Annotated in this window: 37 protein-coding genes and 1 pseudogene; 22 read left to right on the forward strand and 16 right to left on the reverse strand. The window is 75.3% G+C overall.

Annotated elements, in window-relative coordinates:
• Positions 1-376: 376 nt before the first annotated feature.
• The 4 genes from WHI96_RS20860 (at position 377) to WHI96_RS20875 (ending at position 4,242) form a co-directional block, all read left to right on the forward strand.
• Complete coding sequence (locus WHI96_RS20860) at positions 377-1,324, forward strand: tetratricopeptide repeat protein (RefSeq protein WP_345641727.1); 948 nt, start codon at positions 377-379, stop codon at positions 1,322-1,324.
• Between the two features lie 117 nt (positions 1,325-1,441).
• Complete coding sequence (locus WHI96_RS20865) at positions 1,442-2,761, forward strand: glycosyltransferase family 87 protein (RefSeq protein ID WP_345641725.1); 1,320 nt, start codon at positions 1,442-1,444, stop codon at positions 2,759-2,761.
• Between the two features lie 43 nt (positions 2,762-2,804).
• Positions 2,805-4,070 carry an MFS transporter gene (locus tag WHI96_RS20870; RefSeq protein WP_345641723.1) on the forward strand — a complete coding sequence of 422 codons (1,266 nt, stop codon included), beginning with the start codon at positions 2,805-2,807 and terminating at the stop codon, positions 4,068-4,070.
• Positions 4,071-4,074: 4 nt separating this feature from the next.
• Complete coding sequence (locus tag WHI96_RS20875; RefSeq protein ID WP_345641721.1) at positions 4,075-4,242, forward strand: hypothetical protein; 168 nt, start codon at positions 4,075-4,077, stop codon at positions 4,240-4,242.
• Positions 4,243-4,291: 49 nt separating this feature from the next.
• Here WHI96_RS20875 and glgB read toward each other — a convergent pair whose 3' ends face one another.
• The 6 genes from glgB to WHI96_RS20905 all read right to left on the reverse strand — a co-directional run bounded on the left by glgB (position 4,292) and on the right by WHI96_RS20905 (position 12,316).
• Positions 4,292-6,880, reverse strand: a complete 2,589-nt coding sequence (gene glgB / locus WHI96_RS20880; protein WP_425571524.1) for a 1,4-alpha-glucan branching protein GlgB — start codon at positions 6,878-6,880, stop codon at positions 4,292-4,294.
• A gap of 87 nt (positions 6,881-6,967) precedes the next feature.
• Positions 6,968-8,068 carry a glycosyltransferase family 4 protein gene (locus tag WHI96_RS20885; protein ID WP_345641719.1) on the reverse strand — a complete coding sequence of 367 codons (1,101 nt, stop codon included), beginning with the start codon at positions 8,066-8,068 and terminating at the stop codon, positions 6,968-6,970.
• Positions 8,065-8,913 carry an alpha/beta fold hydrolase gene (locus tag WHI96_RS20890; RefSeq protein ID WP_345641716.1) on the reverse strand — a complete coding sequence of 283 codons (849 nt, stop codon included), beginning with the start codon at positions 8,911-8,913 and terminating at the stop codon, positions 8,065-8,067. Before WHI96_RS20890 ends, WHI96_RS20885 begins: the two co-directional genes overlap by 4 nt.
• Positions 8,910-10,157, reverse strand: coding sequence for a glycosyltransferase (locus WHI96_RS20895; RefSeq protein WP_345641713.1), 1,248 nt, complete (start codon positions 10,155-10,157; stop codon positions 8,910-8,912). Before WHI96_RS20895 ends, WHI96_RS20890 begins: the two co-directional genes overlap by 4 nt.
• Positions 10,145-10,792, reverse strand: coding sequence for a DedA family protein (locus WHI96_RS20900; protein ID WP_345641711.1), 648 nt, complete (start codon positions 10,790-10,792; stop codon positions 10,145-10,147). The genes WHI96_RS20895 and WHI96_RS20900 overlap by 13 nt, the downstream gene beginning before the upstream one ends.
• Positions 10,793-10,960: 168 nt before the next feature.
• Positions 10,961-12,316 carry a maltokinase N-terminal cap-like domain-containing protein gene (locus WHI96_RS20905; protein WP_345641709.1) on the reverse strand — a complete coding sequence of 452 codons (1,356 nt, stop codon included), beginning with the start codon at positions 12,314-12,316 and terminating at the stop codon, positions 10,961-10,963.
• Between the two features lie 394 nt (positions 12,317-12,710).
• On the opposite strand from WHI96_RS20905, the gene treS reads away from it, so the two are divergent.
• Positions 12,711-15,029 (forward strand): maltose alpha-D-glucosyltransferase, encoded by a 2,319-nt coding sequence (gene treS / locus WHI96_RS20910; protein ID WP_345641707.1) that lies wholly within the window; start codon positions 12,711-12,713, stop codon positions 15,027-15,029.
• Positions 15,030-15,090: 61 nt separating this feature from the next.
• Here treS and WHI96_RS20915 read toward each other — a convergent pair whose 3' ends face one another.
• Complete coding sequence (locus WHI96_RS20915; protein WP_345641704.1) at positions 15,091-17,082, reverse strand: alpha-1,4-glucan--maltose-1-phosphate maltosyltransferase; 1,992 nt, start codon at positions 17,080-17,082, stop codon at positions 15,091-15,093.
• A gap of 257 nt (positions 17,083-17,339) precedes the next feature.
• Here WHI96_RS20915 and glgP point away from each other — a divergent pair, with 257 nt between their 5' ends.
• Positions 17,340-19,913, forward strand: a complete 2,574-nt coding sequence (gene glgP, locus WHI96_RS20920; protein WP_345641701.1) for an alpha-glucan family phosphorylase — start codon at positions 17,340-17,342, stop codon at positions 19,911-19,913.
• On the opposite strand, the gene WHI96_RS20925 is transcribed toward glgP, so the two are convergent.
• From WHI96_RS20925 to glgX, 3 genes are all read right to left on the reverse strand, one after another.
• Positions 19,914-20,573, reverse strand: a complete 660-nt coding sequence (locus tag WHI96_RS20925) for a fibronectin type III domain-containing protein (RefSeq protein WP_345641699.1) — start codon at positions 20,571-20,573, stop codon at positions 19,914-19,916.
• Positions 20,574-20,734: 161 nt separating this feature from the next.
• Positions 20,735-20,962 carry an FmdB family zinc ribbon protein gene (locus WHI96_RS20930; RefSeq protein WP_345641696.1) on the reverse strand — a complete coding sequence of 76 codons (228 nt, stop codon included), beginning with the start codon at positions 20,960-20,962 and terminating at the stop codon, positions 20,735-20,737.
• 61 nt (positions 20,963-21,023) lie between these two features.
• Positions 21,024-23,045 carry a glycogen debranching protein GlgX gene (gene glgX / locus WHI96_RS20935; protein WP_345641693.1) on the reverse strand — a complete coding sequence of 674 codons (2,022 nt, stop codon included), beginning with the start codon at positions 23,043-23,045 and terminating at the stop codon, positions 21,024-21,026.
• A gap of 100 nt (positions 23,046-23,145) precedes the next feature.
• Between glgX and WHI96_RS20940 the strand changes: the two genes are divergently transcribed.
• The 9 genes from WHI96_RS20940 to WHI96_RS20980 all read left to right on the forward strand — a co-directional run bounded on the left by WHI96_RS20940 (position 23,146) and on the right by WHI96_RS20980 (position 31,231).
• A complete protein-coding gene (locus tag WHI96_RS20940; protein ID WP_345641963.1) occupies positions 23,146-23,916 on the forward strand; it encodes an ABC transporter ATP-binding protein in 771 nt (256 codons plus the stop codon).
• Positions 23,917-24,087: 171 nt separating this feature from the next.
• Positions 24,088-24,867 (forward strand): enoyl-CoA hydratase/isomerase family protein, encoded by a 780-nt coding sequence (locus WHI96_RS20945; RefSeq protein WP_345641691.1) that lies wholly within the window; start codon positions 24,088-24,090, stop codon positions 24,865-24,867.
• Positions 24,868-24,958: 91 nt separating this feature from the next.
• Entirely contained in the window at positions 24,959-25,915 is a 957-nt protein-coding gene (locus tag WHI96_RS20950; protein WP_345641689.1) for a class I SAM-dependent methyltransferase, read from the forward strand.
• Complete coding sequence (gene macS / locus WHI96_RS20955; protein WP_345641687.1) at positions 25,912-27,087, forward strand: MacS family sensor histidine kinase; 1,176 nt, start codon at positions 25,912-25,914, stop codon at positions 27,085-27,087. Before WHI96_RS20950 ends, macS begins: the two co-directional genes overlap by 4 nt.
• The gene (locus WHI96_RS20960; protein WP_345641684.1) at positions 27,084-27,737 is read left to right on the forward strand and encodes a response regulator; all 654 of its coding nucleotides are present in this window, start codon (positions 27,084-27,086) and stop codon (positions 27,735-27,737) included. The genes macS and WHI96_RS20960 overlap by 4 nt, the downstream gene beginning before the upstream one ends.
• A 129-nt stretch (positions 27,738-27,866) precedes the next feature.
• Positions 27,867-28,472: a DedA family protein gene (locus tag WHI96_RS20965; RefSeq protein ID WP_345641681.1), complete on the forward strand. Its 606-nt coding sequence runs from the start codon at positions 27,867-27,869 to the stop codon at positions 28,470-28,472.
• Between the two features lie 71 nt (positions 28,473-28,543).
• Positions 28,544-29,206: a helix-turn-helix transcriptional regulator gene (locus tag WHI96_RS20970; protein WP_345641678.1), complete on the forward strand. Its 663-nt coding sequence runs from the start codon at positions 28,544-28,546 to the stop codon at positions 29,204-29,206.
• Between the two features lie 43 nt (positions 29,207-29,249).
• Positions 29,250-29,750: an ArsR/SmtB family transcription factor gene (locus WHI96_RS20975; RefSeq protein ID WP_345641676.1), complete on the forward strand. Its 501-nt coding sequence runs from the start codon at positions 29,250-29,252 to the stop codon at positions 29,748-29,750.
• A gap of 11 nt (positions 29,751-29,761) precedes the next feature.
• On the forward strand, positions 29,762-31,231 hold the full coding sequence (locus tag WHI96_RS20980; protein ID WP_345641674.1) for a serine hydrolase domain-containing protein: 1,470 nt from the start codon (positions 29,762-29,764) through the stop codon (positions 31,229-31,231).
• A 49-nt stretch (positions 31,232-31,280) separates the two neighbouring features.
• Here WHI96_RS20980 and WHI96_RS20985 read toward each other — a convergent pair whose 3' ends face one another.
• Together WHI96_RS20985 and WHI96_RS20990 are read right to left on the reverse strand one after the other, a co-directional pair.
• On the reverse strand, positions 31,281-32,219 hold the full coding sequence (locus WHI96_RS20985) for a nucleoside hydrolase (protein ID WP_345641672.1): 939 nt from the start codon (positions 32,217-32,219) through the stop codon (positions 31,281-31,283).
• Positions 32,220-32,252: 33 nt separating this feature from the next.
• Positions 32,253-32,456, reverse strand: coding sequence for a hypothetical protein (locus tag WHI96_RS20990; RefSeq protein WP_345641670.1), 204 nt, complete (start codon positions 32,454-32,456; stop codon positions 32,253-32,255).
• Between the two features lie 80 nt (positions 32,457-32,536).
• Between WHI96_RS20990 and WHI96_RS20995 the strand changes: the two genes are divergently transcribed.
• From WHI96_RS20995 to WHI96_RS21005, 3 genes are all read left to right on the forward strand, one after another.
• Entirely contained in the window at positions 32,537-33,256 is a 720-nt protein-coding gene (locus WHI96_RS20995; RefSeq protein ID WP_345641667.1) for an acyltransferase, read from the forward strand.
• A gap of 85 nt (positions 33,257-33,341) precedes the next feature.
• On the forward strand, positions 33,342-33,650 hold the full coding sequence (locus WHI96_RS21000) for a DUF4288 domain-containing protein (RefSeq protein ID WP_345641664.1): 309 nt from the start codon (positions 33,342-33,344) through the stop codon (positions 33,648-33,650).
• Positions 33,647-34,147: a hypothetical protein gene (locus tag WHI96_RS21005; RefSeq protein WP_345641661.1), complete on the forward strand. Its 501-nt coding sequence runs from the start codon at positions 33,647-33,649 to the stop codon at positions 34,145-34,147. Before WHI96_RS21000 ends, WHI96_RS21005 begins: the two co-directional genes overlap by 4 nt.
• Positions 34,148-34,151: 4 nt before the next feature.
• Here the strand turns inward: WHI96_RS21005 and WHI96_RS21010 are convergent, their stop codons facing one another.
• The 3 genes from WHI96_RS21010 to WHI96_RS21020 form a co-directional block, all read right to left on the reverse strand.
• Positions 34,152-35,390: a glycosyltransferase family 4 protein gene (locus tag WHI96_RS21010; RefSeq protein ID WP_345641658.1), complete on the reverse strand. Its 1,239-nt coding sequence runs from the start codon at positions 35,388-35,390 to the stop codon at positions 34,152-34,154.
• 547 nt (positions 35,391-35,937) lie between these two features.
• Positions 35,938-37,431 (reverse strand): 1,4-alpha-glucan branching protein domain-containing protein, encoded by a 1,494-nt coding sequence (locus WHI96_RS21015; RefSeq protein WP_345641655.1) that lies wholly within the window; start codon positions 37,429-37,431, stop codon positions 35,938-35,940.
• Positions 37,428-38,177: a class I SAM-dependent methyltransferase gene (locus tag WHI96_RS21020; RefSeq protein WP_345641652.1), complete on the reverse strand. Its 750-nt coding sequence runs from the start codon at positions 38,175-38,177 to the stop codon at positions 37,428-37,430. Before WHI96_RS21020 ends, WHI96_RS21015 begins: the two co-directional genes overlap by 4 nt.
• 152 nt (positions 38,178-38,329) lie before the next feature.
• Here WHI96_RS21020 and WHI96_RS21025 point away from each other — a divergent pair, with 152 nt between their 5' ends.
• From WHI96_RS21025 to WHI96_RS21035, 3 genes are all read left to right on the forward strand, one after another.
• Positions 38,330-38,554 carry a hypothetical protein gene (locus WHI96_RS21025; RefSeq protein WP_062397238.1) on the forward strand — a complete coding sequence of 75 codons (225 nt, stop codon included), beginning with the start codon at positions 38,330-38,332 and terminating at the stop codon, positions 38,552-38,554.
• A 173-nt stretch (positions 38,555-38,727) separates the two neighbouring features.
• Complete coding sequence (locus WHI96_RS21030) at positions 38,728-38,934, forward strand: hypothetical protein (protein WP_345641647.1); 207 nt, start codon at positions 38,728-38,730, stop codon at positions 38,932-38,934.
• Positions 38,935-39,137: 203 nt separating this feature from the next.
• Positions 39,138-40,583, forward strand: a complete 1,446-nt coding sequence (locus tag WHI96_RS21035) for a phytoene desaturase family protein (RefSeq protein WP_345641644.1) — start codon at positions 39,138-39,140, stop codon at positions 40,581-40,583.
• On the opposite strand, the gene WHI96_RS21040 is transcribed toward WHI96_RS21035, so the two are convergent.
• Positions 40,558-40,854: a hypothetical protein gene (locus WHI96_RS21040; protein WP_062397226.1), complete on the reverse strand. Its 297-nt coding sequence runs from the start codon at positions 40,852-40,854 to the stop codon at positions 40,558-40,560. The two genes, WHI96_RS21035 and WHI96_RS21040, sit on opposite strands and share 26 nt — an antisense overlap.
• A 400-nt stretch (positions 40,855-41,254) precedes the next feature.
• Here WHI96_RS21040 and WHI96_RS21045 point away from each other — a divergent pair.
• Positions 41,255-41,402, forward strand: a pseudogene (locus WHI96_RS21045) (electron transfer flavoprotein subunit beta); the annotation flags it as partial.

A 41,402-nucleotide genomic window follows, 5' to 3' on the forward strand; every position in this document is an offset into this window, starting at 1 on the left:
CACGCAGAGTCAGCATCGAGTCCCTGCAGGGTGTTCAACGAGTGACGAGGCCCGGTGTTGCTCCGCCGGTCCGGTGATCGTGGGAGCGCCGCCGTCCCCGCCGTCGGCCGTGCGGCCCTGCACCGAGGGCCCGGCCGGCGACCGAACGGCGCAGGGGCGGCCGGACGGGGCAGCGCGGCCGGGCGGCGGGAAGGGGAACGGTCGAGGAGGGAACGGGGCTCGGAGCCGGCGGGGGGATGACGCCGACCGGGTGGGGCGCATGCGTCGCGCGGCGGCGCGTTTCACCGGGCGGGGCGTGTCACGCCGGACACACGGACGTGCCAGGATGGACGGCGTGTCTCGCCCAGATCCTCGTCAGGCGGCCCAGCGTGCGGCGATGTCCTCGGCCATGGCCGGGGCGGTCGACCTCTCCGGGCTGAAGGCCCGTGCCGATGCGGCGAACCGGCCCGCCCCGTCCGGCGGTGCCGCGGGCGGTCCGCCCGCGCCCGACGGGGGCGACGGCTCCTGGGTCGTCGACGCGACCGAGCAGGGCTTCCAGAACGAGGTCCTCGAGCCGTCGCTGCAGGTCCCGGTCGTCGTCGAGCTGTGGGCCAGCCGCTACCCGCGCGAGGAGCAGCTGTCGGCCGAGCTGGAGCGGCTCGCCTCGACCGGTGGCGGCGCGTGGCTCCTGGCCCGGGTCGACATCGACACCCAGCCCCGGGTCGCCCAGGCGTTCGGCGTGCAGCAGGTCCCGATGCTGGTCGTGCTCGTCGGCGGTCAGCCGGTCGACGCGGTCAACGGCGCCATCCCCGAGGAGCGGGTCGCCGAGTGGGTGAGGTCCCTGCTCGACGCGCTGCGCGACCGGATGCCCGCCATCGCCGAGGGTGAGCGCCGGGCGGCCGCGGCCGGTTCGGACGAGCCCGTCGAGGAGCCCGAGGACCCGCGCTTCACCGCCGCCGAGGACGCCCTGGAGCAGGGCGACTACGCCGCCGCCGAGGCCGCCTACACCGCGATCCTCGACACCGAGCCCGCCAACGAGCAGGCGAAGGCGGCGCTGGCGCAGGTCCGCTTCCTCGCCCGTGCCGAGCAGGCCGACCCGTCGTCGATCGAGCGGGCCGACGCCGCGCCCGACGACGTCGACGCCCAGCTCGCCGCGGCCGACGCCGAGCTGGCCGCCGACCGGGTCGAGGCCGCCTTCACCCGGCTGGTCGGCACCGTCGCCCGGACCGGGGGCGAGGACCGCGACCGGGCCCGCGGGCACCTCGTCGGCCTCTTCGAGCTCTTCCCGGCCGACGACCCGCGGGTCGCCACGGCCCGGCGCGCGCTCGCCCGCGCCCTGTTCTGAGCCGGACCCCGCCCCGATGACCCACCGGCCGCCGGTGGTCCACCCGCGGACCCCGCGGCCGCCGGATCCGGTGCCCACGGGGACCGGGGCCGCATCGGCCGGTCAGCGGGCCCCGCGGTGACCGCGGACCTCCGCTCGGGTCCCGCCGCGGCGGACCCCGTCCGGACGGGGTGGGCCGGGCGGACGGCGCAGCGGGCGCGTGCGGTGCGCGACGGCGTGCACCGCCTCGCCCGGCCGGTGGCGCCGGTCGTCGCCGTCGCCGCGCTGGTGACCGCGGCACTGCTGTTCCTGCTGGGCGGCCCGCCGCTGCTGCGCTGGATCCCGGCGACCGACATCGCACGGATGCACGTCGACTTCGACACCTTCCGGGCCTCGGCGTACGCGCTGGTCCAGCACGGCCCGGGCAGCGCCGCGATCTACGACACCGGCGCCCGCCTGCACAACCTCAACCCGCCGCTGCTGTCGGTGCTTCTCGCGCCGCTGGCGCTGATCGACCCGGTCGCCGGCTACCGGCTGCTGACGGCGCTGTCGGCGCTGCTCGTCGCCGGGTCGGTGCTGCTGGTCTGCCGGGAGCTGCGGCCGGGCCGCCGCTGGACGACCGGCGCGCTCGCGGTGGTGCTGGCGTCGTCGCCGCTGCACGGGACGCTGCTGCTGGGCCAGATCTACCCGCTGCTGCTGGCCGGGCTGACCGCGGGCTGGGTCGCCGAACGGCGCGGGCACCCGCTGCTGGCCGCCGCCTGCTACGGCGTGACGGTCGCCCTGAAGCCATCGCTCGCGCCGGTGCTGCTGCTCCCCGCCGTGCAGGCCCGGTGGCGGCCGTTCGCGGCCGGGATCGCCGCCGCGGCGGTCGCGACGCTCGTCGGCGTCGCCGTCGCCGGATGGCCGACGGCGTTCCAGTGGCTGGCGATGGCGCTGTCCGAGCCGGTCGGACCCACCCCGGACAACGCCTCGCTCCCGGGCCAGGCGCTGCGCTGGGGGATCCCGACCGTCGTCGGGACCCTGGCGGGCGCGGCGGTCGCGGTCGGCACGCTCGTCCACCTCGGGCGGCGCACCCGCCGGCACGGGGCCGACCCGGCCGCGGGCACCGACCCGGGCGGGACGGCGTTGTTCGCGGTGCTCGCCACCGGTCTGCTGGCCGCGCCGATCGCCTGGCACAACTACCTGCTGCTGCTCGTGCCCGGGCTGCTGGCGCTCGTCGCGTCCGGGCGGGCGGGGGACACCCGCCGCCGGGTCGTCGTCGCGATCGGGTGTCTCGCCGTCGTCCCGGTGAGCTGGTCGGACCTGTGGGCCGACGGCGGCTGGGCGACCCCGCTCGGGCGGGCGCTCTACACGGCGGTGCTCCTGGTGACCTGGTGGTCGCTGCTGCGTCCGGCGACCGGACCGGTTCCCGGCGGGTCCTTCCGCTCTGCGGAAGAGTCGAACCGCGCACCGGCCTGACGGTCCAGACTCCGCGCCACCCGAGACGCAAGGAGGCTCCCGGATGGCGCAGACGTCACGGCCCGACCCCGCCCGCGGACCCACCACCGCCCCCGACGTCGTCCGCCACGGGGGCCGGGTGGCCCCACTGTGCTGGGCGGCGGTGGCGCTCGAGGGCTTCGACCTGGTGGTGCTCGGCGTCGTGCTGCCGTCGCTGCTGGAGGAGCCCTCCTGGGGCCTGACCCCGGCGACGGCGTCGCTGGTGTCCACCGCCGGGCTGCTCGGTGTGATGGTCGGTGCCCTCTCGGCGGGCCCGCTCGCCGACCTCGTCGGACGGCGCCGGGCGATGCTGGCGACCGTCGTCGCGTTCTCCGTGCTGACGCTGCTGTGCGCGGTCGCGACCGGCCCGTGGACGTTCGGCGCGCTGCGCTTCCTGGCCGGGCTGGGGCTGGGCGGGGTGCTGCCGGTGGCGCTGGCGATGGTGAACGAGCACAGCAGGCCGGGGCGCGGTGGCAGCGCGACCACGACCCTGATGACCGGCTACCACGTCGGCGCCGTCGCGACCTCGCTGCTCGGGATCCTGGTCATCCCGGTCTGGGGCTGGCGGCCCATGTTCGTGCTCGGTGCGCTCCCGGCGGTCGTGCTGGTCCCACTGCTGGCCCGGTACCTGCCGGACACGCTGCCCGCCGGGGCCCGCGCGGCGGCCGCACCGGCCGGGCCCGCCGGGCCGGGGTCGCGCAACCCGGTCGCCCAGCTCGTCCGCGACGGCTACCTGCGCTCGTCGGTGGCGTTCTGGGTCGCCTCGTTCATGGGGCTGCTGCTGGTCTACGGCCTCAACACCTGGCTGCCGCAGATCATGCGGGTCGCCGGGTACGGGCTCGACGCGGCGCTGGCCCAGCTGCTCGTGCTGAACGTCGGCGCGATCGTCGGTCTGCTCGTCGCGGGCCGGGTCGCCGACCGGACCGGGCTGCGCACGGCGACGGTCGGCTGGTTCGTCGCGGGCGCGGTCTTCCTGGCGCTGCTCGCGGTGCCGCTGCCCGGCGGCGGGATCTACGTGAGCGTCCTGCTCGCGGGCGTGTTCGTGTTCAGCTCGCAGGTGCTGGTCTACGCGTTCGTCAGCCGGCACTACCCGGACCACGCCCGGGCCTCGGCGCTCGGGGCGGCCAGCGGGATCGGCAGGCTCGGCGCGATCTGCGGTCCGCTCCTCGGCGGTGTGCTGCTCACCGCGGGCCTCGCCCACCCGTGGGGTTTCTTCGCGTTCGGGGCGGTCGCCGCGCTGGGGGCCCTGGCGGTACTGGCGGTGCCCGCCGACCGGCGCGTGACGGGGTGAGCCGATGGCGCGCGTCTGGATGGGCCCCGACGACGAGGCGTCGGGCAGGTCACCGGTCGACGGCGACCGTCCGCCGGTGGGCGGCGCCGTGACGGGGAGCGCGGGTCCGGCACGGCCGACGACGGCCCGTTCCGACCTGCCCGGCGAGGAGCCCGACACGGCCGAGCGCTGACCCGCGACCGGCCCGGCGCGGGGGCCGGGCCGGTCGCGGGGGGCGGAGGTCAGTCGCCCGCGGTGGTCCCCGTGTCCGACGCGCCCGTCCCGGAGCTCCCGTTGACGAACGTGCCGGTGCGCACCGCCCGGACACCGACGGTGCCGGGCGCGGGCGTGACCGAGGTGGCGACCGGACCGGCGTCCGGGGTGTCCTCGGAGTCGTCCGGCCCCGGGTCGACGAGGTCGGTCGGGCCCTCCGGGGCGGCGGAGCTCCGCAGGTCGTCGTCCGGGGTCACCGGCGCCTCGACGTCGGTGTCCTCCGGCTCGTCGGGCAGCGCGGCGGCCGGCAGCGGCGGCGGGACCGTCGCGGCCGGGGCCGCCTCCTGCGCCGGGGCGGACAGCACGGGGCCGCCGGTCTCCTCCGGCACCAGCCACAGCACACCCGACGGCGGGAGCCGCAGCACCGCCGACGCGGGCTGGCCGTGCCACATGACCTGCTCGCCCTTGACCCGGCCGAGGTTGCCCACCCCGGACCCGCCGTAGGCCGACGCGTCGGTGTTGACGACCTCGGTCCAGTTCCCGGCGAACGGCAGCCCCACCCGGTAGTCCTCGCGCGGGGCGCCGGAGAAGTTCGCGACGCAGGCCAGCACGGTGGCGCGGCCCTCGGCGTCGACGCCGTGGCGCAGGAACGAGAACACGTTGCCCTGCGCGTCGTTGGCGTCGATCCAGGCGAAGCCGTCCGGGGTGGTGTCGCGCGACCACAGCGCGGAGTGGTCCCGGTAGACCCGGTTGAGGTCGCCGACCAGGGTCGTGATCCCGCCGTGCAGCGGCTCGTCGTACTGCAGGTGCCAGTCCAGCGAACGCTGCTCGGACCACTCGCGCGGCTGCCCGAACTCACCGCCCATGAACAGCAGCTGCTTGCCCGGGTGCGCCCACATGTAGGCCAGCAGCGCACGGACACCGGCGGCCTTGTTCCAGTCGTCGCCGGGCATCCGGGTCCACAGCGAGCCCTTGCCGTGCACGACCTCGTCGTGGCTGATCGGCAGCACGTAGTTCTCGCTGAACGCGTACATCAGCGAGAACGTCATCTGGTTGTGGTGGTAGCTGCGGTGGATGGGGTCGCGCCCGGTGTAGTCGAGCGTGTCGTGCATCCAGCCCATGTTCCACTTCAGCCCGAACCCGAGACCGCCCATGTAGGTGGGCCGGGTGACGCCCGGCCAGGCGGTGGACTCCTCGGCGATCGTCACCACACCCGGGTGCTCCCGGTAGACGGTCGCGTTCATCTCCTGCAGGAACGCGACCGCGTCCAGGTTCTCCCGGCCGCCGTGCACGTTGGGCAGCCACTGCCCGTCGGCTCGGGAGTAGTCGAGGTAGAGCATCGAGGCGACCGCGTCGACGCGCAGGCCGTCGATGTGGAACGACTCCAGCCAGTACAGCGCGTTCGCGACGAGGAAGTTGCGCACCTCGTTGCGGCCGAAGTCGAACACGAGCGTGCCCCAGTCGGGCTGCTCGCCGCGGCGCGGGTCGGCGTGCTCGTAGCAGGCCGTGCCGTCGAAGCGGGCCAGCGCCCACTCGTCGCGCGGGAAGTGCGCGGGCACCCAGTCGACGATCACGCCGTAGCCCGCGCGGTGCAGCCGGTCGACGAAGTACCGGAAGTCGTCGGGCGTGCCGAACCGCGAGGTCGGCGCGTAGTACGAGGTCACCTGGTAGCCCCAGGAGCCGCCGAACGGGTGCTCGGCCACCGGCAGCAGCTCGACGTGGGTGAACCCGGTGGTGTCCAGGTAGGCGACGAGGCGCTCGGCGATCTCGCGGTAGTCCAGGCCCGGCACCCAGGAGCCGAGGTGCATCTCGTAGACGCTCATCGGCTCCGCGTGCGGGCGGCGCTGCGCGCGGTCGGCCATCCACGCGTCGTCGGTCCACTCGTGGACGTCGCGGGTCACGACCGACGCCGTCTGCGGCGGGATCTCGGTGGCGAAGGCCATCGGGTCGGCCTTGTCCCGCCACCGGCCGTCGGGGCCCAGGATGCGGAACTTGTAGCGGTCGCCGACGCCGACGCCGGGCAGGAACACCTCCCAGACCCCGGAGCCGCCCAGCGAGCGCATCGGCAGCGCCCAGCCGGCCCAGCCGTCGAAGTCACCGGTGACCCGCACACCGCGGGCGTTCGGGGCCCAGACGGCGAAGCTGGTACCGGCGACCGCGCCGGAGGGGGTGTCGTAGTCCCGGACGTGTGCGCCGAGGACGTCCCACAGGCGTTCGTGCCGTCCCTCGCCGATGAGGTGCAGGTCCATGTCGCCGAGCGTCGGCAGCCAGCGGTACGGGTCGTCGACCGTCTGCTCGGTCGTGCCGCCGGCGCCGTCGCCGTAGGTCACGAGCAGCCGGTAGTCGCCGCCGGAGCCGGGGACGAGGCCGGAGAACAGTCCGGCGTCGTGCACCCTGGTCAGCTCGCAGGCCTGCGCGCGGTCACCGTTCGGCAGCACCGCCACCGAGACGGCGTGCGGCCGCAGGACACGGACCACGGTGCCGTCGACGTGCGGATGCGCGCCGAGCACCGAGTGGGGGTCGTGGTGGGCACCGCCCAGGAGCCGGTCGGTCGTCGCCGGGTCCGGTGCGTACGCATCGGTCTCGGAGCGGGTCGCTCGGGTCTCCTCGGAGGTCACTGCGGAACCGTACTGCGGGTGACGAACGCCCGCCGCGCGCGGTCGCACAGTGATGCCGGATCGCAGTCGAGCCTGAGCCGGACCGGGTCAGGCCCGCCCGCGCCGGCTCCGGTGGCGCTCCAGCGCCCGTTCCAGGACCGCCTGCAGCGCGACGGCGGCGCCGTCCCAGGTCTGCACGGCGGCGCGGGCGCGCACCGCGTCGGAGCGCCGGGTCCAGGTCGTGTCCAGCCCGCGCACGGCGTCGGCGAACCCGGCGTCGTCACCCGGCGCGACGAACACCCCGGCGTCACCCGCGACCTCGCGGAACGCCGGGATGTCGGTGACGACGACCGGGCAGCCCCGCGCCATGGCCTCCAGCACCGGGAGCCCGAACCCCTCGTCGCGGGAGGCGGAGACGAGCGCGGTGGCGCCGTCGAGCAGGGCGCGGTAGCCGTCGTCGTCGACGCCGTCGTGGAACACCGGCCGGGCCGGCGCGGCGAGCCGCTCCAGCTCCGCGCGCACCCCCGGCGGGACGGGGGAGACCAGGTGGAGCTCGTGGCCGGGCAGCCGGGCCGCGGCCCGGGCCAGGGTCGCGACGTCCTTGTAGGGCATGAACGACCCGGCGTAGACGATCCGGTTCCCCGGCGGGCGGGACCGCGTCGGCGTGCCGGGCGGCAGGTGGAAGTCGGTCGCGTCGGGGACGACGGCGACCTCCCGGCGGGACAGCCGGTGCGCCGCGACCAGGCCCGCGGTCGCGGCGGACACGCACGCGACGGCGTCGGCGCCGGCCAGCAGCAGCCGCTGCGGCCACCACGACAGGTGGTAGGCCCGCCACACCGCCCGCACCGGCGCGGGCAGCCACGGCGGCGGCGCCGGGTGCCGGTAGTAGATGAGGTCGTGCACGGTGAGCACGACCGCGTAGCGGCGCCCGAGCGTGCCCATCGTCTGCATCGGGCTGAAGACGACCGCATCGGGTGACCCGGCGACGATCCGGTTCACCCGCCGCGCGACCAGCGGTTCACCGGCCCCGGTCGGCGCCGGCAGGGTGTGCGCGGGCCGGTCGGGCAGCCCGTCGCGCTGGCGCGGGTCGGACACCAGCAGCTCCACCGGGGCGATCCGGTCCAGCGCGCGGACCAGCCCGGTGGTGTAGCGGCCGATGCCGTCCGGGCGCCCGGGACGGATGTAGCGGCAGTCGACGAGCACCCTCACCGCGCCACGAAACCCCGGATCTCGCGGGCCGCCCACGCCGGGGCCTCGTAGTGCACGAGGTGGCCGGTGCGCGGCAGCAGGACCAGCCGGGCGTCGGCGAAGGCGGCGGCGAGGGCGTGCTGCCCGGCCGGTGGGGCGACCCGGTCGCGGGCCCCGGCCAGCAGCAGTGTCGGCACCGTGATCCGGGGCGCCCAGGGCCGGACCGAGCCGGAACCGGCGGCGCGGAAGCACTCCATCAGCGACGCCGTCGTGGCGAAGGTGCCGAAGTGGGCGCGGTGCTCGTCGGAGATCCAGTGACGCAGCAGCGGGTCGCGGGTGGTGGTCATGGAGACGGTCGCGGCGTCGGCGAGCAGCCGGTGGCGCAGCACGCCGTCGAGGCCGAGCCGGGCGGCGCCGGAGTGCAGCAGCGCGGTGGCCGCCGTCCCGAGGCCGGTGACGCCGCCGGCGCCCGAGGCGGGCTCGGCGATCGGGTTGACCAGGACCAGCGCCCGCGGGGTGGTCGCGGCGGCGGCGCACACGGCCGCGGCCACGATCGACCCGAACGAGTGCCCCAGCAGCACCGTGTCCGGGCCGAGGTCGGCGAGCAGCGCCGAGGCCCAGCGGGCGTAGCCGTCGACGTCGTGGGTGCGGTCGGTGAACGGCGGCGACGCCCCGAACCCGGGCAGGTCCGGCACGACGACGCGAAACCCGGTCAGCCGCGACGCCAGCGGCGCGAGCCCGTGGTGGCTGCCGCGCAGCCCGTGCAGCGCCAGCACCGGCGCCCCGTCCGTGTCCCCGAGGGTGTGCACGACGGTGGGCGCGCCGTCGACGACGTGCTCCCGGGCGGGCGTCAGCGTCGCGGTCACCGCCGGGTGTCCGCGTGCCGGCGGCCGCGGCGCGCCGAGCGGAACGCGCGCACCGGCACGACCGGGCGGGCCCTGGTCCGGTACAGCTCCTCGAAGGTGTCCACCGTGGTCGCCAGCGAGTGCTCGGAGGCGATCTGCAGGCTCGCCGCCCCCAGCGCGGCCGCGCCGTCGGGGTCGCCGAGCACCCGGGACAGCCGGTCGGCGAGGGCGGCGACGTCACCGTGCGGGTAGCGCCAGCCGTTGACCCCGGGGCGGGCCAGGTGCGGCAGCGCACCCGCGTCGACGGCGACGACCGGTTTCCCGGTCGCCATCGCCTCCAGCGTGACCAGGCTCTGCAGCTCGGCGGTGCCGGCGTTCACGAACACGTCCAGGGCGGGGTAGACGTCGGGGATCTCGTCGTCGGTGAGCCGGCCGGTGAAGGTGACCGCGTGCTCCAGGTGCTCGGCGCGGACCAGAGCACCCAGCCGGGCCCGCTCCTCGCCGTCGCCGACGACGACCAGCCGCGCACCGGGCACCGCTCCGGCGCGCAGCCGCGCGGTGGCGCGGATCAGTTCGTCGACGTGCTTCTCCCGGTCCAGCCGCCCGACGAAGCCGACCAGCGGCGCGTCGGCGGGGATGCCGTGCCGGGCCCGGAACGCGGGCCCGCGACCGGTGGTGTCGGGCCGGAATCGGCCCAGGTCCAGGCCGTTGGACACCGGCAGCACCGGGCCGGGGACGCCGCCCTGCTCGGCCATCGACGCGGCCAGCGGGGTGGGCGCGGTGACCAGCCCGGCCCGGCTGAGCACGCGCACCGCGTCCCACCAGAACAGCTTCTTGAGCCCGGACTCCGGCAGGTGCAGGAAGCTGATCGCCGGGATGATGTTCTCCGGGATCATGTGCGTGGTCGCCATCGACGGGACGCCGAGGTCGGCGGCCGCGGTGAGCAGCATCCGGCCCAGCACCATGTGGCTCTGCACGTGCACGACGTCGGGCCGGACCCGGCGCAGGATCGTGCGGCAGGTCCGCCGCAGCCCGGGCGGCGGGCAGAGCCGGAAGCCCGGCGGCTTCGGGACGCGGCAGGAGCGGACCCGGTGTTCGGTCACCGGCCCGACCCGGCGCGGTGGGAGGCTGCGCAGGCCACGCGACGGTGCGACCACGTGCACCTCGTGCCCGCGGGCGGCGAGTTCGGCCGCCAGCCGCTGTCCGGCGTAGCTGGCCCCGTTGACGTCCGGTGCCCAGGTGTCGGCCCCGATCAGGACGCGCACACGTTCTCCTTCCGCGAGGTCCTGGCACGCACCCACAGCGCGCGCCCGGCCACGAGCACCAGGCCCACGCCCAGCCCCACCGCCACGATGATCCACGGCCGGTCGGCCAGCTCCGCGGCGAACCGGCCCCCGACCACCCAGCCGATCCCGACCAGCAGTGCCGAACGCACCGCCGTCAGCGGGACCACCCAGGCCACGAACCGCCGGTACGACACCCCGGCCAGGCCGATGGCCACGAACGCGGGGATCGCGCCGACGTCCACCAGTTTCGCGCCCAGCACCAACCGGCCCGGACGGCCCCCCACCTTCGCGCGCAGTGCGTCCCGGCGCCGCTCGGTCAGACCCAGCCGGACCAGCAGCGGAGCGATGGCCGGGCGGCGCCCGCCGCGGCCGAGGACGTAGAAGACGGTGTCGGCGACGACGTCGGCGGCGAACGCCACCGACCACACCACCCACCAGTCGAGCAGCCCGGCGCCCGCGAGCGAGCCCGCGACGACGCTGACCACCGGCCCCTCCACCAGCACACCGAGGAAGAGCACGGCCAGCGTCACGCCGAGCGTGGGCCCGTCGGGGCGCTGGACGAGGCCCAGGACGCCGTCCAGACCGTCCACACCGAGCAGACCGGCCGGGGTCACGACAGGTCCTCGGGCCGGGTGGTGGGTGGTCGTCTCACGGTGGGTGTCCTCCTGGTCGGGGAGGATTCCACGATCCCGCGCCGGGCCGCCCGGGGAGTCGGGCGTCGCCCCGGCGTCGACGGCGGGAAGGTCCGGTGACCACCGGGTGTCGCCGACGGCCCGGACGTGCTACGCGGTGCCGCGCGCGATCGCGGTGAGCGGGATCGGCAGCCAGGTCGGACGGCTGCGGGTCTCGTAGAGCACCTGGTAGACGGCCTTGTCCAGCTCGTAGGCGCGCAGCAGCGCGGCGTGCGCGCGCGGGTCCTCACCGGCGCGGGCGGCGTAGCCGGCGCAGAACGCGTCGCGGTTCGCGGCCGACCAGTCGTGAGCGAGGCGTGCCTCGGTGGTGTCCGAACCGAGACCTGCCCCGGGCGTGTCGGACCGGGTCAGCAGGTGGTGGAAGGCGGCGTAGTCGAAGGAGAACAGCATCCCGACGACGTCGCGCACCGCGGAGTCCGGCGCGCGCCGCTCCTCGGGGGAGGCGGCAGGCTCGCCCTCGAAGTCGATGACCAGCCAGCGGCCGTCCGGGCGGCGCAGGGTCTGCCCGAGGTGCAGGTCGCCGTGCACCCGCTGCACGACGACGGGCGCGCCCAGCGCGGCCACCTCGTCGTAGACGGCGCGGATCGCGGGCACGTGCGGGGCGAGCACCGGCACCTGCTCGGCGACCTCGGTGCACCGCCGGGTCCAGTGCGCCGCCAGCTCGCGCGGGTCGGTCTCGGAGGTGCCGAGCTCGGCGCGCAGCGCGACGTGCACGTCGGCGAGCGCCTCACCGAGCGCGCGGGCGTCGCCGGTGAAGTCGGTCCGGTCGCGCACCGCCGCGGTGGCCCGCTCCCAGCCGTCGTGCGAGCCGGCCGCGAACTCCTGCAGCAGCGCTACGGTGGCGGGCTCGCCGTCGAGGACGCCCTCGATGCCGCCCTGCAGCGCCGCGACCGACGTCGACCCGGCCGCGCGCAGCGCCCGGTGCAGCTCGAGGTCGGGGTTCAGACCGGGGGACAGCCGCCGGTAGACCTTGAGGATGGAGCGCTCGCCCCAGCGGACCGAGGTGTTGGACTGCTCGGCGTCGACGACGCGGCCGGTCTCGGTCAGCGGCAGGACCGCGCCCGGCTCGGGCACGAACGACAGGTCACCGACGGTCGCGCCCTCGGCGATCAGCCGCAGGAGCAGCGCGGTGACGGCCGGGTCGTGCAGGCCGTCGTAGAGGACCTGCCCGTCGTGGTCGCCGATCGGGGCGGCCCCGGCCGGGGCGTGCGGGGCGCGGGCCAGGAGCAGCTGGTAGTGCCGGTCCGGACCGTCGGCGAAGGACACCGCGAGGACCAGCACCTCGAGCACGGTGACGCCCTCGGCGGCGGGCAGCGGGTGCCGCGACGCGACGGCGACACCGGTCAGCGGGCGCCCCTTCTCCGCGAACCAGCGACGCCCGGGCAGCCAGTCGCGCAACAGGTCCGGGAGCGCCGTCAGGTCCTCGGAAGCTCCGGTCGGCCGCACGTGTCGTCCCCCTCCTGCCGGGCGTCCGCCCGGCCTGTGAACACCACCGCGGACCGGTCGCGGCCACCGCCCGCACCACGTCGGAGTACCGGTCGGTGCCACCCGGGCCCGCAGGCGAAAACCCTAACCGGGACAGGCCGACCCGGCCGGGTCAGGAGGTCGGGTGGGCGGTACTGTCCGTGTCGGATCGACCACCCGTCGGTCACGGGCGGTGATCACGCTTCTGTCCGGCATCCCCGTGCCGGGAAACCCATACTGGACGTGGTGCCCGCGGGTACCCCGCGACGGTGCGCACGCGCCCGCGTGCGGATCGCCGTCGCAGGGCGCACCGTGGGCCGGACATGCCCAGAACCTGCCCTGACCTGCCCCCCACAGCGACCGGAGGACCGGCGGCGTGACCGAGCGAGAGCCGAAGGCCGACATCCCCCCGACGATCCCGGAGACCCAGGCCCGGATCGCACCGGCCGATCCGCTCGCCGCCGTCGAACCGGTGCCCGCCGAGGCCGAGCACGTCCCGGAGCCACCGGACGTGAACTTCGCCGAGTACTACCACGAGGCGCGTCCGCGCACGCTGCGTCACCGCGCCCGGGTGCGGTCCACGGTGCGGCGCCGGTCGGTGTCGCAGGACGGCCCGGCGTCGGGGGAGAACCCGGTCTACGTGTCGTGGCTGCTGTCCCAGTCGATGCTCGGCCACGCCGACGAGCTGGCCCGCCAGTTCTCCGGGCAGGGCTCGATGTGGCAGAACCCCTACGCCAGCCCCGGCCCGCGGCACGCGGTCGAGACGGCGTCGGTGTGGTTCACCGCCTACCCGATCTCGCTGATCACCGCCTCCGGCGAGTCGTTCCTGGCGGCCCTGGGCAACGAGGCGCTGTGGCAGGCGTTCGAGACGATCGGCATCGAGGGTGTCCACACCGGGCCGGTGAAGAAGGCGGGCGGACTCTCGGGCTGGCAGCCCACCCCGAGCGTCGACGGCCACTTCGACCGCATCTCCAACGAGCTCGACCCGGCCTTCGGCACCGAGGACGAGTTCCGCGCGATGTGCGCGACCGCCACCTGGCACGGCGGCACGATCATCGACGACATCGTCCCCGGCCACACCGGCAAGGGCCCGGACTTCCGGCTCGCCGAGCTCGCCTACGGCGACTACCCGGGCATCTACCACATGGTCGAGATCGAGCAGTCCGACTGGGGGATGTTGCCGGACGTGCCGCCGGGGAAGGACTCGGCCAACCTCGACGCCGCGACCGAGGAGGCGCTGGAGAAGGCCGGCTACATCGTCGGCCGGCTGCAGCGGGTCATCTTCTACCGCGAGGGCGTGAAGGAGACCAACTGGTCGGCGACCGGCGAGGTCACCGGCGTCGACGGCGTCGTGCGGCGCTGGGTGTACCTGCACTACTTCAAGGACGGCCAGCCGTCGGTCAACTGGCTGGACCCGACCTTCGCGGGCATGCGGATGGTCATCGGCGACGCCCTGCACTCGCTGGCCGACCTCGGCTCGGGTGCGCTGCGCCTGGACGCGAACGGCTTCCTCGGCGTGGAGAAGGCGGGCTCCGGGAACCCCGGCTGGTCCGAGGGGCACCCGTTGTCGGAGGCCGCGAACCACCTCATCGCGAGCATGGTGCGCAAGGTCGGCGGGTTCACCTTCCAGGAGCTGAACCTGACCGTCGACGACATCAAGGTCACCTCCGAGGCGGGAGCGGACCTGTCGTACGACTTCATCAACCGCCCCGCCTACCACCACGCGCTCGCGACCTCGGACACCGAGTTCCTGCGGCTGACCCTGCGCACCGCGCTGGATCTGGGCGTCGACCCGGCGTCGCTGGTGCACGCGCTGCAGAACCACGACGAGCTGACCTACGAGCTCGTGCACTGGACCGCGGGCCACACCGACGAGCTCTTCCACTTCCGCGGCGAGGACATGCGCGGCGGGGATCTGGCCGACACGATCCGCCGCGACCTGTGCGACGTCCTCACCGGACCGGACGCGCCGTACAACCTGATCTTCACGACGAACGGGATCGCCTGCACCACCGCGACCGTCATCGCCGCCTCGCTCGGCATCTCCGCGCTCGACGACATCGGCCCCGACGACGTCGAGCGCATCCGGCGGGTGCACCTGCTGCTGGTCATGTTCAACGCCTTCCAGCCCGGGGTGTTCGCGCTGTCGGGCTGGGACCTGCTGGGCATGCTGACGCTGCCGCCGGACTCGGTCTCGGACCTGCTGAACTCCGGGGACACCCGGTGGATCTCGCGGCCGGCGCACGACCTGATGGGGCACCGGCCGGACGCCGAGCGCTCCTCGTCGGGGATGCCCCGCGGGCGCAGCCTCTACGGGTCGCTGCCCGACCAGCTGACCGAGGAGACCAGCTTCGTCCGCCAGATGCAGGCGATCCTGGCCGTGCGCAAGCGCTCCGGGGTGGCGACGGCCCGCCAGGTCGACGTGCCGGACGTGTCGCACCGCGGCCTGCTGGTGATGGTGCACCTGCTCGACGACGACCGGACCAGCGTGACCGTCCTGAACTTCGCCGACGAGCAGGTGGACGCATTCGTGCGGTCCGAGCACCTGGCGCCGGGAGCGACGGTCACCGACCTGTTCTCCGGCGAGACCGTCGGCACCGTCGACGACCTCAACGGGTTCCGGATCGGGATGGCCCCGTTCCGGGCGACCGCCGTGGTCCTGGAGCCCCCGGCCGAGGACGCGGGAGCCGCCTGAGCCCTACCGCATGAACGGGCCCCTCGTACGAGGGGCCCGTTCGTGCGACGAGGGGTGGGGCTCAGAGCAGCGGGGGCTGCGCCGGCAGCGCGATCACGTGCGCGACGTGGTCGGTCGGAACCAGCCGCACGAAGTTGTACTCGCCCCAGCGGTAGGACTCGCCCGACACCTCGTCGTGCACCTCGACGACGTCGGTGTAGCGCAGCCCCAGCGCCGGCATGTCCAGCTTCAGGGTGCCCTGCTGCGGCGCGTGCGAGTCCAGCGTGCACACCACGAGCACCTGGTCGCCGGTGGACGGGTCCACCTTGGAGAAGGCGATGATGTGCTCGTTGTCCACCTCGTGGAAGTGGATCTCGCGCAGCTGCTGCAGCGCCGGGTGCGCGCGGCGGATCTCGTTGAGCCGGGTCAGGTACGGCTCCAGCGAACGGCCCTGGTTCAGCGCCGACTCGAAGTCCCGCGGCCGCAGCTCGTACTTCTCCGAGTCGAGGTACTCCTCGCTGCCCGGCTTGACCGGGGTGCCCTCGTAGAGCTCGAAGCCGGAGTAGACGCCCCAGGTCGGCGCCATCGTCGCGGCCAGGGTCGCCCGGATCGCGAACATCGCCGGGCCGCCGGTCTGCAGCGACTCGTGCAGGATGTCCGGGGTGTTGGTGAACAGGTTCGGACGGCACTCGTCGGCGTGCTCGGCGTGCATCGTCGCGAAGTCGGCGAGCTCCTCCTTCTCCGTCCGCCACGTGAAGTACGTGTAGGACTGGGTGAAGCCCAGCCGCGCGAGCCCGAACAGCCGGGCCGGGCGGGTGAACGCCTCGGCCAGGAACAGCACCTCCGGGTGGGTCCGCTTGACCTCCCAGATCAGCCAGTGCCAGAAGTTCGGCGGCTTGGTGTGCGGGTTGTCGACGCGGAAGATCGTCACCCCGTGCTCGACCCACTTCAGCACCACGCGCAGGCACTCGGCGTAGATGCCCGCCGGGTCGCGGTCGAAGTTCAGCGGGTAGATGTCCTGGTAGCGCTTCGGCGGGTTCTCCGCGTAGGCGATGGTGCCGTCCGGGCGGACGGTGAACCACTCCGGGTGCTCGGTGACCCACGGGTGGTCCGGGGCGCACTGCAGCGCCAGGTCGAGTGCGACCTCCATGCCCAGCTCGTTCGCCCGCGCGACGAACGCGTCGAAGTCGTCGAAGTCGCCCAGCTCGGGGTCGATCGCGTCGTGCCCGCCCGCGGCCGAGCCGATCGCCCACGGGGAGCCGACGTCGCCCGGCTCGGCGTGGGTGGAGTTGTTGCGGCCCTTGCGGTGCACCGTGCCGACCGGGTGGATCGGCGGCAGGTAGACGACGTCGAAGCCCATCCGCGCGACGCGGTCGAGCTCCTTCGACGACGTCGCGAACGTGCCGTGCACCGGGCGGCCGGTCTCGTCGCGCCCGCCGGTGGAGCGCGGGAAGAACTCGTACCAGGACCCGTACAGCGCGCGGGGCCGGTCGACGAAGATCGTCCGCTCCGGGCCGCGGGTGATGAGCTCCCGGACGGGACGCTCGACCATGATCGCGACGACGGCGTCGAACAGGGCGGGGGCGACCCGCGCGCGCAGCGGCAGCGCGGTGTCCCGCAGCGTGTTCGCGGCGCCGAGCAGCAGGTCGCGGCTGTCCTTCTCGGCCGGACGGCGCCCCACCCTGGCGAGCAGCCGGGCGCCGACCTCCAGGTCGTTCGCCAGCTCCTCGGCCGTCTGGCCCGCGGCGATCTTCTTCTCCACGCCCGAGCGCCAGGTCGCCCACGGGTCGCTCCACGCGTCGACGCGGAAGGTCCAGCGACCCTCGGCGTCGGGGCGGACCCAGGCCACGAAGCGGTCGGTGCCCACCCCGTCGGGCTGCATCCGCACGTACTGCGCGTCGCCCGGCGTCCCGTCGGCCGACAGCGGGGTGAACACGACGTTCGCCGCGACGGCGTCGTGTCCCTCCCGCCACACGGTCGCCCGGATCGGGACGACCTCGCCGACCACGGCCTTGGCCGGGTCTCCGCTCTCCACGAACGGGGTCACGTCGTCGATTCCGAGCCGACCGGTCATCGGCTGCACCCCCAGGAAATTGTCACCGTCGGTAGAAGTCCCACCAGAGTCGAGACGGTCAGTCTGACGCCGCCACGTCACCTGTCGCCACACCCGCGGGACCATCGGCGTGAACGGATCGGAACGGATGTGGACGGAACCGATTCGACGTGCACGGACCCACCGGTCCCGCGGCAGTGCGACCCTACCGGTGGGACCCGGTCCCGGCCGGGCGGGACACCGCGTGCGTGTCGGGGTTCCCGGCTACCCTCGCGGCCGTGAGAGCCCTCCGTCGTTTCACCGTCCGTGCCCAGCTCCCCGCTCCGCTCGCGCCGCTGCAGACACTGGCGACGAACCTGCGGTGGACCTGGCACGCGCCGACCCGGGACCTGTTCGCCTCCCTCGACCCCGCCGCCTGGGACGCGAGCGGGCAGGACCCGGTCCGCCTGCTCGGCGAGATCCCCACCGGGCGGCTCGCCGAGCTCGCCGCGGACGACGCGGTCGCCGCCGAGGTCGCCGAGCGGGCCGCGGAGCTGGAGACCTACCTGTCCGAGCCGCGCTGGTACGACGAGGCCGACGGCGCCGGCAGGCCGTCGGCCGTCGCCTACTTCTCGATGGAGTTCGGCGTCTCGGAGGTGCTGCCCAACTACTCCGGCGGTCTCGGCGTGCTCGCCGGCGACCACCTGAAGGCCGCCTCGGACCTGGGTGTTCCGCTCGTCGCGGTGGGGCTGCTGTACCGGTCGGGGTACTTCCGTCAGTCCCTGTCGCTCGACGGCTGGCAGCTCGAGCACTATCCGGCGATCGACCCACAGGGGTTGCCGCTGCAGCTGCTCACCGACGCCTCCGGCGCGCCGGAGCTCGTCGAGGTCGCGATGCCGGGGGACCGCACGCTGCACGCGCGGATCTGGCAGGCCGCGGTCGGGCGGGTCCCGCTGCTGCTGCTCGACACCGACATCGAGGAGAACGCCGGCTCCGACGGCGGGGCAGACCTGCGCGGGGTCACCGACCGGCTCTACGGCGGCGACCAGAACCACCGCATCCAGCAGGAGATCCTGATCGGTGTCGGCGGGGTCCGCGGGGTCCGCGCGTTCTGCCGGCTCACCGGGCACCCGACGCCGGAGGTCTTCCACACCAACGAGGGCCACGCCGGGTTCCTCGGCTGCGAGCGGATCCGCGAGCTGTGCACCGGCTCGGCGGTGTCGTCCAACGGCGCGGGACCGGCGACGGCGTCCGCGTCGTCCGGCGGGCTGGACTTCGACGAGGCGCTCGCCGCGGTCCGCGCGGGCACGGTGTTCACCACCCACACCCCGGTGCCCGCCGGGATCGACCGGTTCGGCCTGGACCTCGTGCGGCACTACCTCACCGACCGGTTGCTGCCGGGCCTGCCGACCGACCGGCTCCTCGCGCTCGGCGCCGAGGAGGATCCGGCGACGTTCAACATGGCGCACATGGGTCTGCGCCTCGCCCAGCGCGCCAACGGCGTCTCCCGGCTGCACGGGACGGTGTCGCGGGAGATGTTCGGCGGGCTGTGGGCCGGCTTCGACCGCGAGGAGGTGCCGATCGGCTCGGTCACCAACGGCGTGCACGGCCCCACCTGGGAGGCCCACCAGGTCACCGAGCTGCTCGGCGAGCCCGGGAGCAGCACCGCCGAGGTGTCCGACGCCGACGTGTGGGGCCTGCGCAACACGCTGCGGTCCCGGCTGGTCGACGAGGTCCGCCGCCGGGTGCGCGCCGCCTGGCTGGAGCGCGGCGCGTCCGAGCCGGAGCTGGGCTGGACCGACCACGTCTTCGACCGCGACGTGCTCACCGTCGGCTTCGCCCGCCGGGTCCCGACCTACAAGCGGCTCACGCTGATGCTGCGCGACGCCGACCGGCTCCGCAGCCTGCTGCTCGATCCGCACCGGCCGGTGCAGCTCGTCGTCGCGGGGAAGTCGCACCCCGCCGACGACGGCGGCAAGGCGCTCATCCAGCAGATCGTGCGCTTCGCCGACGACGCCGGCGTGCGCCACCGCATCGTCTTCCTGCCCGACTACGACATGTCGATGGCCCGCTACCTCTACTGGGGCTGCGACGTCTGGCTGAACAACCCGCTGCGCCCGCTGGAGGCCTGCGGCACCTCCGGCATGAAGTCCGCGCTCAACGGCGGGCTGAACCTGTCCATCCGCGACGGCTGGTGGGACGAGTTCTACGACGGCGCCAACGGCTGGGCCATCCCCACCGCCGACGGCGTCGAGGACCCGACCCGGCGCGACGACCTCGAGGCCAACGCGCTCTACGAGCTGATCGCCACCCAGGTCGGCCCGGCGTTCTACGACCGCGTCGACGGCGTCCCGCACCGCTGGGTGGAGATGGTGCGCCACACGCTGACCACGCTGCGCCCCAAGGTGCAGGCCACCCGGATGGTGCGGGAGTACGTGCAGGACTGGTACACCCCGGCCGCGCGCGCCGCCGCCGACGCGGCCGCCTCGGACTACGCCGTCGCCCGCGACATCGCGCAGTTCCGGGCCCGGCTGAACAAGGCGTGGAACCACGTCCGGATCACCGGCGTCGACGCGTCCGGGCTGCCCGACACCCCGGTCGTCGGGTCGCCGATGACGGTCCGGGCGGGGGTGGACCTGGCCGGGCTGGACCCGTCGGACGTGACGGTCGAGGCCGTCGTCGGGCGGGTCGACACCTCCGACGAGCTGGCGGACCCGGTGACCGTCGCGATGGAGCACCGCGGCGACGGGTCCTGGGAGGTCGCCGTGCCGCTGCCGCACGCGGGGCTGACCGGGTACACGGTGCGGGTGCTGCCGCACCACCCGCACCTGGCGTCGTCGGTCGAGCTGGGGCGGATCGTCCTGGCGGGCTAGCTAGCGCAGCGTGGTCCGGCTCGTGGTGCGCTCACCCCGCGGGGCGACGGTGGTCAGCGCGAGCTCCCGCGGTCCCGGGGGCAGCGCGCCGACCACGATGTCCTGGGTGGTGGCGTCGCCGCCGCAGGTGCCCGACCAGAGCACCCGGCCGGCCGTCGCGAGCGTGCAGGGCCCGGAGACGTACGGGTCGACCGGGGCCTCGCGGTCGGCGCGCACGTGCACGGTGCCGTCGGCGGCGCGGGCCGCGGTGATCGACATCGTGAGGGCGCACGGGGCCTGCTCGCCGAACGTGGTGAGGACGGCGGGCCCCGGCTCGGACCGGCTCTCGTCGACGTCGCGGGTCACCGCGCGCACCGACACCGTGAACGGCGCGAGGCAGTAGTCGCCGTACACCGGGGCGCTGGTGGTGGTCTCGGTCGAGGCGGAGTGGAGGACGGCGCCCGCGTGGTCGCGGACCTCGACGTCGTAGTGGGTGCGCAGGGCGCCCTCGTTCCCGACGGGCGGGGACCAGGACACCTGCAGGCCGAGGCCGCGGGCGCCGCCGCCGGGTACGGGGGAGACCTGCAGGGACTGCACCGGGCCGGGCGCCGTGAGCGCCTCGGCCGGGGGCGACGGCGGGGCGGGGGTCGCCGCCGTCGTGAGCAGGGCGGTGGTGGCCACGGCGGCGACGGCGATGGCGGCACGGAGAAGACGGGGGAGCGATCGGGGCACGTGGACTCCCGTTCCACGGGGACAGAGGCACCCGGGGTATCGGAGCAGTATCGCCCTACGTCACACGATGGAGCGGAATACGCCCGTTCGGCCTAGCAGCGATGTCGCGTTCAGCTACCGCAGCACCCGCCGCCGCAGCAGCCCCCGCCGCCACCGGCCGGGGCCATCGCGGGCCGCGGCGCGGCACCGGACCGGCCGCCGAGCGCGATCGTCGAGAGCAGCTTGACGGTGTCCGCGTGCCCGTGCGGGCAGTCCGCCGGGTCCGACGACGCGGCCATCGGCCGTTCGACCTCGAACGTCGTGCTGCACTCGCGGCAGCGGAACTCGTAGCGCGGCATGCGCGGAGCCTACGCCGCACGCCCGGCCCGTCCCAGCCTCGCGGCCACCCCGGACCGCCGGTCAGCGGCTGCGCAGCAGGCGTACCGAACGGGGCGGCAGGACGACCGTCGCCCCGGCGTCGAGCGGGGTGGTGTCGGCGGGGGTGCCGTCGGGCGCGGTCGAGTCCAGGACCGGGTCGAAACCGTGGTCGCTGGGCAGCACGCAGTCGGCGGGCTCGTCGCCGGCGTGCAGGACCAGCAGCCAGTAGTCGGCCAGCAGCAGCGCGAGGGTGCGGCGGCCGCCGTCGTGCCAGTCGCCGGGCTCCATCGGCCGCCCGGACGGGTCCCACCAGAGGACCTCGCCGTCGACGTAGAACTGGTCGCGGTGCAGCACCGGGGACTCGCGGCGCAGCGCGGCGACCTTGGCGGTGAACGCCTCCATCGCCGCGGTCTCGTCGGTGCGGGTCCAGTCCACCCAGGAGGTCTCGTCGTCGCGGCAGTAGGCGTTGTTGTTGCCGCCCTGGGTGCGCCAGCGCTCGTCGCCGCCGGTGATCATGGGGGTGCCGATCGACAGCAGCAGCGTCGCCATCATCGCCCGGGCCGTGGCCTGCCGGGCGGCGCGGATGCCGGCGTCGTCGGTCGGGCCCTCGGCGCCGTGGTTCTGCGAGCGGTTGTCGTCGGTGCCGTCGCGGTTGTTCTCGCCGTTGCCCTCGTTGTGCTTGCGCTCGTAGGACACGAGGTCGCGCAGGGTGAAGCCGTCGTGGGCGGTGACGAAGTTGACCGAGGCCCACGGGCGACGCCCGGAGAGCTGGTAGATGTCGGAGCTGCCGGTCAGCCGCGACGCCAACTCGGCGACGCCGCCGTGGCCGCGCCAGAAGTCGCGCACCGCGTCGCGGTAGCGGCCGTTCCACTCCGACCAGGCGACGCCGAAGCCGCCGACCCGGTAGCCCTCGCCGGTCGCGTCCCACGGCTCGGCGATCAGTTTGCAGGTCGACAGCGTGGGGTCCTGCGCGATCGCGGTGAGCAGCGCGGAGTCCGGCGAGAACGGGCCCGACCGCGGGCGGCCGAGCACCGAGGCGAGGTCGATCCGGAACCCGTCGACGCCGTAGGCGTGCACCCAGTGCCGCATGGCGTCGCAGACCAGCCGGATCACCGTGGGGGAGCCGGCGTCGAGGGTGTTGCCGGTGCCGGTGATGTCGGCGTCGTGCCCGGACCCGCCGAGCGAGTAGTACGCCGGCGCGTCGAGGCCGCGGTAGGACAGGGTGGTGCCGCCGACCCCGCCCTCGCAGGTGTGGTTGGGGACGATGTCGAGGATGACCTCGATCCCGGCCGCGTGCAGGGTGTCGACGAGGTAGCGGAACTCGGCGACCTCGTTGCCGGGGTCCGAGGCGTAGCCGGCGTGCGGGGCGAGGAAGCCGAGCGTGGCGTAGCCCCAGTAGTTCGACGCGCCCCGCTCCAGCAGCGGCGGCTCCGGCGCGTTGGCCTGCACCGGGAGCAGCTCGACGGCCGTCACCCCGGTGCGCTGCAGTTGCGCGATGACCGCCGGGTGGGCCAGCCCGAGGTAGGTGCCGCGGTGCGCCTCGGGCACCTCGGGGTGGAGCGTCGTCCAGCCGCGCACGTGGATCTCCGAGATCACCGTCTCCGACCACGGCACGTCCGGGCGGGGCGGGCGGGGTGCGGCGTCGGTGGCGGTGACGACCGACAGCGGCACCGACCCGAGCGAGTCGACGGTGCTGGGCTGACCCGACATTGGGTCGCCGTCCCACCCGCGGGCGGCGACGACGTCGGTGACGGTGCCGGTGATCCGCGCGGCGTAGGGGTCGACGAGGATCTTGTGCGGGTTCGCTCGCAGCCCCTCGAACGGCCGGTACCCACCGTGCACGCGGTAGCCGTAGCGCTGGCCCGGCCGCACCCCGGGCACGTGCCCGTGCCAGACGCCGAAGGTGTGCTCGCGCAGCTCGAACCGCCGCTCGGTGAGACCACCGCCCGTACCGTCGGCGGTGCCGTCGACCAGGCACACCTCGACGGTCTCGGCGCTGGTGGTGGCGACCGCGAAGCGGGTCCCGTGGTCGTCGGGGTGGGCACCGAGGGGGAAGACAGGCACGATCGGCCAGGATAGGGGGGTGACTTCGCCCCGAACCCCGTCCGCGCCCGGTGTCACACCCGTTTCCACCCCGATCGACGACGAGGACGTGGTCGTCGGGATGGACGGCGCCACCGTCCGCCGCGGCGACACCACCCTGCTCGACGCCGTCGACTGGCGGGTCGAGCTCGACGAGCGCTGGGTCGTCCTCGGTCCGAACGGCGCCGGCAAGACGACCATGCTCCGCCTCGCGGGCGCCGAACTGCACCCGACCGCCGGCACCGTCTACGTGCTCGGTGAGCGCCTGGGCCGGGTCAACGTCTTCGAGCTCCGCACCCGGATCGGTCTCACCTCGGCCAACCTGGGCGTCCGGATCCCGGGCGACGAGATCGTCTCCGACGTCGTCGTCTCCGCGGGCTACGCGGTCCTCGGACGCTGGCGCGAGGAGTACGAGCGCGACGACACCGGCCGCGCCGAGCAGCTGCTGGGCCAGCTCGGGATGGCGGGGTTCGCCGGGCGCGCGTACGGGACGCTGTCCGAGGGGGAGCGCAAGCGGACCCTGATCGCCCGCGCGCTGATGACCGACCCGGAGCTGCTGCTGCTCGACGAGCCCGCCGCCGGGCTGGACCTCGGCGGCCGCGAGGACCTCGTCACCCGGCTCGCCGACCTCGCCGACGACCCGTACGCCCCGGCGTCGGTGCTGGTCACCCACCACGTCGAGGAGATCCCCCCGAACTACAGCCACGGCCTGCTGCTGCGCGAGGGCCGGGTGGTCGCCGCCGGGCTGCTCGACGAGGTCATGACCTCCGGGCCGCTCAGCGAGACGTTCGGGCTGCCGCTGACCGTGGAGCGCCGCGCCAACGGCCGGTTCACCGCCCACCGGCGCGACTGACTCCCACCCGCCGCCCCGTCCCACCCGGCGGCGTCCGCCGCGGCGACCTGTCTCCGCCCGTGGCGACCGTCGCGCGGGTCGCCGGCCGCCGTGCCGGGTCGCCACACCGGGCGGCAGTCGGGGGGCGGATCACACCCGTCCGGGGTGCCCTCGCCGACTAGGGTCCGGCACGTGACCGAATTCGTGAGCCTGTCCGTGGACGAGGGCGTCGGGACGATCCGGATCGACCGCCCGCCGATGAACGCCCTGAACCGCCAGATCCAGGGTGAGCTGCTGGAGGTGGCCGACGAGGCAGCCACCCGCGCCGACGTGCGTGCCGTCGTCGTCTACGGCGGGGAGAAGACCTTCGCCGCGGGGGCGGACGTCAAGGAGATGGCGTCGATGTCCTACGCGGACATGACGCTGGTGGCCCGCAAGCTGTCCGCCGGGCTGGGCGCGATCTCGACGATCCCGAAGCCGACCGTCGCCGCGGTGACCGGCTTCGCCCTCGGCGGCGGCCTGGAGGTCGTGCTCGGCGCCGACCGCCGCATCGCGGGCGACAACGTCAAGCTCGGCTTCCCCGAGATCCTGCTCGGCATCTTCCCCGGCGGCGGCGGCACCCAGCGCGCCGCGCGGCTGATCGGGCCGGCGCGCACCAAGGACCTGATCTACACCGGCCGGCTGGTCAAGGCCGACGAGGCCCTGGCGATCGGGCTCGTCGACGAGGTCGTCCCGGCCGACGAGGTCTACACCCGGGCCGTCGCCTGGGCGACGCAGTTCACCGCGGGCCCCGCCCTGGCCTACGCCGCGGCGAAGGCGGCCATCGACAACGGCCTCGACACCGACCTGCGCACCGGCCTGGACATCGAGTCCGCGCTGTTCGCGGGCGTGTTCGCCACCGACGACGCGAAGGCCGGCACGGCCAGCTTCGTCGAGAACGGCCCCGGCAAGGCCACCTTCACCGGCCGCTGAGCCGCCGCTGAGCCGCACCGCCCCCGCCCGGACGAGCGACGCGCCCGGGCGGGGAGCAGGTCGGCGGCCGTGTTCTGCGAAACTCCTGCTCATGAGTTCGGACCCGGCGCCCACCCCGCACGCCACCGCCGAGCAGGTCGAGGCGGCCTGGCACGACCCGAAGCTCGCCAACGTGCTCTACCACGACTGGGAGGCGGGCACCTACGACGAGAAGTGGTCGATCAGCTACGACGAGCGCTGCATCGACTACGCCGCGGGCCGCTTCCGCGCCGCGGCCCCGTGGGACGGCCGCCCCTACCTGCGTGCCCTGGAGCTGGGCAGCGGCACCGGGTTCTTCCTGCTCAACCTGATGCAGGCCGGCGTCGCCGACCGCGGCGTCGTCACAGACCTGTCCCCGGGCATGGTCGCCGCCGCCACCCGCAACGCCGAGCACCTCGGGCTGGAGGTGGAGGGCGCCGTCGTCGACGGCGAGCGCATCCCGTTCCCCGACGACAGCTTCGACCTCGTGGTCGGGCACGCGGTGCTGCACCACATCCCCGACGTCGAGGCCGCGCTCCGCGAGGTCCTGCGGGTGCTGGAGCCGGGCGGGCGGTTCGTGTTCGCGGGCGAGCCCACCACCGTCGGCGACGCCTACGCCCGCAGGCTCGGGCAGTGGACCTGGAAGGCCACCACCACCCTGACGAAGCTCGGCCCGCTGCGGGGCTGGCGCCGCCCGCAGCACGAGCTCGACGAGTCCTCCCGCGCCGCCGCGCTCGAGTCGGTCGTCGACATCCACACCTTCGACCCGGCCGACCTGGAGGCCACCGCCCGGCGCGCGGGCGCCGAGGGCGTGCGGGCGCACACCGAGGAGTTCGCCGCGGCCGTGCTGGGCTGGCCGGTGCGGACCTTCGAGGCCGCCGTCCCGCCCGGCAAGCTCGGCTGGAACTGGGCGATGTTCGCCTACCACGGCTGGCAGCGGCTGTCCTGGCTCGACGAGCACGTCCTGAACCGGGTCGTGCCGCGCAGCTGGTTCTACAACGCCCTGATCACCGGCACCAAGCCGAGATGAGCGATCGGCCCCGGCGCGGCGCGCTGTCGGTCAGCACGGACGACGTGGAGCACCCGCTGGAGCCGTTCTGGCGCGGCGTCATCGCCTACCGCCTGCTGACGCTGCTCACCGTCGTCGGTGTGACGATCTACCACCTGCGCACCGGCTACGAGCGCCCGCTCGCCGCGGTCGGCGTGCTCGTCGTCATGGCGGTGTGGACGGCCGTCACGTCCTGGGGCTACCTGGGCGGGCTGCCCGGTGCGCCGGACCGGCGCGGCCGGCTCGCGCTGGCCGACCTCGGCGTCTGCGTCGCGATCATGGCGACGACACCGCTGGTCGTCCGGGTCGCCCACCTCGACGAGGGCGGCCCCGGGATGGGGTCGATCTGGACCTCCGGTGCGGTGCTGGCCTGCGCGGTCGCGTTCCGGATCACCGGCGGTGTGCTGGCCGCCGCCGTGATCTCGGCGGCGCTGGTGCTGTCCAAGCAGCGGTTCGGGGTGCTGGAGCTGGGCGACATGCAGCTGCTCCTGCTGGCCGGGCTGACCGTCGGGTTCGCCGCGCACGTGCTCGACCGCACCGCCGCGCGGCTGCGCCGCCTCGTCGCCGAACAGGCCGCCACCGCCGAGCGCGAGCGGCTCACCCGCGCCGTGCACGACGGCGTCCTGCAGGTGCTGGCGCACGTCCAGCGCCGCGGCGCGGAGCTGGGCGGCGGGGCGACCGAGCTCGGCGTGCTCGCCGGGGAGCAGGAGACCGCGCTGCGTGCGCTGCTGTCCGGGCCGGGGACCACCGACGCGTCTGGGCTCCGCGACCTCGCCGCCGCGCTACGGATCCTCGCCTCGGACCGGGTCACCGTCTCGGCCCCGGGACACCCGGTCGAGCTGGGCGGGCCGGTCGTCGACGAGGTGGAGGGCGCGGTGCGGGCCGCGCTCGCGAACGTCGCGCTGCACGCCGGCCCGGCCGCGCGCGCGTGGGTGCTGGTCGAGGAGCTGCCCGGGGCGGTCGAGGTCAGCGTCCGCGACGACGGCCCCGGCATCCCCGAGGGCCGCCTCGCCGAGGCCGAGGCGCAGGGCCGGTTGGGGGTGTCCCGCTCCATCCGTGGCCGCGTCGGCGACGTCGGCGGGACACTGACGCTGGACACCGGACCGGACATCGGGACCGAATGGGTCATCCGGGTCCCCAGGGAGGACACATGAGCATCCGGGTGATGGTCGTCGACGACCACCCGATCTGGCGCGAGGGCGTGGCCCGCGACCTCGCCGAGCGCGGCCTCGACGTCGTCGCGACGGCCCCGGACGCGCCCGCGGCCGTCCGGATCGCGACGGCCGTGCGGCCGGACGTGATCCTCATGGACCTCAACCTGGGCGCGACCTCCGGCGTGGACGCGATCGCCGCGATCGGGCAGCAGAGCCCGGACAGCCGCGTGCTGGTGCTGTCGGCCTCCGGCGAGCACGCCGACGTCCTGGAGGCGGTCAAGGCCGGTGCGCTCGGCTACCTGGTGAAGTCCGCCGGGGTCGACGAGCTGCTGGAGGCGATCCGGCGCACCGCCGACGGTGTCGCCGTGTTCACCCCGGGGCTGGCCGGGCTGGTGCTGGGGGAGTACCGGCGGCTCGCCGACGCCCCGCGCCCCGCCGACGGCGCGCCCGCCGTCCCGGCGCTCACCGAGCGCGAGACCGAGGTGCTGCGCCTGGTCGCGAAGGGCATGACGGCCAAGCAGATCGCGGCGAGGCTCGTCGTCTCGCACCGGACCGTCGAGAGCCACGTGCAGAACACCCTGCGCAAGCTCCAGCTGCACAACCGCAGCCAGCTCGTCCGCTACGCCATCGAGCAGGGCCTGGCGGACTGAGCGCCCGGGGGCGGTGCCGCGGCTGCGGTGAACGGCCCCGCACACGTAACGGGGGCCACCCCCATCACGAACAGGTCACGGGACCGGGCACACTCGGCTCCGCCCCGCCGCTCGATTTCCGGAGAGCCCGTGACCGACCCGAGCGCCCTGATCGGGTACCTGCTCCAGAGCCCCTGGCTGGTGCCCCTGCTCGCCGTCGCCGTGATGTGCGACGGGCCGTTCCCGTTCCTGCCGAGCGAGCCGGTGCTGTTCAGCGCCACGGCCGCCGCGCTGGCGGACGGTGACCGGTGGCGGATCGCGGCCCTGTTCGGCGCCGCGGTGGTCGGGTCCCTGCTCGGCGACGCGGTGCTCTACGGCGCCGGACGCAGCTCCCACTCGGTCGTCCGAGGCGCCCGTCGCGGTGACGGGATCGGCGCCTGGGTCCGCCGCCACCTGCACCGCCGACCGGTCGCCGCGCTGGTCGCGACCCGGCTGCTGCCCGGCGGACGGCTGGCGAGCGTGTCCGCGGCAGGCCGGGTCCGGCTGCCGCTGCGCGCGTTCCTGCCCGCGACCGTCGTGAGTGCGCTGGTGTGGAGCACCTGGATGACCGGCATCGGCGTCCTGGTCGGGCCGATCACGCGCGGTGACCCGCTGATGTCGGTGCTCGCCGGGGTCGTCCTCGCGGCGCTCGTCGCCTCCGCGGCGGCCGCGGCCAAGGCGCTGCTGCGGCTGCGCCGCCCCGTCGTCGCGGTCTGACGGCCACCCGACCCGTTCGCGTCGAACCGGCGCGTTCCGCGCCGTTCGGACGGCCTGCTGTGCTGCGGCACATGGCAAGCTGGGCCGTCCGGACGAACGGGGCGGGGAGAACTGAGGACGTGCACGACGACGGCGACCGGGTCTCGGCGGTGGCGGTGGGGCGGCCGGTGGTGCCGCCGGGGGTCGAGGTGGTGGCCCACGTGCCGCCCGCGCCCGCCGAGGGTGCCGCGGCCGCGGTCGACCGCGCCCGGCCGGGTCTGGTCCTGGTCGACCTGACCGGCCCCGAGGGTGTGGCGCCCGCGGTGATCGCCGCCGTGCTCGCCCGTGTGCCGGACGCGGCGGTGCTGGCCGTCGCCGGTGCGGTCGCCGACCACGCCCGGGTCCTCGACGCGGTACGGGCCGGGGCGACCGGCGTCGCGACGAGTGCCGACCCCCGGGAGCTGGCCGCCGTCGCCGACGCGGCCGCGGCCGGGCGGCCCGCGTTCTCCCCGGGGCTGGCCGACGTCGTCCTGGAGTCGGTCGCGGCCCCCACACACGCGGTACCGGAGCTCAGTGCGCGCGAGTCCGAGGTGCTGCGGCTGGTGGTCGAGGGGCTCACCGCCAAGCAGATCGCGGCCCGGCTCGTGCTGTCCCCGCGCACGGTCGAGAACCACGTGCAGCGGCTGCTGCGCAAGTTCGAGGTGCCCGGCCGCGCGGCCCTCGTCCGGCACGCCATCGAGTACGGGCTCGCGTGAACCGTCGTTTGTGCGTTTCCACGTACTTCCGTACTTTGGTGGCGTGACCGACCTCGACGCCCGGCTGCGCGCCGTGGAACGCGCCGTCGCGGACCTGCAGGACGCGCTCCGTCCGGCCGGCGGGGACACCCCGGCGGCGCCCGCGGACGACGTCCTCTGGGCGCTGACGGAGCTGGAGGGCCGCAGCCCCGGCGCGGTGCTGATGGCGGGCAGCGTCACCGTCCCCGGCGCCGGTGAGGTCCGCTGGCAGTACGCCCGCCCCGGTGCGGCCCTGCTCGACGCCGACTGGTCCGAGCTCAGCGGCACCCTCGACGCGCTCGCCCACCCCGCGCGGCTGGCGATCCTGCAGCACGTGCTGGGCGGGGTGCACGGCACCGCGCAGCTGCTGGAGCAGCCCTCGGTCGGCACGACCGGGCAGCTGCACCACCACCTGCGTCAGCTCGTCGCCGCCGGGTGGCTGGCCTCGACCCGCCGCGGCCACTACGAGGTGCCCGCCGCCCGCGTCGTCCCGCTGCTGGTCACCGTCCTGGCCGCGCACCGCTGAGAGGACCCGCCATGACCGCCACCCCCTCCACCTCGACGACCGCCGGGGCCGGGCGCCGCATCGGGATCGTCGCCGCCGTCGTCGCCGTGCTGGCGGTGCTCGTCGGCGCGGTCGCCGGCCCCGAGCACCGACGGCTCGGTCCGCAGACCACCGGCGACCCGGCCCTGGCCGAGCGGGTCCGGGCCGCGGCGGGTGGGCACGACGGCTACCGGTCGCTCGCCGTCGCCGAGGTCACGCCGACGACGGTCACCACCGCCGGGCTCGGCCCCGCCGACGCCGGGGCCCCCTTCGAGATCGGGTCGGTCACCAAGACGTTCACGGCCGCGTTGTTCGCCGACGCCGTGACCCGCGGCGAGGTGCGTCCCGACGACCCGCTCGAGCGCGCGCTGCCGGAGCTGGCGGGCACCCCGGCAGGCGCGGTCACGCTCGCCTCGCTCGCCCAGCACCGCTCCGGGCTGCCGGCGCTGGGGGCGACCGCCGCCGCCCGGTCCCCGGCCACGACGGTGAACCTGAACCCGTACTCCTCGACGACCACCGCGCAGCTCCTCGACGACGCCCGCACCGCCGCGGTCGACCCGCAGCAGCCGCCCACGTACTCCAACGTCGGCGTCGCGCTGCTCGGGACCGCACTCGTCCGCGCCGCCGGCGCCGCCGGCTACCCGCAGCTGGTCGCGGAGCGGATCACCGGCCCCCTCGGCATGACCTCGACGACCTTCGCCGCCGGCGACGCGCAGATCCCGGACACCGCGGTCCCCGGGCACCGCGACAACGGCCGCCCCGCGCCCCGCTGGGCCGGCGAGGGCTACCTGCCCGCCGGGAGCTCCACCTTCTCGACCGTCGACGACCTCGCGCGCTGGGCGCGGGCCCAGCTCACCGGCGCCGCACCGGGGACCGGCGCGCTGACCCCGACCGCGCAGGACGACCCCGGCACGTCGATCGGCTGGATCTGGGTGACCAGCGGGGCCACCGGCGCCGACGGCGCCCGGCACCCCTACGTCTGGCACAACGGCGGCACCGCCGGGTTCAGCAGCATGCTCGCCCTCGACCGCGACGGCGGGCGGGCCGTCGTCGTGCTCGGCGACACCACCGCCGGGGTCGAGCCGGTCGCCCGCACCCTGTTGTTCGGCACCCCCCCGTCCGACGGCGGCGCGGGCCCGCTCGCGTGGGCGCCGGTCGCGGTCGCGGCACTGTTCTCGCTGCTCGCGCTGCGCCGTGCGCTGCGGGAGGGTGCGCTGCTGCCGATCGCCGACGGCCTGCTGACCGCGGTGTTCGGGCTGGTGCTGCTGTGGAACCGGGGCCCGTGGTCCTCGGTCGGCGGTTGGGTGTGGGGTCTCGTCCTCGCTCCGGCCGCGGCCGCGCTGGCGGTCGCCGTGGTGCGGGGCCGCACGCTGCCGCTGTGCCGGCCCGGGCACGCCGTCACGGCGTGGGCCGGGCTCGGGTTCTCGGTGCTGCTCGTGGCCGTCGCGGTGTGGGCGGGCTGAGACGGGCGGTGGCCGCGGGGCGCGATGGTGCGCCTCGGGGAGTGCGCGGCTACGGACGCGACGTGAGCCGGGCCAGCGCCGCGTCGAGGACGGCCGGCACGTCCGGCGCGGACAGCACGTCCACCGGGCGGGTGCCGGGTTCGGCGGGCACGGTCGCCCCGCGGGCCGGGCCGAACCCGGTGTCCACGGTCAGCGCCGTCGGCGTCGGTGTCAGCGACCCGGGTGCGACGCACTCCAGCAGCGCCGTCGCGTCGTGCAGGGCGACGGCGTCGCGGCCGTAGCGTTCCCGGTAGAACCGCATGTACGGGGCGATCATCGCGGCCAGCTCGGCGCCGACCGGGTCGGCGTCGCCCAGTACGGCGACCCACTCCGGGCCCGCGGCACAGCCCAGCGTGGTCTCCAGGGGCACCAGCGCGACCGGCACGGAGCCCTCGCCGGGGTCCTGGGCCAGGACGCGGTGCGCGGCCTCCGGGTCGGCGTGGACGTTGAACTCGGCGGCACCGGTGACGTTCCCGCCGCCGATCGCCCCGCCCATGACGACGACCCGCTCGATCCGTCCCGCCAGGTCCGGGCGCGCGGCGAGCAGGATCGCGGTGTCGGTGAGCGGGCCGATCGAGGCGATCGTGACCGGCTCGGTCGCCTCCTCCAGCACCCGCGCCATGAGGGCGACCCCGGCCCCGGCCACCGGCGCGACCGGCTCCGGCAGCGCCGCGGCGCGCCCGCCGAGCCCGTCGGAGCCGTGCACGTGCCCGGCCCGCCGCTCGCGCCGGTGCACCAGCGGCCGGGCGGCGCCGACCCCCAGCGGGACGTCCGGTCGTCCGGCGAGGGCGAGCAGCCGTCCGGCGTTGGGCAGGGTGGCGTCCAGGCCGACGTTGCCGAACGTGGCGACGACGGCCCGGACGTCCACCTCGGGACTGCGCAGGGCCAGCACGAGCGCGACGGCGTCGTCGACACCGGGGTCGGTCGAGATGATCAACGGGCGGGGCACGCCGGCGAGCCTACGACCGGCCCGCCGGGACGTTCACTCGCTGCGGGTGGGCTCGTCCTCGTGCTCGGCCTCGACCTCGCGGGCGGCCGCTCCGGTGGCCCCGGAGTCGTCGGTCGTCGCGTCGGGGCGGGGGTTGCCCGCCTTGTCGGCGTCGGCGCGGGAGGTGCCGCCGCCTCCGGAGGTCAGTTCGTCGGTACCGACGTCGGTGCCGTCGTCGGGCTGGCGGTGGTCGCTCACGGGCGGACCTCTCGGATGGGGGACGTGGTCCCCGGGAGGTACCCGTCGCCGGAGGGGTGCACACGCCTAGGGTCTGACGGGTGCGCCGTCCGCCGATCCCCGACGCCGACCCGGAGCAGGCGAAGCTGTTCAGCCTCACCTCGCTGCGCTGGATCCTGCGCCACCGTGCGTACAGCCCCTGGTACCTGCGGCGGTACTGGCGGCTGGCGAAGCTGCGGCTGCGGCAGCCGCACGTCGTGCTGCGCGGCATGGTGTTCCTGGGCAGGGACGTGACGATCGAGGCCCGTCCCGGGTTCGGCCGGCTCGAGATCGGCCGCTGGGTGCACATCGGCGACGGCACCGCCCTGCGCTGCCACGAGGGTTCGATGCGGATCGGCGACAAGGTCGTGTTCGGCCGGGACAACACCGTCAACTGCTATCTCGACGTCGAGATCGGCGCGACGACGCTGGTCGCCGACTGGGTCTACGTCACCGACTTCGACCACCGCACCTCCGACGTCCGGCGTCCGATCAAGGACCAGGGAATCGTGAAGTCGCCGGTCCGGATCGGCGAGGGCTGCTGGCTCGGGGTGAAGACCTCGGTGCTGCGCGGCACCCGGATCGGCCCGGGCAGCGTGCTCGGGGCGCACGCGGTCGCGCGGGGGGACATCCCCGCGGAGTCGATCGCCGTCGGGACCCCGGCCCGGGTGGTGCGCGACCGGCGGGCCGACTACGAGGCCGCCGCCGCCGAGCGCGCGGCCGTCGCGGACATGGCGCGCAAGGCCGACCGGGCCCTGCAGGCCCGGCTCGACCGGGCCTGAGCCGGCGGCACCCCGGGCGATCCCCGAGAGGGGCCGGGGTGCGACCCGGATGTCCGGTCCCGGACGGGGCCCTAGCGTCGGCGGCATGCGACACGTCGCGATCCTGCTGTTCGCCGCCCACCGACCCGGGGCGAGCCCGCTCTACGAGGAGACGGTCGCGCTCCTGGAGGTGCCGCCGGGTGCGGAGCCCCGGACGGTCGCGCTCGCCCACGCACGGGCCGCCGGGACGAGCTACCGAGCCATCGACGGCGAGCAGGTCACCGTGCGTCTGCTGGAGGTGGTCGACGTCGCGCCCGCGCTGACCGACGGGGACGGCGACCTGTATTCCCGGCACTTCCGCGACCTGGGCGCCTACCGCGCGTTCGAGCCGATGCTCGACGGGGAGCCGCTGTGACCGTGCGGCGGCTCTGGACCTTCCAGCGGCTCCCGCGGATCGCGCGCCTGCGTCGGACCGGTGTCCTGCGTACGACCTGGGACGAGCTGAACGACGACGAGCGCGACCGGTACCCGGCGATGGTGGCGGCCATGCTCGCCGGTGGAGTCGACACGGGAGGGCATCCACCGATCTGGGCCTGGTCGCCGCGCCCGACCCTGCTCGACGCCTGCGCGTTGTTCGACCCGGAACACGAGCTGAGCAAGGGGATCGCAACCGTCGAGTTCGACGCGCCCGTGTCCTCGACCTACGACTCCTGCTACGGCTCGTGGAACGACCACCTCGCCGACCGGTTCGACGACCCGGACGCCCGCTGGACGCCGACACCGCCGTCGCCTTCGTCGCACGAGCCCGTGCAGGTCTGCCTCCCGCTGCTGCGGGCCGAGTGGGTCCGCGCCGTCCGGGAGCTGCCCCGGTCGGGCTGGGACGGCACGATCCGGCTCGAGGAGCCGGCGTGACCGGTCAGGCGCCGAACAGGTTCCCGGTGGGGATCTTCGGGCGGGGGAGCTCCCGCGGCCCGGCCGCGGTGGCGCCGGCGTAGATGCGGGCGGTGTGCCCGGCGATGACCGGCCAGGCGAAGTCGGTGCGCAGCCGGGCCCGGGCGGCGCGGGCCCGGCGGCGGGCGGCGGCCGGGTCGGCCAGCGCGCGGTCGACGGCGTCGGCGATCCCGGGGACGTCGCCGGGGGCGAACCCGAGTCCGGTCTCGCCGTCGCGGACCAGCTCGCCGAGCCCGCCCGCGGTCGAGGCGACGAGCGTCGCGCCCACCGCGGCGGCCTCCAGCGCGACGATCCCGAACGGCTCGTAGCGGCTCGGCAGCACGACGGCGTCGGCGCCGCGCAGCAGGGCGGTCAGCTCGCCGTCGGGCAGGTGGCCGAGGAAGGTCACCGAGCGGGTCACGCGGTGCCGCGCGGCGCGCTCGGCCAGCATCTCCTGCTGTGTCCCGGTCCCGGCGACGAGCAGCCGGGTCCCGCGGTGCCGCCGCCGGATCCGGGGCAGCGCCGCGATCAGGTCCTGGACGCCCTTCTCGTACTCCAGACGTCCGAAGTAGACGATCCGTGGCCCGTCGCCGGCGTGTGCGGGGGCGGCGGCACGGGAGCGCCAGCGACGCGGGTCGATGCCGTTGTGCACCACGTGGACGGCGGCCGGGTCGAGGTCGTGCAGTGCCGAGACCTCGGTGCGCATCGCGCCGGAGCAGGTGATGACCTCGTCCGCACGCTGCGCGAGCCACCACTCGGTGGAGTGCACCTGCCGGTTCAGCGGCCCCGGCAGCCAGCCGGAGTGCCGGCCCGCCTCGGTGGCGTGCACGGTCGCGACCAGCGGGACCCCGAGGACGTCGGCGAGCGCGATCGACGGGTGCGCGACGAGCCAGTCGTGGGCGTGCACGACGTCCGGCCGCCAGCCCGGCAGCAGTGCGGTCAGTGCGTGGCGCAGCATCGCGTGCCCCATCGCGAGCGTCCACGCGACCAGGTCGGTGGCGAACTCCAGCTCCGGCGGGTCCTCGGCCACCCGCAGCACCCGCACCCCGTCGACGGTCCCGGTGCGGGTCGGGTGGGTCTCGGCGTCGGTGCCGGTGGGGGCCCGGGACAGCACGACGACCTCGTGCCCGGCCGCGACGAGCTCGCGGGACAGCGCGTGCACGTGCCGGCCCAGCCCGCCGACGACGACCGGCGGGAACTCCCAGCTGACCATCAGCACCCGCATCGCTCGATCCTGACAAACGCCGGACCGGCGGTAACCCCCGGGGCACCGTGCCGACCGCTCCGCCGCCGCGATCGGCCGGCCCGCGCGCCCGCCTCCGGGGCGAACCGTCGACGCGCGGGGTGTGGAGGAACGCGCGTCGGATCGAGGTCGCGTTCTCCGAACCCGGACGCGTCCATCGGCCGGTCGGTGGAGGACGAGGCACGGGGGTCGGGTGGGTCCTTTGCGTGCTACCCGCCCGTCGCGCGGCACCCTGCCCCCCGCGCGGGCACCCCGCGCGGTGGTCGCCGCGCCGGACGACAGGTCGCCACACCGTGCGATCGGCCCGTCGCGCCCGGCGGAGCGGAGGCGATGCGCGGGCGGCCGCGAGCCGCGCCTGGCCGAGCGGGAACCCGTGGCGCGGCCGGGAGCCGTGGCTCGGGCAGCCGTCCACCACGACGGGCGGGCCGGGAGCGGTGGCCCCGCCGTCCGGGGTCACGGGGCGTCCGGGGCCGGTGCTCCACCGACACCGCCCCCGCCGAATCCGCTTACCGGGTAAGCGAGTTCGCGGTCAGACCCGTCCCAGGTCCCGGGCGTCCACGTGCCCGAAGGTCGGCAGCGGCACGTCCGCCCAGGCCGCGACCCGGCGCTGTGCGGCCCGCCGCCGCCCGGCGCGCAGCAGCCCGGACAGCTCGGCCACCCGTCCGGCGTGCAGGGCGGCGCGCGAGCGGGCGTACCCGGCCGCGGAGTCCTTGCTGACCATGAACGCCCAGTCGCTGGACAGCGCGTGCAGCGCCTGGTCGGCCAGCAGGTCGGCCAGCGGGTCCCGGACGGGTCCGGGCAGCGGGGCGGCGAGCAGGTCGGACTGGACCTCGGCGTTCCGCGCGACCAGGTCGGCGACCTGCGGCCCGGCCCAGACCCGCCAGTCCTTGCCCGAGCCCCAGGACGACTCCCGCAGGTCGACCGGGTCGCCGACCAGACCGTCGTCGACGGCGTCGCCGAGGGTGCGCACGGCGACCCCGGCCTCGGGCAGCCGGCGGAGCACGGCGGCCAGCCAGGCAGGTCCCTCGTGCCACCAGTGCCCGAACAGTTCGGTGTCGAACGCGGCGACGGTCAGTGCCGGGCGGCCGTGCCCGGCGCGCAGCGCGGTCAGCCGCGCGACGACGGTGGCGACGAAGTCGTCGGCGTCGCGGGAGACGGCGTGGGCGGCGAGCGCGGGGTCGTAGGGCTTCTTCCGCTCGCTCGGTACCCGCCGTCCGGTGACCCGCGCCGGTTTGAGGCCGGACTCGTGGTCCCAGGTGTGGAAGTCGCGGTACTCGGCCGAGCCGGGGTAGCCCTTGCGCGGCGACCACACCCGGTAGGTGATCTCCAGGTCGCGGCCGACGCACACGACGTCGGAGGTCCCGACCGGCCGGGCGAACGCGGTGTCGCCGCGCAGCGCGGGGCCGTCGACGAGGAAGCGGCGCACCCCGGCGGCGGCGTAGTCGTGCTCCATCCCGGGCGCGAAGCCGCACTCGGGCGCCCAGATCCCGGCCGGCCGCGCGCCCAGGCGCAGCGCGTGGTCGTCGAGCCCGGCGCGCAGCGAGAACGCCCGCACCCGCGGGTCGAGCAGCGGCTGGAACGGGTGCGCGGCCGGCCCACCCAGCAGCTCGACGGCGCCGGAGTCGCGCAGACCGCGCAGCGCGGGCGACCCGCCGTGGCGCCAGTGCCGCTCGAACTCGGCCGTCGCCGCCGTCGACACGCGGTGCTCGTGCGGGGCCAGGTCCGGCAGCCGGCCCGCCGCCGAGTGCGCGCGCAGCGTCCACCCGCCGAGCCAGTCGTGCACCCCGCGCAGGCAGTGCGGGTCGTCGAGCTGCGCGGCCAGCACCGGCGTCACCCCGAGGGTGGCCAGGCCGGTGCGGCCCTCCTCGGCCAGCTCCCGCAGCGTCGCGACGACGGGCAGGTAGGAGTGCGCCCAGGACTGGTAGAGCCACTCCTCGCCGACCGGCCACCGGCCGTGCCGGGCCAGCAGCGGCAGGTGCGAGTGCAGGACGAGGCAGAACGTCCCGACGGGCGCGCCGCTCACGGCCGGGTCGCCGTGACCAGCAGGTCGAGCGAGGCGTCGAGGTCGGTGTGGTCGCCGGTGCGCAGCACGAAGTCCGAGCACCGCACCCCGGCGACGTCGACGGCCAGCGCGTGCGGCCACGGCTCCCCGGACAGCGCCAGCGCGGTCTGCGCCTCGATCAGGCCGCCGTGGCGGGCGTCGAGCTCGCGCAGCCGCGGACCGTGGTGCAGCCCCTGCACGACGACCCGGCCGAACCCGGCGTCGTCGACCAGGCCGGCCAGCTCGCGCGGGTCGAGCTCGCGGGTGTGGAACGGGTTGAGCGGGGTGTCACGACCGGGGGAGAAGGTGATCCGGTTCGGCGTCGACACCATGAGCCGCCCGCCGGGACGCAGCACCCGCCTGCACTCGCGCAGGAACCGCTCCTGCTCCCACAGGTGCTCGATGACCTGCAACGACACGACGACGTCGACGCTCCCGTCGGGCACCGGCAGCGCCACCAGGTTGGCCCGGGCCACGTCCACCCGCGGGTAGCGGGCCCGGACGTGGGCGACGGTCGTCGCGTCGTAGTCCAGCGCCAGCACCGAGCGGGCGGCTCCGGCGAGCAGGTCGGCGCCGTAGCCCTCGCCGCAGCCGGCCTCCAGCACGGCGACGCCCGAGCAGTCGGCGGCGATGGCCGCGTAGACCACCTCGTGGCGGCGGAACCAGTAGTTCTCGTGGCTGATGCCCGGGACGGTGCGCTCTCCGGTGAGGGGCAGGCTGCTGGTCACCCACCGACTTCACCACGCCCGTCGGTGGGAGTTCGCACCGGTCCCCTCGCGTGCGCTACCGCTCGTCGACGCGGGGCAACGCAGTGTCACCACGGACGTCTGAGGACGTGGAGCCCGACGCAGAACCCGTGAGGCACGACGGAGGGGGACACATGACCGACATCGCGACCGACGAGGACACGGTGACGCTGACCATCACCGGCCGCAGCGGATCCTGGCTGGTGTCGGGTGTGCTCGGCCGGGAACCGCTGCCGCTCAAGGGGCTGGACGACGGCGCGCTCGCCGAGATGCTGTGGGCGATGCTGCCGGTGGCACCGTCGGCCGCGCACGGTCCCGCGTACCCGGCCCCCGCGCCCGGCCGCCGTCACCCGGGCTGATCCCCCCGTCCGGTCGCGCACGTCCGGTTCGCGGTCGGCGCACGGTTCGTGCCGGTCGGCGTGCGGTCGGTCCCCGGACGGGTATCAACTGCCCACCGACGGGTATCCGCCGTTCCCCGGATCCGTGCGGGCCGGGGTGACGCCGACGGCGTCGTGCCGAGAGGAGCCCAGGGATGAACGATCCGGCGGACGAGGACGAGACGCTGTCGCTCACCATCACCGGGCGGTCCGGTTCCTGGGTCGTGTCGGGTGTGCTCGGCGACGAGCCGGTCGAGCCGCGGGCGATGGACGACGAGGCACTCGGCGAGGTGCTGTCGATGGTCGTGCCCGAGGAGGACCGCGTCCACGCCGAACCCCCGCACGGCCGTCGAGTGAGCTGAGCCGTCGCGTGAGCTGAGCACGGGCGGCTGAGCCCGGTAGCCGTCCCCGCAGCAGCGGCGCCGCCGGCAGCGCCACCTCGACCTGCAACCGGTCCGCCCCGCTACGCCGTGGCCGGCGTGGTCGACCGCAGCGACCGAGCTGCGGCCGTACGGTGTGCGGGTCGACGCGTCGCTGCTCCGACCCGGTACCCCAGGAGGACGCCATGACCACCGCGACCGTCGTCGGATCCGGGCCGAACGGGCTCGTGGCCGCGGCCGTGCTGGCCCGCGCCGGGGTGGCGGTGACCGTGCTGGAGGCCGCCGACGAGATCGGTGGCGGCACCCGCACGGTGGAGGCGATCGTCCCGGGGCTGCTGGTCGACCACTGCTCGGCGGTGCACCCGATGGCCGTCGGCTCGCCGGTCCTCGACCAGCTGGGCCTGGACCGGTACGGGCTGCGGTGGCGGCTGCCGGAGGTCGACTGCGTCCACCCCCTCGACGGCGGCGACGCCGGCGTCCTGGTCCGCTCGGTCACCGGCACCGCGGACGGGCTCGGGGCCGACGGCGCGCTCTGGCGCGCGCTGTTCACCGGACCGGTGCGCGACTACGACACCTTCTCCCCGGACGTCCTCGGCCCACTGGTGCGGATCCCGCGCCACCCGCTGCTGCTGGCCCGGTTCGGCGCGCCCACCGTGCTCCCGGCGGAGGTGCTGGCCAGGGCGTTCCGCACCGAGCGCGGGCGGGCGCTGTTCCTGGGATCGGCATCGCACGCGTTCCGGCCGCTGAACCGGCCGCTGTCCTCGGCGATCGGGCTCGGCCTGTTCACCGCCGGGCACCGGCACGGCTGGGGCGTCGCCGAGGGCGGGTCGCGGGCGATCTCCGACGCGCTCGCCGCGGTGCTCGCCGAGCACGGGGCGAAGGTCGAGACCGGGGTGCACGTGCGGTCGGCGGACGAACTGCCGCCGTCGGACGTCGTGGTGTGGGACGTCGGCCCGGACCGGCTGCCCGCCCTGCTGGGGGACCGGCTGCCGGCCCGGGCCGCGCGGGCCTACCGGCGCTTCCGCCACGGCCCGGCCGCGTTCAAGGTCGACTACGCGGTGGCGCGCGGCGTGCCCTGGACGCACCCCGACGCGCGACGGGCCGGGACGCTGCACGTCGTCGGGTCGGCGGCGGAGAACGCACTCGTCGAGCGCGAGGTGCACGCGGGCCGGATGCCGGAGCGGCCGTTCGTCCTGGTCGGGCAGCAGTACCTGGCCGACCCGTCCCGCTCGGCGGGCGACGTCCACCCCGTGTGGGCCTACGCGCACGTCCCCCGCGGGTACACCGGCGACGCCACGGAGGCGGTCACCGCGCAGATCGAACGGTTCGCGCCCGGGTTCCGGGAGCGGATCGTGGGCACGATGGTCACCGATCCGGCCGCGTTCGCGGGCAACCCGAACTTCGTCGGCGGCAACATCCTGACCGGGTCCAAGGACGTGGCGCAGCTGCTGCTCGGGCCGCGGGCGACGCTGCAGCCCTACGACACGGGGGCGCCGGGGCACTTCCTCTGCTCGGCCGCGACGCCGCCCGGCCCGGGTGCGCACGGGATGTGCGGCGCGCACGCCGCGCGTCGCGCGCTCGCCCACCTGGGCCGCGCCGGGCCGCTCAGACGGGTTCGGGCTCCCCGCTGACGGCCACCACTCCGCCGATGTCCTGGCGCAGCCACGCCAGCAGCGTCGCGTCCTCCAGGGTCAGCGGCACCTCCGGCCCGCCCCACCCCAGACGGGTGGTCGGCCGGTGGACCAGCGCGTCCTCCAGCATCGCGGCCAGACCGTCGGTGGCCCGGACGGTGCGACCGCCGTGCTCCACGGTCCGGCTGCCCGGAACGTCCTCGTCGGCGTGCGGCCCCGTGCTGAGCACGTAGCCGGTCCCCAGACGGTCGTCGAACCCCGTCACCTGCACGACGGCTCCTTCCTGCCGAGTGCGCGAGGTGCCGACGGTAGCGAAACCGGATCCCCGATCAGGGGTCGCGGCGTGTGACCTCGTGCGCGCACCAGGTGAGGAGGACCGCGCGTGAGTACGGTCACGACCTGGCCCGGTTTGCCGGGATGCTACTCGTTGGTAACAATGAACGTCACAGTGGCACGGCGTGCCATTACGGTACGAGCAATGGCAGAGTCACCGGTGACGACGGACGCGACGCCGCGGCCCACCCCCGCTCTGAGCGAGAGCGCGCGGCGCAGCACCGTCACGGTGACGCGAGACGGTCCGGACCCGGGACGACCGGGACCGGAACGCGACGAAGGACGACGCGGTGTGCGCGTGGGCGCAGGCCGCCGCGGCAGGAGGTCGAAGAGGTCCTATGAAGATCGTGACCCTGGTGAAGCAGGTGGCCGACACCTACTCGGAGCGGACGCTGTCCGACTCCGACCACACCCTCGATCGTGAGGGTGCCGAGGCGGTGATCGATGAGATCAACGAGCGGGCGGTGGAGCAGGCGCTGCAGTTGA

Source organism: Pseudonocardia tropica (genome assembly GCF_040105315.1).
GTDB classification, from domain to species: domain Bacteria; phylum Actinomycetota; class Actinomycetes; order Mycobacteriales; family Pseudonocardiaceae; genus Pseudonocardia; species Pseudonocardia alni.

What these genes read in the sequence shown, in the direction of transcription:
- WHI96_RS20860 (WP_345641727.1), top strand. Translation starts at nt 377, where the DNA reads ATGTCCTCGGCCATGGCCGGGGCGGTCGACCTCTCCGGGCTGAAGGCC.
- WHI96_RS20870 (WP_345641723.1), top strand. Translation starts at nt 2,805, where the DNA reads ATGGCGCAGACGTCACGGCCCGACCCCGCCCGCGGACCCACCACCGCC.
- WHI96_RS20875 (WP_345641721.1), top strand. Translation starts at nt 4,075, where the DNA reads ATGGCGCGCGTCTGGATGGGCCCCGACGACGAGGCGTCGGGCAGGTCA.
- WHI96_RS20915 (WP_345641704.1), bottom strand. Translation starts at nt 17,082, where the DNA reads ATGACCGGTCGGCTCGGAATCGACGACGTGACCCCGTTCGTGGAGAGC.
- WHI96_RS20930 (WP_345641696.1), bottom strand. Translation starts at nt 20,962, where the DNA reads ATGCCGCGCTACGAGTTCCGCTGCCGCGAGTGCAGCACGACGTTCGAG.
- WHI96_RS20940 (WP_345641963.1), top strand. Translation starts at nt 23,146, where the DNA reads ATGGACGGCGCCACCGTCCGCCGCGGCGACACCACCCTGCTCGACGCC.
- WHI96_RS20950 (WP_345641689.1), top strand. Translation starts at nt 24,959, where the DNA reads ATGAGTTCGGACCCGGCGCCCACCCCGCACGCCACCGCCGAGCAGGTC.
- macS (WP_345641687.1), top strand. Translation starts at nt 25,912, where the DNA reads ATGAGCGATCGGCCCCGGCGCGGCGCGCTGTCGGTCAGCACGGACGAC.
- WHI96_RS20960 (WP_345641684.1), top strand. Translation starts at nt 27,084, where the DNA reads ATGAGCATCCGGGTGATGGTCGTCGACGACCACCCGATCTGGCGCGAG.
- WHI96_RS20970 (WP_345641678.1), top strand. Translation starts at nt 28,544, where the DNA reads ATGGCAAGCTGGGCCGTCCGGACGAACGGGGCGGGGAGAACTGAGGAC.
- WHI96_RS20980 (WP_345641674.1), top strand. Translation starts at nt 29,762, where the DNA reads ATGACCGCCACCCCCTCCACCTCGACGACCGCCGGGGCCGGGCGCCGC.
- WHI96_RS21000 (WP_345641664.1), top strand. Translation starts at nt 33,342, where the DNA reads ATGCGACACGTCGCGATCCTGCTGTTCGCCGCCCACCGACCCGGGGCG.
- WHI96_RS21010 (WP_345641658.1), bottom strand. Translation starts at nt 35,390, where the DNA reads ATGCGGGTGCTGATGGTCAGCTGGGAGTTCCCGCCGGTCGTCGTCGGC.
- WHI96_RS21025 (WP_062397238.1), top strand. Translation starts at nt 38,330, where the DNA reads ATGACCGACATCGCGACCGACGAGGACACGGTGACGCTGACCATCACC.
- WHI96_RS21030 (WP_345641647.1), top strand. Translation starts at nt 38,728, where the DNA reads ATGAACGATCCGGCGGACGAGGACGAGACGCTGTCGCTCACCATCACC.
- WHI96_RS21035 (WP_345641644.1), top strand. Translation starts at nt 39,138, where the DNA reads ATGACCACCGCGACCGTCGTCGGATCCGGGCCGAACGGGCTCGTGGCC.